55 protein-coding genes, 1 pseudogene and 1 riboswitch (2 of these 57 cut by a window edge) are annotated in these 55,898 nt (G+C 68.8%); of the genes and pseudogenes, 27 read left to right on the top strand and 29 right to left on the bottom strand.

Annotated features, from left to right (window positions below; all coding sequences use genetic code 11):
- A protein-coding gene (locus ACIA58_RS32935; RefSeq protein ID WP_396407709.1) for a thiamine pyrophosphate-dependent enzyme crosses the window boundary here: on the bottom strand, positions 1–369 show its beginning. The gene continues 1,722 nt to the left of window position 1, outside the view; only the first 369 of its 2,091 coding nucleotides appear in the window; the start codon lies at positions 367–369; the stop codon falls past the left edge of the window.
- A gap of 161 nt (positions 370–530) precedes the next feature.
- Here ACIA58_RS32935 and ACIA58_RS32930 point away from each other — a divergent pair, with 161 nt between their 5' ends.
- Positions 531–1,175 carry a hypothetical protein gene (locus tag ACIA58_RS32930; RefSeq protein ID WP_396407708.1) on the top strand — a complete coding sequence of 215 codons (645 nt, stop codon included), beginning with the start codon at positions 531–533 and terminating at the stop codon, positions 1,173–1,175.
- Here ACIA58_RS32930 and ACIA58_RS32925 read toward each other — a convergent pair.
- Genes ACIA58_RS32925 through ACIA58_RS32915 form a run of 3 tightly spaced genes read right to left on the bottom strand, consistent with a single transcriptional unit; the run spans position 1,172 to position 3,840 of the window.
- Entirely contained in the window at positions 1,172–2,101 is a 930-nt protein-coding gene (locus ACIA58_RS32925; protein ID WP_396407707.1) for a Ku protein, read from the bottom strand. The two genes, ACIA58_RS32930 and ACIA58_RS32925, sit on opposite strands and share 4 nt — an antisense overlap.
- Before the next feature lie 45 nt (positions 2,102–2,146).
- Positions 2,147–3,010 (bottom strand): hypothetical protein, encoded by an 864-nt coding sequence (locus ACIA58_RS32920; RefSeq protein ID WP_396407706.1) that lies wholly within the window; start codon positions 3,008–3,010, stop codon positions 2,147–2,149.
- 32 nt (positions 3,011–3,042) lie between these two features.
- Positions 3,043–3,840 carry a sigma-70 family RNA polymerase sigma factor gene (locus tag ACIA58_RS32915; RefSeq protein ID WP_396407705.1) on the bottom strand — a complete coding sequence of 266 codons (798 nt, stop codon included), beginning with the start codon at positions 3,838–3,840 and terminating at the stop codon, positions 3,043–3,045.
- Between the two features lie 168 nt (positions 3,841–4,008).
- Between ACIA58_RS32915 and ACIA58_RS32910 the strand changes: the two genes are divergently transcribed.
- The gene (locus ACIA58_RS32910) at positions 4,009–4,734 is read left to right on the top strand and encodes an NIPSNAP family protein (protein ID WP_396407704.1); all 726 of its coding nucleotides are present in this window, start codon (positions 4,009–4,011) and stop codon (positions 4,732–4,734) included.
- Between the two features lie 150 nt (positions 4,735–4,884).
- A complete protein-coding gene (locus tag ACIA58_RS32905) occupies positions 4,885–5,805 on the top strand; it encodes a serine protein kinase RIO (protein ID WP_396407703.1) in 921 nt (306 codons plus the stop codon).
- On the opposite strand, the gene ACIA58_RS32900 is transcribed toward ACIA58_RS32905, so the two are convergent.
- The gene (locus ACIA58_RS32900) at positions 5,789–6,886 is read right to left on the bottom strand and encodes a tannase/feruloyl esterase family alpha/beta hydrolase (protein WP_396407702.1); all 1,098 of its coding nucleotides are present in this window, start codon (positions 6,884–6,886) and stop codon (positions 5,789–5,791) included. The two genes, ACIA58_RS32905 and ACIA58_RS32900, sit on opposite strands and share 17 nt — an antisense overlap.
- Positions 6,883–8,538, bottom strand: coding sequence for an FAD-binding dehydrogenase (locus tag ACIA58_RS32895; protein WP_396407701.1), 1,656 nt, complete (start codon positions 8,536–8,538; stop codon positions 6,883–6,885). Before ACIA58_RS32895 ends, ACIA58_RS32900 begins: the two co-directional genes overlap by 4 nt.
- Positions 8,539–8,674: 136 nt before the next feature.
- Between ACIA58_RS32895 and ACIA58_RS32890 the strand changes: the two genes are divergently transcribed.
- Positions 8,675–10,540, top strand: a complete 1,866-nt coding sequence (locus tag ACIA58_RS32890; RefSeq protein WP_396407700.1) for a DUF5107 domain-containing protein — start codon at positions 8,675–8,677, stop codon at positions 10,538–10,540.
- A gap of 195 nt (positions 10,541–10,735) precedes the next feature.
- Complete coding sequence (locus ACIA58_RS32885) at positions 10,736–11,134, top strand: DUF3592 domain-containing protein (RefSeq protein WP_396407699.1); 399 nt, start codon at positions 10,736–10,738, stop codon at positions 11,132–11,134.
- 29 nt (positions 11,135–11,163) lie between these two features.
- On the opposite strand, the gene ACIA58_RS32880 is transcribed toward ACIA58_RS32885, so the two are convergent.
- A complete protein-coding gene (locus ACIA58_RS32880; RefSeq protein ID WP_396407698.1) occupies positions 11,164–11,781 on the bottom strand; it encodes a TetR/AcrR family transcriptional regulator in 618 nt (205 codons plus the stop codon).
- Between the two features lie 92 nt (positions 11,782–11,873).
- Between ACIA58_RS32880 and ACIA58_RS32875 the strand changes: the two genes are divergently transcribed.
- Both ACIA58_RS32875 and ACIA58_RS32870 read left to right on the top strand, forming a co-directional pair.
- The gene (locus tag ACIA58_RS32875) at positions 11,874–13,019 is read left to right on the top strand and encodes a phosphatidylinositol-specific phospholipase C1-like protein (RefSeq protein ID WP_396407697.1); all 1,146 of its coding nucleotides are present in this window, start codon (positions 11,874–11,876) and stop codon (positions 13,017–13,019) included.
- A gap of 7 nt (positions 13,020–13,026) precedes the next feature.
- A complete protein-coding gene (locus ACIA58_RS32870) occupies positions 13,027–13,467 on the top strand; it encodes an OsmC family protein (protein WP_396407696.1) in 441 nt (146 codons plus the stop codon).
- Positions 13,468–13,873: 406 nt separating this feature from the next.
- On the opposite strand, the gene ACIA58_RS32865 is transcribed toward ACIA58_RS32870, so the two are convergent.
- Positions 13,874–15,037, bottom strand: coding sequence for an aromatic acid exporter family protein (locus tag ACIA58_RS32865; protein ID WP_396407695.1), 1,164 nt, complete (start codon positions 15,035–15,037; stop codon positions 13,874–13,876).
- A gap of 48 nt (positions 15,038–15,085) precedes the next feature.
- On the opposite strand from ACIA58_RS32865, the gene ACIA58_RS32860 reads away from it, so the two are divergent.
- Positions 15,086–15,589, top strand: coding sequence for a DUF5709 domain-containing protein (locus ACIA58_RS32860; RefSeq protein WP_396407694.1), 504 nt, complete (start codon positions 15,086–15,088; stop codon positions 15,587–15,589).
- Between the two features lie 70 nt (positions 15,590–15,659).
- Here ACIA58_RS32860 and ACIA58_RS32855 read toward each other — a convergent pair whose 3' ends face one another.
- Both ACIA58_RS32855 and ACIA58_RS32850 read right to left on the bottom strand, forming a co-directional pair.
- A complete protein-coding gene (locus ACIA58_RS32855; RefSeq protein ID WP_396407693.1) occupies positions 15,660–16,985 on the bottom strand; it encodes a cytochrome P450 in 1,326 nt (441 codons plus the stop codon).
- A gap of 37 nt (positions 16,986–17,022) precedes the next feature.
- On the bottom strand, positions 17,023–18,228 hold the full coding sequence (locus ACIA58_RS32850) for a PucR family transcriptional regulator (protein WP_396407692.1): 1,206 nt from the start codon (positions 18,226–18,228) through the stop codon (positions 17,023–17,025).
- Positions 18,229–18,620: 392 nt separating this feature from the next.
- On the opposite strand from ACIA58_RS32850, the pseudogene ACIA58_RS32845 reads away from it, so the two are divergent.
- A pseudogene (locus tag ACIA58_RS32845) lies at positions 18,621–19,163 on the top strand (SGNH/GDSL hydrolase family protein); the annotation flags it as partial.
- A gap of 59 nt (positions 19,164–19,222) precedes the next feature.
- Here the strand turns inward: ACIA58_RS32845 and ACIA58_RS32840 are convergent.
- Positions 19,223–22,237 carry an alpha-mannosidase gene (locus ACIA58_RS32840; protein WP_396407691.1) on the bottom strand — a complete coding sequence of 1,005 codons (3,015 nt, stop codon included), beginning with the start codon at positions 22,235–22,237 and terminating at the stop codon, positions 19,223–19,225.
- Between the two features lie 190 nt (positions 22,238–22,427).
- Here ACIA58_RS32840 and ACIA58_RS32835 point away from each other — a divergent pair, with 190 nt between their 5' ends.
- Positions 22,428–23,462 carry a TAXI family TRAP transporter solute-binding subunit gene (locus ACIA58_RS32835; RefSeq protein ID WP_396407690.1) on the top strand — a complete coding sequence of 345 codons (1,035 nt, stop codon included), beginning with the start codon at positions 22,428–22,430 and terminating at the stop codon, positions 23,460–23,462.
- Between the two features lie 129 nt (positions 23,463–23,591).
- Here the strand turns inward: ACIA58_RS32835 and ACIA58_RS32830 are convergent, their stop codons facing one another.
- On the bottom strand, positions 23,592–24,935 hold the full coding sequence (locus ACIA58_RS32830; protein ID WP_396407689.1) for a sensor histidine kinase: 1,344 nt from the start codon (positions 24,933–24,935) through the stop codon (positions 23,592–23,594).
- 36 nt (positions 24,936–24,971) lie between these two features.
- A complete protein-coding gene (locus ACIA58_RS32825) occupies positions 24,972–25,637 on the bottom strand; it encodes a response regulator transcription factor (RefSeq protein WP_012918592.1) in 666 nt (221 codons plus the stop codon).
- A gap of 118 nt (positions 25,638–25,755) precedes the next feature.
- On the opposite strand from ACIA58_RS32825, the gene ACIA58_RS32820 reads away from it, so the two are divergent.
- Positions 25,756–27,780, top strand: coding sequence for a TRAP transporter permease (locus ACIA58_RS32820; RefSeq protein ID WP_396407688.1), 2,025 nt, complete (start codon positions 25,756–25,758; stop codon positions 27,778–27,780).
- Positions 27,777–28,742 (top strand): TAXI family TRAP transporter solute-binding subunit, encoded by a 966-nt coding sequence (locus tag ACIA58_RS32815; protein ID WP_396407687.1) that lies wholly within the window; start codon positions 27,777–27,779, stop codon positions 28,740–28,742. Before ACIA58_RS32820 ends, ACIA58_RS32815 begins: the two co-directional genes overlap by 4 nt.
- Before the next feature lie 234 nt (positions 28,743–28,976).
- Here ACIA58_RS32815 and ACIA58_RS32810 read toward each other — a convergent pair whose 3' ends face one another.
- The 3 genes from ACIA58_RS32810 to ACIA58_RS32800 all read right to left on the bottom strand — a co-directional run bounded on the left by ACIA58_RS32810 (position 28,977) and on the right by ACIA58_RS32800 (position 32,853).
- Positions 28,977–29,627 carry a hypothetical protein gene (locus ACIA58_RS32810; protein ID WP_396407686.1) on the bottom strand — a complete coding sequence of 217 codons (651 nt, stop codon included), beginning with the start codon at positions 29,625–29,627 and terminating at the stop codon, positions 28,977–28,979.
- Between the two features lie 149 nt (positions 29,628–29,776).
- Positions 29,777–30,811 (bottom strand): L-glyceraldehyde 3-phosphate reductase, encoded by a 1,035-nt coding sequence (gene mgrA / locus ACIA58_RS32805; RefSeq protein ID WP_396407685.1) that lies wholly within the window; start codon positions 30,809–30,811, stop codon positions 29,777–29,779.
- An 821-nt stretch (positions 30,812–31,632) separates the two neighbouring features.
- The gene (locus ACIA58_RS32800; RefSeq protein WP_396407684.1) at positions 31,633–32,853 is read right to left on the bottom strand and encodes a phosphotransferase family protein; all 1,221 of its coding nucleotides are present in this window, start codon (positions 32,851–32,853) and stop codon (positions 31,633–31,635) included.
- Positions 32,854–32,940: 87 nt separating this feature from the next.
- Between ACIA58_RS32800 and ACIA58_RS32795 the strand changes: the two genes are divergently transcribed.
- On the top strand, positions 32,941–33,564 hold the full coding sequence (locus tag ACIA58_RS32795) for a flavin reductase family protein (RefSeq protein ID WP_396407683.1): 624 nt from the start codon (positions 32,941–32,943) through the stop codon (positions 33,562–33,564).
- A gap of 65 nt (positions 33,565–33,629) precedes the next feature.
- On the opposite strand, the gene ACIA58_RS32790 is transcribed toward ACIA58_RS32795, so the two are convergent.
- Positions 33,630–34,595 carry a hypothetical protein gene (locus ACIA58_RS32790; RefSeq protein WP_396407682.1) on the bottom strand — a complete coding sequence of 322 codons (966 nt, stop codon included), beginning with the start codon at positions 34,593–34,595 and terminating at the stop codon, positions 33,630–33,632.
- A 123-nt stretch (positions 34,596–34,718) separates the two neighbouring features.
- On the opposite strand from ACIA58_RS32790, the gene ACIA58_RS32785 reads away from it, so the two are divergent.
- On the top strand, positions 34,719–35,348 hold the full coding sequence (locus ACIA58_RS32785) for an acyl-CoA thioesterase (RefSeq protein ID WP_396407681.1): 630 nt from the start codon (positions 34,719–34,721) through the stop codon (positions 35,346–35,348).
- Positions 35,349–35,435: 87 nt separating this feature from the next.
- Here ACIA58_RS32785 and ACIA58_RS32780 read toward each other — a convergent pair whose 3' ends face one another.
- On the bottom strand, positions 35,436–36,056 hold the full coding sequence (locus tag ACIA58_RS32780) for a TetR/AcrR family transcriptional regulator (RefSeq protein WP_396407680.1): 621 nt from the start codon (positions 36,054–36,056) through the stop codon (positions 35,436–35,438).
- A 38-nt stretch (positions 36,057–36,094) separates the two neighbouring features.
- Between ACIA58_RS32780 and ACIA58_RS32775 the strand changes: the two genes are divergently transcribed.
- The 9 genes from ACIA58_RS32775 to ACIA58_RS32735 all read left to right on the top strand — a co-directional run bounded on the left by ACIA58_RS32775 (position 36,095) and on the right by ACIA58_RS32735 (position 42,585).
- Positions 36,095–37,054 carry a DMT family transporter gene (locus ACIA58_RS32775; protein ID WP_396407679.1) on the top strand — a complete coding sequence of 320 codons (960 nt, stop codon included), beginning with the start codon at positions 36,095–36,097 and terminating at the stop codon, positions 37,052–37,054.
- A complete protein-coding gene (locus ACIA58_RS32770; protein ID WP_396407678.1) occupies positions 36,975–37,460 on the top strand; it encodes a MarR family winged helix-turn-helix transcriptional regulator in 486 nt (161 codons plus the stop codon). Before ACIA58_RS32775 ends, ACIA58_RS32770 begins: the two co-directional genes overlap by 80 nt.
- A gap of 1 nt (position 37,461) precedes the next feature.
- Positions 37,462–38,706 (top strand): glycoside hydrolase family 3 N-terminal domain-containing protein, encoded by a 1,245-nt coding sequence (locus ACIA58_RS32765; RefSeq protein ID WP_396407677.1) that lies wholly within the window; start codon positions 37,462–37,464, stop codon positions 38,704–38,706.
- Positions 38,703–39,035, top strand: coding sequence for a YidH family protein (locus ACIA58_RS32760; protein ID WP_396407676.1), 333 nt, complete (start codon positions 38,703–38,705; stop codon positions 39,033–39,035). Before ACIA58_RS32765 ends, ACIA58_RS32760 begins: the two co-directional genes overlap by 4 nt.
- On the top strand, positions 39,032–39,340 hold the full coding sequence (locus ACIA58_RS32755) for a DUF202 domain-containing protein (protein ID WP_396407675.1): 309 nt from the start codon (positions 39,032–39,034) through the stop codon (positions 39,338–39,340). Before ACIA58_RS32760 ends, ACIA58_RS32755 begins: the two co-directional genes overlap by 4 nt.
- Before the next feature lie 140 nt (positions 39,341–39,480).
- Entirely contained in the window at positions 39,481–40,113 is a 633-nt protein-coding gene (locus ACIA58_RS32750) for a DUF47 domain-containing protein (protein WP_396407674.1), read from the top strand.
- A 2-nt stretch (positions 40,114–40,115) separates the two neighbouring features.
- The gene (locus ACIA58_RS32745) at positions 40,116–41,114 is read left to right on the top strand and encodes an anion permease (RefSeq protein WP_396407673.1); all 999 of its coding nucleotides are present in this window, start codon (positions 40,116–40,118) and stop codon (positions 41,112–41,114) included.
- Positions 41,115–41,201: 87 nt separating this feature from the next.
- Positions 41,202–42,338, top strand: a complete 1,137-nt coding sequence (locus tag ACIA58_RS32740; protein WP_396407672.1) for an anion permease — start codon at positions 41,202–41,204, stop codon at positions 42,336–42,338.
- A gap of 13 nt (positions 42,339–42,351) precedes the next feature.
- A complete protein-coding gene (locus ACIA58_RS32735; protein ID WP_396407671.1) occupies positions 42,352–42,585 on the top strand; it encodes a hypothetical protein in 234 nt (77 codons plus the stop codon).
- 48 nt (positions 42,586–42,633) lie between these two features.
- On the opposite strand, the gene ACIA58_RS32730 is transcribed toward ACIA58_RS32735, so the two are convergent.
- Together ACIA58_RS32730 and ACIA58_RS32725 are read right to left on the bottom strand one after the other, a co-directional pair.
- The gene (locus ACIA58_RS32730) at positions 42,634–43,158 is read right to left on the bottom strand and encodes a hypothetical protein (protein ID WP_396407670.1); all 525 of its coding nucleotides are present in this window, start codon (positions 43,156–43,158) and stop codon (positions 42,634–42,636) included.
- Between the two features lie 179 nt (positions 43,159–43,337).
- Entirely contained in the window at positions 43,338–44,084 is a 747-nt protein-coding gene (locus ACIA58_RS32725) for a lysophospholipid acyltransferase family protein (RefSeq protein WP_396407669.1), read from the bottom strand.
- 52 nt (positions 44,085–44,136) lie between these two features.
- A riboswitch (TPP riboswitch) is annotated at positions 44,137–44,269 on the top strand.
- On the opposite strand from ACIA58_RS32725, the gene thiC reads away from it, so the two are divergent.
- From thiC to ACIA58_RS32710, 3 genes are all read left to right on the top strand, one after another.
- Positions 44,261–45,883 (top strand): phosphomethylpyrimidine synthase ThiC, encoded by a 1,623-nt coding sequence (thiC, locus tag ACIA58_RS32720; RefSeq protein WP_396407668.1) that lies wholly within the window; start codon positions 44,261–44,263, stop codon positions 45,881–45,883. (Overlaps the previous riboswitch by 9 nt.)
- Positions 45,884–46,077: 194 nt before the next feature.
- On the top strand, positions 46,078–46,677 hold the full coding sequence (locus tag ACIA58_RS32715) for a transposase (RefSeq protein WP_396407667.1): 600 nt from the start codon (positions 46,078–46,080) through the stop codon (positions 46,675–46,677).
- A complete protein-coding gene (locus ACIA58_RS32710) occupies positions 46,674–47,228 on the top strand; it encodes a hypothetical protein (protein ID WP_396407666.1) in 555 nt (184 codons plus the stop codon). The genes ACIA58_RS32715 and ACIA58_RS32710 overlap by 4 nt, the downstream gene beginning before the upstream one ends.
- Before the next feature lie 3 nt (positions 47,229–47,231).
- On the opposite strand, the gene ACIA58_RS32705 is transcribed toward ACIA58_RS32710, so the two are convergent.
- Positions 47,232–47,789 carry an RDD family protein gene (locus ACIA58_RS32705; protein ID WP_396407665.1) on the bottom strand — a complete coding sequence of 186 codons (558 nt, stop codon included), beginning with the start codon at positions 47,787–47,789 and terminating at the stop codon, positions 47,232–47,234.
- A gap of 99 nt (positions 47,790–47,888) precedes the next feature.
- Positions 47,889–48,635 (bottom strand): RDD family protein, encoded by a 747-nt coding sequence (locus ACIA58_RS32700; protein ID WP_396407664.1) that lies wholly within the window; start codon positions 48,633–48,635, stop codon positions 47,889–47,891.
- 106 nt (positions 48,636–48,741) lie between these two features.
- Here ACIA58_RS32700 and ACIA58_RS32695 point away from each other — a divergent pair, with 106 nt between their 5' ends.
- Positions 48,742–49,182, top strand: a complete 441-nt coding sequence (locus ACIA58_RS32695) for a DUF2752 domain-containing protein (protein ID WP_396407663.1) — start codon at positions 48,742–48,744, stop codon at positions 49,180–49,182.
- A 49-nt stretch (positions 49,183–49,231) separates the two neighbouring features.
- Here the strand turns inward: ACIA58_RS32695 and ACIA58_RS32690 are convergent, their stop codons facing one another.
- From ACIA58_RS32690 to ACIA58_RS32660, 7 genes are all read right to left on the bottom strand, one after another.
- A complete protein-coding gene (locus tag ACIA58_RS32690; protein ID WP_396407662.1) occupies positions 49,232–49,876 on the bottom strand; it encodes a hypothetical protein in 645 nt (214 codons plus the stop codon).
- A gap of 186 nt (positions 49,877–50,062) precedes the next feature.
- The gene (gene pstB / locus ACIA58_RS32685) at positions 50,063–50,839 is read right to left on the bottom strand and encodes a phosphate ABC transporter ATP-binding protein PstB (protein ID WP_396407661.1); all 777 of its coding nucleotides are present in this window, start codon (positions 50,837–50,839) and stop codon (positions 50,063–50,065) included.
- 22 nt (positions 50,840–50,861) lie between these two features.
- Entirely contained in the window at positions 50,862–51,782 is a 921-nt protein-coding gene (gene pstA / locus ACIA58_RS32680) for a phosphate ABC transporter permease PstA (RefSeq protein WP_396407660.1), read from the bottom strand.
- Complete coding sequence (gene pstC / locus ACIA58_RS32675; protein ID WP_396407844.1) at positions 51,779–52,768, bottom strand: phosphate ABC transporter permease subunit PstC; 990 nt, start codon at positions 52,766–52,768, stop codon at positions 51,779–51,781. The genes pstA and pstC overlap by 4 nt, the downstream gene beginning before the upstream one ends.
- Positions 52,769–53,140: 372 nt before the next feature.
- Positions 53,141–54,256, bottom strand: a complete 1,116-nt coding sequence (pstS, locus tag ACIA58_RS32670) for a phosphate ABC transporter substrate-binding protein PstS (protein ID WP_396407659.1) — start codon at positions 54,254–54,256, stop codon at positions 53,141–53,143.
- A gap of 218 nt (positions 54,257–54,474) precedes the next feature.
- Entirely contained in the window at positions 54,475–55,758 is a 1,284-nt protein-coding gene (locus ACIA58_RS32665) for a hypothetical protein (protein WP_396407658.1), read from the bottom strand.
- Between the two features lie 93 nt (positions 55,759–55,851).
- Positions 55,852–55,898 carry the final stretch of a bifunctional nuclease family protein gene (locus ACIA58_RS32660; protein ID WP_166679510.1) on the bottom strand. Its footprint extends 418 nt past the window's final position, so the window shows 47 of its 465 coding nt (coding positions 419–465); the start codon falls outside the window, past its right edge; it ends in the stop codon at positions 55,852–55,854.

Here is a 55,898-nt window from a genome sequence, read left to right as displayed (position 1 = left end):
GTGCCGGCCGAACACCTTGTGCCGGCCGCCGGCGATCGGCTCGGTGGTCGCCGCGGCGACGCCGAGCAGGATGTCGCGCAGCCCGTCCTTCGAGCCGCACTGGCCGGAGCGGGTCAGGTAGAAGGCGCCGGAGCGGTAGTGCAGCAGCGCCGGGTCGGTCGGCTCCAGGGCGGCGGCGACGGCCGCGTTGCCCTCGTGACCGGCGGAACCGATCGTGTAGAAGCCGGTGCCCTGCGACTGCATCCAGCGGGCGGCGAGGTCCGCGTGCCGGCTGCCGAGCTGAGCGTCGAACAGGCCCCGGAGCAGCTCTGCGTCGTGCTCCCACGGGGCCGGGGCGAGGCCGCGGATGCGTTCGGCGAAGGTCCTCATCTGATACATGATCCGTGATGACGGGCCCGGCGACAGCTCGGCCCACGGGTTGAACAGCCCGCGCGGTTGGGGCCACGCTGGTCGGGGAACGGTGCTGGGGGCTTGTTCGTTCGTCGGTGGAGGGGGATCCGGGTTGTGGTGACGGTGAGTGAGCTGCGGTGATGCGTCTGTCTCCGGCGGTACGACGGATGGGGGTCGCGGCCGGTCTCGGGGTCGGGACGGCCGGGGCGCTGTCCGGCGTGCTCCTGCTCGGTCCGCTCGCCGGCTCGATCCTGCTGACCGTGGTGTTCCTGCTGGTCTGGCCGCTGGCCGCAGTGGTTCGGCACGTGGCCGACGAGGAGCCGTACGGTTCCTCCGCTCTGATCGCGGCCGCGTGTGCGGCGGCAGTGCTCTGCTTGCCGGGGCTGGTGCGGCTGTTTGCGTGGGGCGCGTTGGGAGTGGCGGCAGCGTTGGTCCTCGCCGCCCTGTTCGTCGTGATCGACCTGGTCGTGCCCGACCGGCCTCCGCGCCGGCGCCGGTCCCGTAAGCAACGCAGGCTCGAGCGCCTCACCGAGGTCCAGTTCGCGGAGGACGAGCGCCTGATCGAGTCCCTGCAGTGCCCGCTCAGCATCGAGGAACTCTGCGGCGTCTGGTCCGACACCGCCTCCCAACTGTCCCGCGGGGCCGGCCTCCGCGATCGCCAGGCCGTCGCCGAAGTACGCCGCATCTGCCTCGACGAGTTCGAACGCCGCAACCCGGAAGGCTTCCACCGCTGGCTGGACGCCGGCGCCCCGGCGAACCCCGGCCGCTATCTCCTCGGCAGCTAGGCAGCCTTCTTCCGGGCCGGCTTCTTCGCAGCCGATTTCTTTGCGGCAGGCTTCTTGCCGGCGGCGGTCTTCCTGGTCGCGGTCTTCTTGGTTGCGGTCTTCTTGGTGGCCGTCTTCTTCGCGGTGGTCTTCTTCCTCGAGCCGCGGCTCTTCCGGGCCTCCTCGACACTGGCGCGCAGGGCGGCGACGAGGTCGGTCGGGTTGGTGGCCTGCGGCTCCTCCTCGGAGTACACGATGTCCTTGCCCTGGTGCTTGGACTTGACCAGTTCCTTGACCCGCTCGGTGTAGGTGTCCTTGTAGGCGGCCGGTTTCCACTCGCCGCTCATCGCCTCGATCAGGTCGACGGCCATCGACAGCTGTTTGCCGGTGCCGGACTTGCGCGGCAGGGTGCCGAGTTCTTCGTCCGGGTCGCGGATCTCGTCGGCGAAGAACATGGTCTCGAGGACGAGCACCCGGTCGTCGGCGCGGATCGTGGCCAGGTACTCCTTGCCGCGCATCACGAATTTCGCGATCCCGGCCCGGTTCGTCTTCGCCAGCGCGTCCCGCAGCAGCGCGTACGACGACGCGTTGTCGGAGTCCGACGGCCCTAGGTAGTAGCTCTTCTGGAAGTGCATCGGGTCGATGTCGTCGAGGTCGACGAACGTGTCGATCTCCAGCGACCGCGACTTTCCCGGCGCGATGTCGTCGAGTTCGTCCGGCTCGACGATCACGTACTCGCCGCCGCCGACGTCGTGCCCCTTCACGATCTTCTCGTACGGGACCTCGCGGCCGGTGCGCTCGTTCACCCGCTTGTAGCGGATCCGGTCGGACGTCCCCTGCTGGAACTGGTGGAAGTCGATCTCGTGCTCCTGGGTCGCGCTGTACAGCCCGACCGGCACCGAGACCAGTCCGAAGTTGATGTACCCGCTCCAGATCGCGCGTGCCATCCGCCGACTCCTTCCGGTACAGAACAGGCCCGACCGGTACCCAGATCAGAGCCGGTTGTACCGCTTCCGTGCCTCGCGGCTCTCCTTCTGCGCCTCGCGAGCGGTACGACGGGCCTCGTCGAGGTCGGCGCCCAGCCGGTGGACCAGCGCCTGCGCCTCGGACAGGGCCTCGCGGGCGTTGTCGAGCTGCGTGTCGAGGTCCTCGACCTTGGCCTCGGCCTCCTGGGCGGCGGCGACCGCCTCCTCGAACGCCTGCCTGGCCTTGGCCCGCTCGGCCTCCTCGCGTTCCTTCTCCTCGCGAGCCGCCGCGGCCTTCTCGTCGGCGGCCTCCTGGGCGGCGTCCGTCTCGGCCTGCTGAGTCTTGCGGCGGTCGCGAGCAGCCTGGCGGCGTTCGTCGGTGAGCGGGGTGACGTTGGAGGGTTCGCCGTTCTCGTCGACGACGCCGAAGCCGACGTGCCGCAGCGCGCTGCTCAGCCGGCCCTCGCGTACGGCGTCGCCCGCGGCTGGGTCGACCAGCGCGGCGTCCAGGGTCTCGCGCAGCTTCTGGCCGACGTCCGCGCTCATCTTCTGGCCGTCCTCGGCCGCCAGCCGGGAGGCCTCCTTGGCCAGCTTGTCGAGCAACTGATGGCGTTTCGGCGTCAGCTCCCGCAGCCGGTCGCCGTCGAGGTCGGCGGTCGCCTCGCGGAACTCGTCGCCGAGCGCGAGCAGGTCGTCCAGCTCGTCCGGCGCCTTGCGGGCGACCAGGTTCGTGATCCAGGCCGCGACCGTCGGCTTGCGCAGCGCCTTCAGCCGCGTCGACCCGACCGGGTCGCCGTCGGCCTTCAGCTGCTTGGCCAGCTCGTTGCGAGTAGCAATGAAGTCGGCCGCCGGCGCCGCGTACAGCGCATCCGCCGCCTCCTCGAAGTCCACGAGAGCGACGCTACCGCACCTACCTCGACTTACTACCCGTTCTTCGGCACGCCGGCGGCGAGCTCGTCGCGGAGCTTCTCCAGGATTCCGCGCAGCAGCCGGGACACCTGCATCTGGCTCACCCCGAGCTCGTTGCCGATCTCCTCCTGGGTGAAGCCGTTGCAGAACCGCAGTTGGAGGATGCGCTTGTCCCGGTCCGCCAGACCGGCGACCGCCGGCGTGAGGGTGTGGACGTTCTCCACCAGGTCGTACCCGTCCTCGGCGTCGGCGACGGTCTCGAGCAGGCTCGTCCCGGTCTCCGGCGCACCCGGCGCATCCAGCGACAGGGTGCTGAAGCACCCGCGGACCGACGCGGCCTCGGCCACCTCGGCCGGATCGGTGCCCAGTGCCACCGCGGTCTCTTCGTCGGTCGGCACGTGACCGAGCCGCTGGATGAGCTCCGGCTCCGCCGCGGCGATGCTGCCCTGCATCTCCTGCACCCGGCGCGGCGGCCGGATCGTCCAGGCGCAGTCGCGGAAGTACCGCTTCAGCTCGCCGCGGATCGTCGGTACGGCGTACGACAGGAACGCCGTCGAAGCGTCCACGCGGTATCCGTTGGCAGCCTTGATCAGGCCGAGATATGCGACCTGTTCCAGGTCGTCGGCGTCGACGCCCTTGCTGCGGTAGCGCGAGGCGATCGACCTCGCGACCGGGGCGTTCAGCAGGACGACCTCGTCGAGGCATGCCTGGTGGCGCGGATCAGGGACGGCGTCCGCCTCGAGCAGAAGCTCTTGGGTCGTGTCGGCGATGGTCTGCTTGCAATCTTCGACGTTGACAGCTGCGATCGTCACGGGAGAAACCTCGTCGTGTCGTCGTGCAGGTCTGGTGGCAAGGGGCTGAACCACTTGTCTCCACCAGATCAAACTCCGGCGGAGCTTTCAAGTACCAGCCTGTTACGGGTGTTTCAAACGACTGTCGCCTGACAGTAACTGTCAGGTTTCGGTGGTTCCCTTGCAGCTATGAACGATTGCTGCGCCGTGGTCGACCTGCGCCAGTACACGCTGCACCCCGGGCAGCGCGACACCTTGATCGAGACATTCGACACGTACTTCGTCGAGGGCCAGGAAAAGACCGGGATGCACATCGCCGGCCAGTTCCGCGATCTGGACGATCCGGACCGGTTCGTCTGGATCCGCGGGTTCCGGGATCTGCCCGCGCGGGCGGACGCGCTGAACGCCTTCTACTACGGCCCCGTCTGGCGCGAGCACGCCGCGGTCGCGAACGCGACGATGGTCGACTCGGACAACGCCCTGCTGCTGCGGCCGCTCCGGCTCGACGATCGCTACCCCGGACCCGACGCGCCCAGGCCGCCGATCGGCAGCCCGGGGACCGGTAGGTCGGTCGTCGCCGGTGCCGTCTACCACCGCGGTTCGGAGGACGACGGGTTCGCCGAGTTCTTCACCGATCAGGTCGCGCCCGCGCTCACCGCGACCGGCGCCGAACCGGTCGCGGTGTTCGAGAGTTTGGTTGCCGAGAACAACTTTCCCGCGTTGCCGCTGCGGGACGAGATCGTGCTGGTCTGGTTCGCGCGTTTCGCCGACGACGCGGCGTACGACGAACACCGGCGCCGGCTCGCCGCGTCGCAGACCTGGCAGCAGCGGGTGCTGCCGGAGCTGGTCTGCCGGAGTGCGAAGCCGGCGCAGGAGTTGCGGCTGCGACCGACCGCACGTTCTCAGCTGCGTTAAATACGTTGCGGGGCCCGGAACGGGCGTGCATCCTGGTTTGACCCGAGCGGCGACGAGCGCTGCCTGGACCTAAGGAGGGCTGACGGATGGCCATCTCTGTGCTGCGGCATGTCCGCATCAGTTCCATCTCTAGGTTCAGGAGCACCTCAGTTGTCTTCCGAGTACGCAGTATCAGGTAACTTTCCCGACTTCGACTCCCGCTGGGCCGAGATCACCAGCGACGAGTCCCAACCCGATCCGGCTGACGCCTTCGTCTTCAAGTTCCATTCGGTCGACGAGGAGCTCGAGCCGGATCAGCGGTGGTCCACCTGGCTGGACGTCGAGCGCGGTTCTCGCGGCCCGGAACCACGCCCCTCGTGGGTTGTGACGGAACAGGCTGCGATCGACACCGAGCTCGGCGTCCTCAAAACCGGTAAGGAAGCCGACGTCTTCCTGCTCGAACGGTCCGTCGAAGCCATCGGCGACAACCCGGGCCGATCGGTGCTGATGGCCGCCAAGCGGTACCGCACCGAGGAGCACCGGTCCTTCCACCGCAGTGCGGCGTACGTCGAAGGGCGCCGGATCCGCAACAGCCGCGACAGCCGGGCCATGCAGAAGAAGACCGCGCATGGCCGTAACGTCGCGGCCGGGCAATGGGCCGGCGCGGAGTGGGGTGCGCTGTGCCAGTTGTGGAAGGCCGGTGTCCCGGTGCCGTACCCCGTCCAGGTGGACGGCACCGAGCTGCTGATGGAGTTCATCGACGACGGTGAAGGCGGCGCAGCGCCACGGCTCGCCCAGGTCCGGCCGTCGAAGGATCTGCTCGGTCAGTACTTCGAGCAGGTCCGCCACGGTATGCGTGAGCTGGCCCGGGCCGGGCTGGCGCACGGTGACCTGTCGCCCTACAACGTCCTGGCCCAGGGGGAGCGGATCGTCATGATCGACCTGCCCCAGGTGATCGACGTCGTCGGAAACCCCAAGGGCATGGACTTCCTGATGCGCGACTGCCACAACATGGCGACGTGGTTCACCAGCCGCGGGCTCGAGATCGACGACCAGGAGCTGTTCGCCGATCTGCTCACGATGGTGTTCTGATCGCCGCCCGCAGCAACGGAACCAGCGGCACCAACCGGTCGGGGTGGGCATCGACGAGACCGTCGAGATGATTGCCCGCCTCGATCCGGTGGTAGGTGTGCAGGTCCGATCGGCCTGCCCGGCGGACCAGTTCGGCGTACGCGTCGGAGTGGTGGGCGATCGGCAGCAGGCAGTCGTACGTGCCGTGGATCGTCACCAGCGGCCGACCGATGTTGCCGGTCAGCGTGACGCGCTCGAGTGCCGCGCGCGCGTCGGGCCGCTGGGTGTAGTCGTAGTCCACGTCGCTGCCGTTGTACGACGGATCGAGCGCGGCGGTGTAGATGCGCTGGGTGAGCTTCCAGTAGACCGTGTAGTGGAACTCCCACAGGAAGTCCGACGCCGGGTCGAAGCCGGCGGCGACGATCAGCTCGGGTGACCGCTGCTCGTAGCCTTTGATTGCCTGAGGCAATGACATGAACGGGTTCGGGCCGTCGGCCGACCACAGGGTGCCCTCCAGGTCGACGCCGCGGGTGTAGAGCTCGGGGTGGTTCTCGAGTTGCCAGCGGACCAGATAGCCGCCGTTCGACGCCCCGGCGGCGATCACCTCGTCGGCCGGCTGCCCGTAGTGCTGCTCGACGGTCTCCCGGGCGGCGCGAGCCAGCTCGGTCACGCGTTCGTTCCACTCGACGAGGGCGTCGCCCGGCTCCTTGCTGCCCTGGTAGAACTCGACGCCGGTGTTGCCCTTGTCGGTCGCGGCGTACGCGTAGCCCAGCGAGAGCACGTAGTCCGAGATCGCCAGGTCGTTCGAGTACTGCGCTCGCACGCCGGGCGCGCCCGAGACGACGAGCCCGCCGTTCCACTCACGCGGCAGCCGGATGACGAACTGGGCATCGTGGTCCCAGCCGTGGTTGGTGTTCGTGTGCGAGGCGGCCGGGAAGTACCCGTCGATCTGGACCCCCGGAACGCCTGACGGCGACGGCAGCCCGGCGTGGGTGACGCCCACGTAGTCGGCCGGGTTGGTGTGACCGGACGCGACTGTGCCGGTCGTGGTCAGGTCGTCGAGGTGCGCAAGCTCCTCGTGCTCCGCGCCCGGGACCTTCACGAGACCGCTTCGGCTGCCGCGCGTCCCGCGGTACGGCCGGTGAAGAGGCAACCACCGACGAATGTGCCCTCGAGGGAGCGGTACCCGTGGATGCCGCCGCCGCCGAAGCCGGCGACCTCGCCGGCCGCGTACAGGCCGGGGATCGGGCCGCCGTCGTCGCGCAGTACCCGGGAGTCCAGGTCGGTCTGCAGGCCGCCGAGGGACTTGCGGGTCAGGATGTTCAGGCGTACGGCGATCAGCGGGCCCGCCTTCGGATCGAGGATCCGGTGCGGTGCGGCGACCCGGATCAGCTTGTCGCCGCGGTAGTTGCGGGCGCCGCGCAGCGCGGTCACCTGCAGGTCCTTGGTGAAGGTGTTGGTCAGCTCCCGGTCCCGCGCAACGATCTGCCGCTCGAGGTCGTCGAGGTCGATCAGGTTGTCACCGGTCAGGTCGTTCATGCCGCGGACCAGGTCCGGAAGGTTGCTGCGGACAACAAAGTCGGCGCCGTTGTCCATGAACGCCCGGACCGGTGCGGTCGCTCCGCCGCGGGCCCGGCCGAGCACGCCCTTGATGTCCTTGCCGGTGAGGTCCGGATTCTGCTCCTGGCCGGAGAGCGCGAACTCCTTCTCGATGATCTTCTGTGTCAGCACGAACCAGGTGTAGTCGTACCCGGTCGTCATGATGTGCTCGAGCGTCCCGAGTGTGTCGAAGCCCGGGAACAACGGCACCGGCAGTCGCTTGCCGGTGGCATCGAACCACAGCGACGACGGGCCGGGCAGGATCCGGATGCCGTGCATCGGCCAGATCGGGTCCCAGTTCTGGATGCCCTCGGTGTAGTGCCACATCCGGTCGCGGTTGACGTACCGGCCGCCGGCCTTCTCGGTGATGCCGAGCATCCGGCCGTCCACGTGCGCGGGTACGCCGGAGATCATCCGCTTCGGGGGCTCACCCATCCGCTTCGGCCACTGCGACCGGACCAGGTCGTGGTTGCCGCCGATGCCGCCGGACGTGACGATCACGGCCTGAGCCGACAGCTGGAAGTCGCTGACCTCGACCCGCGAGCTCGACACACCACGCGGTACGTCGCTGGGCTCGAGCACCTTGCCCGTGACGCCGTCGACCGCGCCGTCGGTGACGGTCAGCTCGTCGACCCGATGCCGGAACCGGAACTCGACCAGCCCCTTCGCAACCGCCTCCCGCACCCGTCGCTCGAACGGCGCGACCAAGCCGGGCCCGGTGCCCCAGGTGATGTGGAAGCGCGGCACCGAATTCCCATGCCCGTCGGCGTTGTAGCCGCCACGCTCGGCCCAGCCGACGACAGGGAAGAACCGCACGCCCTGCCCGTGCAGCCACGGACGCTTCTCGCCGGCGGCCCAGTCGACGTACGCCTCGGCCCACTGCCGCGCCCACTTGTCCTCGTCGTCCAGCCGGTCGAACCCGGCCGAACCGAGCCAGTCCTGCAGGGCGAGCTCGCGGGAGTCCTTGATCCCCATCCGCCGTTGCTCGGGGGAGTCGACGAACAGCAGTCCGCCGAACGACCAGAACGCCTGCCCGCCGAGCGACGCCTCCGGCTCCTGGTCGAGCAGCAGCACCTTCCGCCCCGCATCGGCCAGCTCCGCAGTCGCAGCCAGCCCCGCCAACCCCGCCCCGACCACGATCACATCAGCGTCCATGTCGACCATGTATAGCGCAAGCCCATGCAACCGTAGGAGCTACTTCGCCAGTGATCCCAGTGATAAGCCGACGGACACTCCGCGCGTCCCGCCTCCGGTGCTGAGGTGATGGACGGCCCTGCGCAGTATTGAAAGAATGTTGGACGTGACGATCCTTTCTGCGCAGGAGTTTGTCCTTCCCGCCGCCTCGCTCGGACCTGAGAACCCACTCGCACCGCTCCGGACGCAGCGCGAGCCGCATCACGTCGAGAACCTCGCCGAGGTGCCGGCCGAGCTGCGGGAGAACATCGAGTACGGGCGTCTGCACAGCCCGCTGCCGTGCCTCAACCAGGACGGGTACGACCGCACTCTGGTCGAGACCTCCCTGCCGGCGCTCGTCCTCGAGAACGACCACCTGCGCGCGACCGTTCTACCGGGCCTCGGCGGGCGGTTGTACTCGCTCCTCCACAAGGCCACCGGAGAAGAGCTGCTCTACCGCAACCCGGTGTTCCAGCCGGCGAACCTTGCCCTGCGCAACGCCTGGTTCGCCGGCGGCGTCGAGTGGAACGTCGGCAGCACCGGCCACTGGACCGGAACCTGCGCGCCGATGCACGCGGCCCGTGTCGACGGCCCGGACGGTACGCCGGTCCTCCGGCTGTGGGAGCTCGAACGGACCCGCAACCTCGTCACCCAGCTCGACTTCTGGCTGCCGTCCGACTCCGAGTTCCTGTACGTCGGAGTCCGGCTGCAGAATCCGTCCGACGTCGAGGTCCCGGCGTACTGGTGGTCGAACATCGCGGTCCCGCAGTCGCCCGGGACCCGGGTCCTGGTGCCGGCGGACCAGGCCTGGCGGTTCGGGTACGGGAGCCGGCTCGATCTGATCGACGTGAAGACGGATCTGACCTATCCGATGCGGCATCCGCGCGCAGTCGACTACTTCTTCGAACCGCTTGCCGAGGAGGGCTCGTGGATCGCGTCCCTCGACGACACCGGTGCCGGACTGGTGCAGGCGTCGACCGAGCGGTTGCAGGGGCGGAAGCTGTTCGTCTGGGGGCAGGGCGACGGCGGGCAGCGGTGGCAGGAGTGGTTGTCGCCGGGGCTCGAGGGCGATGGGTACGCCGAGATTCAGGCGGGGCTGGCGCGGACGCAGATGGAGCACCTGAAGATGCCCGCGCGCGCTCAGTGGCACTGGATGGAGGCGTACGGACGTCTCTCGATGGATCCCGGTGCTGCACATTCCCAGGACTGGAAGACGGCGCGGACGGCTGGTGCTGCCGCGTTGGAGCTGGTGCTCGACGGGTTGGCCGGGCGCGAGGCGGCCTGGCTGGGGGCCGTGAACGCGGCGCCGGTAGAGCGGCTCGCGATGGGGTCCGGGTGGGGAGCGTTGGAGTTGGCCCGGACGGGTTGGGAGGTGTCGGCGGGTACACCGTTCGACACCATGACGCCTCGCGAGCAGGCATGGCTGCCGCTCCTCGAGGGGCAGCTGCCGGCGAGCGACGGCGTACCGGATGGGACGTTGGTGGCGTGGCGGGAGCTGCTCGAGGCGGCCGAGGACAACTGGCTGGTCTGGTACCACCGGGGCGTGGCGCGGCACTACTACGGTGATGTCGACGGCGCGGTCGAGGCGTGGCAGCAGTCCGGCGACAACGCCTGGGCGCTGCGCAACCTCGGTGTGGTCACGGGCGACCTCTCGTACTACGAACGCGCGGTCGAGCTGCTGCCCGACCTGGCGCCGTTGGTCGTGGAGGCGGTCTCCGCAGCGCTCGACTCCGACGTCGCGCGGGCGGAACGCATGCTCGAGCACGCTCCGGACGACCCACGCATCCAGCTGCTGCGGGTCAGGCACGCTCTCGAGACGGGCGACCCGGCGGCGGCGCACGAGTTGCTGGCCGCAGGTATCCAGCTGGCCACGGTCCGTGAGGGTGCGAATCCGCTCACCGAATACTGGCTCGCCGCCGAGGAGGCGCTCGGCACGCAGCGGCCCGTACCCCCGCAGTACCAGTTCGGTATGGGCGGAAACTGACAACTTCAGGTCAACTCTACCTCTAGCAACACCGCTCCACCGGGCTCTACCATGATGCTGTAGAAAAGAATTTGTACTTACCTGGAACCAAGTGGAATCCGGTGGCGTCTCACCGGTGTGCGGCAAGGGCCGCGCGAGGCAGGAACGACAACAACGACCGCGTCGCTCGCGGGCGGCGCGTCGGGGGTGAGTGCCATGTTGACGATCGTTGTACTAGGTGGGTTCGGCCTGGTGCTGGTGGTTGCAGCCTTCATCGTGACCGAAGTCCTGGCCGGAATCCGGCGGGACGAACCCACCGGCACAGAGGAAAAGACCGCGGGACGAGTGATCCGGGTGCGTGGCCCGGTCCGCGGCCAACTGCCGAGCGGTGCCCCGGCGATCTACACCGAGGTCATCGTCGAGTACTACACCCGCCGGGGTGAGGGACCGTACGAGGTCGCTCGCAAGTTCCCGGTCGGGAGCAGGATTACTTACGCCAAGGGTGACCGGGTGATCGTCGCGTACGACGTCCGGACTCCCCGCCGGGCCCGGCTGGCCGGCCGGGTCAGCCACTGGCCGGCCCTGGGGCTGCCCACCGCGGCCCGGGCCGCCTGACCGTTCATCCTGCTTGAGCCACCCCCGGCTCAAGCAGGTAGATGAGGGGCGAGCAGGTCGTACAGCACCGGCCGGCCCCGCTCCAGGACGTACTCCGCTTCGTCCGCGGACAGCCGATCGGCCAGATGTGCCAGCGATTCGCCCATCGCGATGCTGAGCGTGACCGCCAGGCGGAAGTCGCGGGAGTCCCGCGCACCGAACCGCGCCGCGAGCAGCTCCGCGAACTCACCGGCGTGCTGATCGTCGAACTCGCCAGGCTTCGATTCCAGCTCCGGATCGCCGAGCCCGCTCAGCACGACCGCCCTGAACCCCGGATCGGTCCGGTGCATCTCCCGGAACGTGTCCAGCGTGACGTCGACCGCCGCCCGCCAGCTCGACACGTCGGCCAGCCGCTCGCTGACCGCCTCGGTGTAGCGGGCCTGGTTCCGCCGCTCGATCGCCTGGATCAGGCTGCGCTTGTCCGGGAAGTACCGGTACACGCTGCCGACCGCGATCTCGGCCCGTTTCGCGATCCCGCTCGTCGACGCCGCGTCGTACCCGCGCTCGACCACCTCGGCACAGGCCGCGTCCAGGATCCGCTCGACCTGCCGGCTGGCCCGGTCCTGGGTCGGCGTACGGCGGAGCGGATACGCCCCCGAAGTCACCATGTCGCTCATTGTCCATCTTCAGGGGGGACAACGTTGCCACCTTCCTGTGACAGATTGCCCTCAATCGCAGTCGACGGAGGGGACGTTTTCGCATGCGCATCAGCAGAACCGCGGTGGCCGGCCTGGCTTCGGTGGCACTCGCCGCGTCCGGGGTCGCCGGTACGGCGGTCACCAAGCACGACTCGCACGGCGGCGACAGCCTGCGGCTGAACCAGATGCAGGTGGTCGGGTCGCACAACTCGTACCACCGGGAGCTCAGCCCGAACGAGCAGAAGGTCCAGCAGCAGCAGAACGCCGGCTCGGTGGATCTGTGGTACTCGCACGCCCCGATCTCCCAGCAGCTGGAGGACCAGAACGTCCGCTCGCTGGAGCTGGACCTGTTCCCGGACCCGCAGGGCGGCCTGTACACCTACCCGCTGATCCGGAAGCTGACCGGCCAGGGACCGCTGACCGACCCGGCGATGGCCAAGCCCGGGATCAAGGTCATGCACATCCCGGACTTCGACTACAACACCAACTGCGACACCTTCGTGGTCTGCCTGCAGCAGGTGAAGACCTGGTCCGACGCGCACCCGAGCCACGTGCCGATCGCGATCAACCTCGAGCTGAAGCAGTCCGACCCGAACGTCGTCGCCGCCGGCGGGGTCGTGGCGCCGCCGTGGGACGCCGGCAACCTGGACAGCGTCGACACCGAGATCCGCTCGGTGTTCAAGGAGAACGAGATCCTCACGCCGGACGACGTACGCAAACCCGGCCTGACCCTCGAGCAGTCCGTGCTGACGAAGGGCTGGCCGAAGCTGAACAACGTCCGCGGCCAGGTGATGTTCTACTTCGACAACGGCGGACCCGGCGAGATCCGCGACACCTACACCGCCGGCAAGCCGAACCTGGAAGGCCGGGCGGTCTTCACCCGCGGGCCGGAGGGCGCTCCGGACGCGGCCGTCACCGAGGTGAACGACCCGCGCGGCGCGAACCAGGCCGGGATCCAGCGGCTGGTACGCAAGGGCTACCTGGTACGGACCCGTTCGGACGAGCCGATGGCGACGATCCGCGACAAGGACTACACCCGGCTCGGGATCGCGCTGGCCAGTGGCGCGCAGTGGGTGACGACGGACTTCCCGGTCGCCGGCATGGCCGCTCGCTACGACAGCGACTTCGTCGCGAAGCTGCCGGGACACACTCCCGTACGATGCAATCCCGTCACCGCAACCGCGAAGACGGCTGTCTCGGAAGGGTGAGCTGAACATGTCGGAGCATGTGGTCGATGTGAGCTGGAGCCGCGGTGAGTACGACTTCGCCTACGACAGCTACAACCGCGACCACGAGTGGCGCTTCGACGGCGGCATCACGGTCCCCGGCTCCGCGAACCCGAAGTACCTGGGGAACCCGGGCCCGGTCGACCCGGAGGAGGCGTTCGTGGCGGCGCTGTCGTCCTGCCACATGCTGACCTTCTTGTCGATCGCGGCCCGCAAGCGCCTGGTGGTGGACGCGTACGACGACCACGCGGTCGGCGTGATGGCCCCGAACGCGGCCGGCCGGCTGGCGATCACCGAAGTGACGCTGCACCCGAAGATCGTCTGGGGCGGCGACACCCCGGACGCGGCGACGATCGAGAAGATCCACCACCTGTCCCACCAGGAATGCTTCATCGCAAACTCGGTAACCACCAAGATCACCGTCGCCTGACAAAAACCACCCGCCGGACCGGCCTGAGCCTCGCGCAAACGGCGTCAGGACGGTCGGCGGGTGGTTTTGGGTGCACCTCTGTGGTGGTGCACCGGAAACGGATCCGGCGGCGCCTCGCACTGGGCGCCTCTGCGTTGGTGCGACTTCCGTGCGGTCCAGCTCGGTGGGCAGGACCGTTCGGCGCGCCGCCGGGATCCGTTCGTCCGGTTCGCGCCTTACTGCTCGGCGGCGGCGTCGCTCCGGTCGTCGGTGGTCTGCTCGTCGACCGCCAGCAGGTCCTCGAGCTCACGGACCTGCTCGTTGGCCATCGTGGTCATCAGTCGGTGGATCGTCATGCCAGTGAGACGCACCAGGTGCGCAGGTATGACGGGAATCCGCGATGTGACCTGGACCACGTAGGAGGCGGCTACTTCTCGTCGAGCCCGTCCAGGCGCAGCGGGACGAGCTTGCGGGCGTCGTCGTACGACGTGCCGGTGAGCTCGAGCAGGTCGACGATCGTGGACCGGAGCTGACCGAGGACGACGACCGCGGACAGGCCGCTCGGGAGCGGCATCACCGCGGTCCGGCGGCCGAGCTCGCCCAGGACGCGGTGCGCCGCGACGTCGGCGGCCGGCTCGAAGAGGGACTCGCCGATCAGCCGGGTGCCGTCGGCGAGGCGCTCGAGCAGCATCGGGTACTCCGCGGGCATGGCTTCGTCCCGCCAGACGGAGACGGCGCATCGCCGTACCAGGACCCGGATGTTCCGGATCGCGCGATCCAGCGGTACGACGAGATCGGCGATCTCCTGGACGCGGCCGCGGTGCCGGCGCCGGAACGGGGACAGCCGGACGACGGCGACCCCCTCGTCGGCGGCGCTGCGCAGGTCGTCGAGCCGGGACTCGCTCGCCCGGGCGCGGCGCAGCGCATCGGTGACGGCGTCCTCGTCACGGGCGCGGAGGCCGTCCGCGGTCTCGATCAGGATCTCGGCCAGCTCACTCAGTACGCCGGCAGCCTGTTGCCGCGGTCGCCTGATCGCGGCGGCCGGGGCGATCGTGGCAGCGGCCAGCGCGACGAGGCCGCCGAGGACCGCGTCGAGCCAGCGGCTGAACCCGGCGCCCGGGTTCGGCAGCAGGGTGGTGACGATCGCGGCCTGGACGCCGGCCTGCGTAGTCATCAGATTGCCCGCGCCAAGCAGCACGGCGACGCTCATCGCGAGCGCGATCACGAAGACGATCTGCACCACGCCGGTGCCGAACACGCGGACGAACAGGTCGCCGACGCCGACTCCGACCGCCACGCCGACCATCAGCTCGGCCACCCGCCGCAGCCGCTGGCCGAAGCTGAATCCGAGGCACACCATCGCCGCGACCGGCGCGAAGAAGGGCGCCTTGTGGCCGAGGACGTACCGGCCGAGCGCCCAGGCGACTCCGGCAGCGAGCGCGCACTGGGCGATGAAGAAGGCCCTGCTGCGCCAGCGTTCGATCCGCCGGTCGATCGAGGCCCGCGACCGCTGGGCGGCCCGCGGCGCGATATCGTCGCGCAGCTCCCGCAACTGGTCCAACGTCAGCCTGACCGGATCCACCTGCCCCATTCTGCGTCGAGCTTGATTCCACGGCCCGCGACGCGCCAAGGTTGGGCCATGAGTGACAACAACCGTGAGGACTACGGCAGCTACTCCGTAGACGACGAGGATCAGCTGCAGAAGGAGGACACCCTGAACGACCGGGGTGTCGACGATCTGCTCGACGAGGGGTACTCGCCGCCGGAGAAGTGGTCCGCGGGCGAAGGATTCGGTACGACCGCCGACGAGGCGCTGCAGGGCGAGACGCTGGACCAGCGGCTCACCCAGGAGGTCCCGGACTCCGACCCGTACGCCGAGGACGGCGAGGAGGTCGGCGGCCCCGAGGTCGGCGTACGGCGCTCCGGCCGCCTGGTCGCCACCGACGAGGGCTCGCGCGGTGACGACGACGATGAGCTGTTCGCCGAGGACGTCGGCATCGACGGCGCCGCCGCCGGAGCCGAGGAGGCAGCCGTCCACGTCGTCGACGACGAGGACAACTTCGAACTCGACGACGACGACGAAGAAAACCTCGAGTCCTACCGCAACGTCGACCTGGGCGACGTCGGCGACTCCGAGGACTGAGTTCCGCCGGCGGGTTATTTCACCGATGACGGCGTACTACGTGCCATCGACGACATAACCCGCCAGTGAGCTAGCGCCGGGTGACGCTGACCACCGAGCCGTGGCGGGGGACGAGGGTGACGTTCTTGGCCTGGGGTGGTTCGGGCTTGGGGTGCGGGGCCTGGAAGTTGTAGGCGGTCAGGGCCGCGCGGAGGATCTCGGTGCCTTCCATCAGGGAGAAGCCCGCGCCGATGCAGCGGCGGGCGCCGCCGCCGAAGGGCATCCAGGTGCCGGGCGCCGGCGGATCGTCGGACAGGAACCGTTGCGGCCGGAAGTCCATCGGCATCGGGAAGTGCTCGCCGTCGCGGTGGACCAGTCCGATCGCGGCCATGATCGTCGTACCGCGAGGCAGGCGGTAGCCGGCGATGTCGGTGGTCTCGGTGAGCCGGCGGCCGACCTGGTACACGACCGGATGGAGCCGCAGCGCCTCCTTGACGATCGCTTCCAGTTCGTTGTCCGCGCCGGCATCCGCGGCCCGCTGCCCGAACGCGAGGTCCTCGGGCCGCCGCGCCAGCTCGTGGAACGCCCACGCCAGCGCCGTCGCCGTCGTCTCGTGGCCGGCCAGCAGCAACGTCACCAGCTGATCCCGAAGCTCGACGTCGGACCAGTTGCCCGCGGCAAGCAGACGCGAGAGTACGTCGTTGCGCCCGGCAAACGTCTCGCGGCGCTTGGCGATCTCGTCGGACAGGATCTCGTCGACCTTGCGCTGCGTGTCCAGGTAGGTCTTCCACGGCCGGACCCGCAGCAGCGGCGGGTAGAAGCCGCCCAGCATGATGACGGGCGACACCGACACGATCTTGTCCAGCAGCGGGCGCAGCGTGTTGAGCCGGTCGATGTCGGTGACCCCGAAGATCACCTGCAGGATGATCTCGAGCGTCAGGTTCCGCATCCGTTGGTGCACCTTGAACGGCTTGTCCACCGGCCACTTCGCGACCTCGGCCCGGGCGAGCTCCAGCACCATCGCGGCGTACCCGCGCAGCGCGGCGCCGGAGAACGCCGGCATCAGCTGCTTGCGCATCCGGACGTGGTCCTCGTCGTCGAGCAGCAGCAACGAGTGCGAGCCCATGATCGGCTCGAGCACCGTGTTCCCCTCGCCGGCGTGCATCACCGCGGGCGGGCTGCCGAACACCTCGCGGATGTGGTCCGGGCGGCTCAGTACGACGCAGACGCGGCTCGACGGCACCAGGCGGATCGTGAACACGTCGCCGTACTTCGCCCGCATCCGCGGGAAGAACGTCCGGCGGTGACTCGCGAACAGCACGGTCTGGACCAGCGTCGGGAGTTTCGGACCGGGTGGCAGCGTGCGCCTGGTCTGCCGGTCGAGGGTCCGGGAACCGAGCAAGGGTGTCGGAGCCATGACTTCACGCTACGTCAGGCGGGTGAACAGTCGCCGATCACTGGGCGTCGAACGCGACAAGGGCTGCGACGATCCGGGGCAGCTGGTCGTCGCGGACCGGATCGAGCCCGGTCAACCGGCCGACCTGCCGGAGGCGATAGTCGACGGTGTTCGCGTGGACGTGCAGGTCGGCGGCGGTCTGCCGGCGGTTGCGCGCATTGCCCAGGTAGGACCTGAGGGTCGCCATCAGGACGTCCCTGTCCGCCAACGGCATGAGCATCTCTGCCAGGCGATCGCGCGCCGGACCTGGTCGGCCCAGCTGGTACTCGAGCAACAGATCGTCCAGCTCGTAGACACCGGGCGGTCTGGCATGGACCCGCACGACGTCCAGCAGGTCACGTACCAAGGCCACTCCGGCGGGAACCTCGCCTGGTACGACGCTCGTGGTGGCGAGGGTGATGTCGACACCGGCGGCCCGGCTCAGCCTGTCCCGGAGCCCGCCGAGCTCGATCGAATGCGGTCCAGGGAGCAAGGCGATTCCGCCGTCGGGACCCAGGCCGGACATGCTGCCGGGGATGCGGTCCAGCTCCACCCGGATCCGCCGGAGCTTGCGGCGGGCAACAATCGCGCTGTCCACGCCGGGCCGGCTCTCGTCCGGGTGGGACCCGGCCGTCAGGCCGAGGACGACGTACTGCGCCGGCAACCGCAGGCCTCGCCCGGCGGACTCGTCGACGGGGCGGCCCTCGAGGAGCGCCGCGAAGACGGACTGCCGGCTCGCCTGGTCCTCGCCGACGATCGATTGCCGCTCCTCGAAGTAGCTGGCCGACACCACCGCGGTCACCCGTTGGAGGAAGTCCAGGATCAGCCTGTTGAGCGCGATCGCATCACCGAGCTCGTCCGGCTGGAATCTGGCCGCGACGTGATCCGCGCAGACCCTGCCGCCGAGGTGGTACGCCGCGAGGAGCGCCTCCAGCGGGACGCCCTCCTCGGCGCGACGGGTGGCCGACTCCCGCAGCGGGTCGAGCGCTTCGCCGGTCGGTACGACGCCGGTGCGGAACGTCTCGGCGAACGCACGCAAGGTCCGCTCGGTGATCCGGCGGATGTCGCCCTGCAGTTCCTCGTCGGGGAGCTGGGCGTAGAGCGGGATGTCCGCCACCAGCCGGCGCAGTACGTCGTCGACCAGCCGGCCGAGATCGGTGCGCAGGATCTCGTGCACGGGTACGCCGCCGGCGCGCAGCTCGTTGTGATCTGTCACAACGATCACCCCTCGAAGTCTGGGTCTCGCCCTAGCGACCGGCGGGCGCTTTGGGGTCGAACATTACTACCCAAGGGTAGTGAACGATCCGCGACGAAGGGTGATGGCGATGAGGCGAACAGGTCTGCTGGCGGTCGGCGTACTGCTGGCCGGGCTCGTGACCGGTCCGGCGGTGGCGCGGGCCGACGGTCCGCTCGAGTACGTCGCGCTCGGCGACTCGTCGGCTGCCGGGCCGCTGATCCCGCCGCAGGTCGACCTGCCGTGTCTGCGGTCGGGACTCAACTATCCGCACGTCGCGGCGCAGCAGTTGGGCGCGCAGTTGAAGGACGTGACCTGCTCGGGGGCGGTCATCCCGGACTTCAGCGGGAACCAGTTCGGGTTCGAGGCCCCCGCAGTACGACGCTCTGAAGCCGACGACCGATCTGGTGACGGTCGCCATCGGAGGGAACGACACCGGACTCGTGGCCGCGGCGCTGAGCTGCATCAACCTGCTGCCACCGCCCGCAGGAGCCTCGTGCAAGGCCCGCTTCACCGCCGGCGGTCAGGACCAACTCGCGGCCCGCATCGCCGCGACGGCGGCGCCCTTCGGCCAGGCCCTGGACCGGATCCGCCAACTCGCGCCGAACGCCCGCATCCTTGTCACCGGCTACGGCACCTACGTCCGACCGAACGGGTGCTACCCGGTCATCCCGGTCTGGCCCGTGGACGCCAACTACCTCCAGGCGACCATCGACCGCCTGAACAACATGCTCGCGACCGAGGCCGCCGCCCACGGAGCCCACTACGTCGACCTCCGGACCCCCAGCATCAACCACGACGCCTGCGCCCCCATCAGCCAACGGTGGCTCGAAGGCCTGGTCCCCACCTCAGCGGCCGCCCCGCTACACCCCAGCGCCAAAGGCATGGCAGCCTTCGCCCAACTGGTTGCCGCCGCAGCCCACTGACCTGCAAAACCGAAGGCCCGCCTGTCTGGTCGACGGGCGGGCCTTCGGGGGTGGGGGAATCAGGAACGCTTGAAGCGCAGCGTCAGGATCTGGAAGGGGCGGAGGTCGAGGGCGACTCCGGCTTCGGTCAGGTCCCGGTCGGCGAGGTGGCGTTCGAGGAGGTCCACCTCGGTGGCGGACGCCGCCTGGAAGGACGGGGTGATGGTGGCGCGCGAGCGGCCGCCGGTGGATTCGTAGAGGCGGACGATCACGTCGCCGGACTGGTCATCGGCGAGCTTCAGCGCCTCGACGATCACACTGTCGTTGTCCAGGGCAACGATCGGCTCGACGCCGTCGGTGCCGCTGACAACGCGCTCGGGGAGGTTGATCGCGTAGCCCTCCTCGATCGCCTCCGGGATCCCCGCGCCGACGACGAGCGCGTGGTTCACGACGTGCACGCCCTGATCGGTCTTCGGGTCGGGGAAGCGCGGCGCACGGATCAGCGACGTCCGGATCGTGGTCGTCGTGCCACCGTCCGCACGCGCGGTGCGGTTGATGTCATGGCCGTACGTCGAGTCGTTGACCACGGCAACGCCGTACCCGGGCTCGCCGACGTGCACCCAGCGGTGCGCCGCGATCTCGAACTTCGCCGCGTCCCAGGAGGTGTTCTGGTGGGTCGGCCGGAAGATGTGCCCGAACTGCGTCTCCGACGCCGACCGGTCCGCGTGCACGTCGACCGGGTACGCCGCCTTCAGGAACTTCTCGGTCTCGTGCCAGTCCATCTCGGTCTCGATGTCGACCCGCTTGGTGCCCGGGCGGACCCGCAGCGTCTGGGTGACGGTGGACCGGCCGAACGAGCGATTCACGACGACGACGGCCTCGTCGTCGGCGGTGCTGAAGTCGACGCTGTCGACCTCGGTCACATCGCGGACGTTGTTCTTGTAGAACGAGTCGACGTCCCACGCGTCCCAGTGGTTCGGGGTGTCCACGTGCAGCTGGAGAAGGTTGCCCACGGCACCGGGTGCGATGACCTCGCGGTCCGCCTCGACGTCGTACAGCGAGGTGATCAGACCGCGCTCGTCGATCGTGACCCGGATCAGGCCGTTGTCGATCACGCCGTTCTCGACGGTGACCGCCCGGCCCGCGGTGGTGGCGACGCCCGCGCCGAGGCCGGCGACGCCGTGGCGGCCGTGTGGCGCGGCGTTGAAGACGATCTGCTCGTCACCCTGGCCGGCCAAAGCCTGCTGCGCGCGGGAGATGATCGCGTCCAGTTCGTCGGCGATCTTCGCGTAGGTCCGCTCGGCCTCGCGGTGCACCCACGAGATCGACGACCCCGGCAGGATGTCGTGGAACTGGTGCAGCAGCGCCACCTTCCACAACCGGTCCAGGTCCTCGTACGGGTAGGTGTCGAGCTTGCCCGCGACGACGGCCGCGGTGGACCACAGCTCGGCCTCGCGGAGCAGGTGCTCGGTACGCCGGTTGCCCTGCTTGGTCTTGGCCTGCGAGGTGTACGTCGCCCGGTGGATCTCCAGGTAGAGCTCTCCGGACCAGACCGGCGCGTGCTCGCTGTACTCCTCCTCGGCCGCGGCGAAGAACTCGGTCGGGGACTCGATCGTCACCTTCGGCGAGGACTCCAGGTCCGCCACCCGGCGCGCGGTCGCGACGAACTCACGGGTGGGGCCGCCACCGCCGTCGCCGTACCCGAACGGAACCAGCGAGCGGGTCGCGGCGCCGTTCTCCTGGAAGTTCCGCTGCGCGTGCGCGAGCTCGCGCCCGGACAGGTCGGAGTTGTAGGTGTCGATCGGCGGGAAGTGGGTGAAGACCCGGGACCCGTCCAGGCCCTCCCACCAGAAGGTGTGGTGCGGGAACTTGTTCTCCTTGTTCCAGGAGATCTTCTGGGTCAGGAACCACTTCGAGCCGGACAGCTTCACCAGCTGCGGCAGCGCCGCGGTGTAGCCGAACGAGTCCGGCAGCCAGACCTCCTGGGTGTCGATGCCGTACTCGTCCAGGAAGAACCGCTTGCCGTGCACGAACTGCCGGGCCAGCGCCTCGCCGCCGGGCAGGTTGGTGTCGGACTCGACCCACATGCCGCCGACCGGAACGATGGTGCCCTCGGCAACGGCCTTCTTCAGCCGCTCCCACACCTCCGGGTAGTTGTCCTTGACCCACGCGTGCTGCTGGGCCTGCGAGAACGCGAAGACCAGCTCCGGGTACTCCTCGGCGAGGGTGGCGACGTTCGAGACCGTCCGGGCCACCTTGCGCCGAGTCTCGCGCAGCGGCCAGAGCCACGCGGAGTCGATGTGTGCGTGCCCGACAGCGGACAGCTGGTGCGCGCTCGCGTGCGCCGGCCGGCTGAGTACGTCGGTCAGCTGGGCGCGGGCGTCCGCGGCGGTGCCGGCGACGTCCTCGTAGTCCAGGACGTCCAGCGCCCGGCTCAGCGCGCGCAGGATCTCGCGCCGGCGGGGCTCCTGGGCGGACAGTTCCTTCTGCAGGCTGTCCAGCGCCTCGAGGTCGAGGATCAGGTCCCACACCTCGGCGTTGAACACGGCCAGGTCGGCGCGGGCGAGCTGGTAGATCGGGTGGTCGCCGAGCTTGGCGCCGATGTCGACCTTCGCGTAGGCGTTGTCGAGCGGGATCTCCGGGTTGGCGGCGCCCTCGACGTAGAACTCGATGCGGTCGCCGGCCGAGGCCGCCGTACCGTCGGGGCCGAGGATCGACAGCGGAGCATAGGTCTGCCGCGGGTGCAGGCCCTTCAGTGGCTTGCCGGAGGTGGTGTGCACCAGGCCCTCGGCGGAGAACCCGGGGCCGCCGCTGAAGCCGAGGTCGATGACTGCCTCGATCTCGCTGCCGGCCCATTCGGCCGGTACCTGGCCGCTGAACTTGAACCACGCGGTACCCCAGGCCGGACCCCACGGCAGGCCGAGCTCGGCCTTCTCGTAGGTCTGCGCCAGCGCTTCGGCGGGGGACACGGGCTCACCGGGTGCGTGCCACACCTCGATGTCCAGCGGGACCGCCGCGCCGTAGATCGCGGGGCGGAGCCGCTCCCGCAGGGCGCGCCTGAGCCGCTCCTCGATGAGTTGACGGTCGTCGTGCACGAAATCAGCCTCCGGGGAAGGATCCTCACGCGGCCGCGACGGCCGCACGGATGACAACGCTGTCACACCTACCCCTGGCCCGTCCAGACGCAGTTCCGCACAGCTTTGTGCGATTACCTGTCGGTAGCGGTTCGGTTGCGGCCGCGCACACGGCTACCCCGGAGGCCCGGTTGTTGTCTAGGTTGTCTGCATGGATCGCCCCCGCCTGCTGACCCCTGCCCGGCCGACTGGGATGACTCGACGCAGTGTGCTCGGCCTCGGTGCCGCCGCCGCGTCGGCGCTGGTCGTGCCCGGCTGCTCGCGCGGCCGCGCGGACGAGCCCGCGCCCGCCGCGGCAGGAACGTTCGTGACCGGCAACCCCGGCGGCGTCTACAACGTCTTCGGTACGGCGCTCAGCTCGCTCGTCAGCGAGGTCACCGGCATGGAGCTGAAGCCGCTGGTGAGCGACGGGTCGGTGGACAACCTGATGAAGGTCTCCAGCGGCCACGCCGACCTCGGTTTCTGTACGTCGGACTCGGCGCTCGCGGCGTACGAGGGCACCGGTGAGTTCAAGGGCCCGCTGCGGTTCACCGCGCTGGCCCGGGTGTACGACAACTACGTGCACGTGGTCGTGCCGATGGCCTCGAAGGCCAAGGAGCTGACCGACCTGAATCCGGCCAAGAACGCCCCCAACCAGAAGATGGTCGTCAGCGTCGGGCCGAAGAACTCCGGGACACAGGTCATCGCCGACATGATCCTGAACGTCGCGGGCGTCGACGTGAAGCGCGTGAACATGACGCTGGAGCAATCGGTCGCCGCACTGGTGCCGCAGAACGGCGCCAAGCGGGGCGCGATCGACGCGTTCATCTGGAGCGGCGGCGTACCGACTGCGCCGATCGCGGCGCTGCAGGCCACCCTCGGCTTCCGGCTGCTGAACATCGGCAAGGTGGCCGAGACGATCGCGCTGCAGGAGTTCGGCGGCTTCGTGGTCTCCTCGATCCCGCCCTCGCAGTACGGACTGGCCAGTTCGGTGCCGACGCTGTCGGTTCCGAACTACCTGATCGCCAGGCCGAACCTGTCCGACTCGTGGGCCTGGTGGACGGTCAACACCTTGTTCCGCCGCCAGAACGACCTGATCAAGGATCACCCGGAGGCCGGCGCCCTCGACCCCCGCTCGGCGATCTCCACCATGCCGGTCCCCCTCCATCCCGCCGCCGAACGCTGGTACCGGCAGAACCACATCTGAGCCACCCCCGGGGACCCCGGTCCCCGTCCGGTCGCGGGAGGGGTTATCCCCTGGTGTTGGGGGTTGCCTGCTGTTGTAAGACGGGAGAACCCACAAGAGGAGCGGATAACCCCGACGTCGGGCGTCGTGTCACACGTCGTAGTCGTCGATCAGCGGGACGCGGACCTCGATCACCAGGCCGCCGCCGATCGGCGGGCGGGCGACCACGCGGCCGCCGACCCGGGCCGCCTCGGAGCGGACGATCGCCAGGCCGAGTCCGGTGCCGGGCATCTCCCGGTGGTGCGCGCTGCGCCAGAACCGCTCGCCGACCTTCTTCAGGTCCCGCGAGCCGAGCCCCAGGCCGTGGTCGCGGACCGACATCACCACCTCGGTGCCGTCCCGGGTGACCGAGACCTCGACCGGCGGAGCGCCGTACTTGGAGGCGTTGTCGAGCAGTACGTCGAGGATGTCGTCGACCTCGAGCTCCGGCGCGACCCCGCCCGGAACCATCTCGCCGACGATCAGCTCCATATCATCGGCGGCGTACACGGCCTTCCAGCCGACCAGCCGCTCCTTCACCGCCTGGGCCAGGTCCAGCGGCTCTTCGTTGCCCTCGGCATCGGCCGCCGAGGGGCGGTCGGAGCCGGCCAGGCGGGACAGCCGCTGGACGATCCGGCCGAGCCGGTCGATGTCGCTGAGCGCGAACCGGGCCGTCGGCGACAGCCGGGACAGGCCCTCGATGTGGATCCGGGCCGACGTCAGCGGCGTCCGCAGCTGGTGCGACGCGTCCGCGACGAACTCACGCTCACGCTGGCGGGCCTGGTGCAGGCTCAGCGCCATCGAGTTGAAGCTGTCGCCGAGACGGCGTAGCTCGGGTGCGCGACCGTCGGTCGAGACCCTGGTGTCGAGCGCGCCGCGGGTGATCTGGTGGGTCGCGTTGTCGAGGTCCTGCAGCGGCCGCAGCACCCAGCGGGTGATCGGCCGGACGATGCCGACGATGATCGCGCCGATGCTGATCAGCAGGCCGCCCAGGAGCAGCAGCAGGCCACTCTGCACCTGGTCGCGGGCGCTCGCGGTCGGCACCCGCAGTACGGCGGCGCCGAGGACGCTGCCGTTGTTGACGACCGGACGGGACACGATCATCTCGCCGGAGCGCCACGGCCACAGCGGAGGCGGCTCGGCGGGCAGGCGGCCGGCCAGCGTGCTGTGCAGCGCGGTCGCGATGTCGGGCTCCGTCACGTCCACACCGGACACGGAGGTGGCGATGACGCGGGAGTCGACGTCGACGACGAAGACTGGCGTGTTGTACAGCTCCTGGTACCGGACTGCCAGTTCACGCAGGTTCGCGATGTCGCCGGTCTGCAGCGGGGACTCCGCCATGGTGGCGAACCAGTCCGCGTCGTTGCTCCGGGACAGGAAGAGCGTGCGCGACGTACTGGTGGCGATGAAGTTCGCCAACGGGATCACGGCGACGATCGCCAGGGCGACGACCATCGGGACGAGGGACTGCAGTAGTCGACGGCGCAACGGTCAGTCCGAACCCAGTCGGTAGCCCACGCCGCGGATGGTCTGCACCAGTTCGGGCCGACCGAGCTTCGCGCGCAGGCTCGCCACGTGCACGTCCATGGTCCGCGACGACGCCTCGAAGACCGACTGCCAGGCGTACAGCGCGACCTGTTCACGGGGGACCACCCGGCCGTGGTGAGCGGCCAGCACTGCTAGCACGTCGAACTCCTTGCGGGTCAGGCTGATGGGCTTGTCCGCCACCTGAACGGTCCGGGCCTCGATGTCCACGGTCAGGTCGCCGACGGTCACCCGCGGGCGGGGCTGCAAAAGGCCGGTACGACGAAGTACAGCATCGATGCGGGCCAGCAGCTCGGAAATGGCGAACGGTTTGACCACATAGTCGTCGGCGCCGCTGCGCAACCCGCGCACCCGGTCCGCGGCCTCGCCGCGCGCCGTCACCGCGATCACCGGCACATCGGACACCGTGCGGATCTGCCGGCAGACGTTGATGCCGTCCCCGTCCGGCAGTCCCAGGTCCAGCAGGACCAGGTCGCCAGGATCCGCCGCCAGCGCGTCGGCCGCGGTGCGGACGTGCGTGACCATCAGGCCGTAGCGCCGCAAAGCGGGTATCAGGGCATTGGCGATATCGAGATCGTCCTCGACCAGCAGAATCCGGACCGCGCCACTCATGCGGTGATCGTAGGCCAGGTCACGGTCTGATGTGTCAGATCTTGGTAAAGACGTAATCACGCGACTCCATGCAGTGTTCGGCAACATTAGCCTTCCGACCACAGGAGGGAACCGGTAGATGACTGTCGGTGTTGGTACCGGGGGAAGCGTGACCGCGCCCTCCGACGACGAACTGGCCGAGTACGAGCAGGAACGACCGGCTCGGCGGCTTCGCCCTGCCCTGGACCTGGTGATATCGGTCTGGTGCGCAATCGTCAGCCTCGGCGTGCTCGCGCAGGTGTTCTTCCCTTTACCACAAGGTACGCAGTTCTACTTGGTGATCTTTCTCGCAGCGGTTCTGCCGATCACACTGCTGTGTTACCGCGGCTTCCGGGTCCCTGCGTTCATGAACCCGTTCAAGCCGAGGCCGCATGACGACCCTGGACTCGCGGACTGGATCCTCGCTGTCGTCGCCTTGGCGGTGTGCGTCTACCCGCTCTTCGACTTCGACGGTTTCCTGGAACGGCGGCAGGCTCCTACTGCTCTCGACGTACTGGCAGGGGCTCTGCTCCTGGTGCTGCTGCTCGAGGCGTGCCGGCGTACGACCGGCTGGGTCCTGCCGGCGTTCAGCCTGGTGTTCATCGCGTACGCGTACTACGGCGGCTACCTGCCCTACACGTGGTCGCTCGCGCACCAGGGCTTCAACTTCGACGCGATCATCGCCCAGTTCACGATGGGTACGGCGGGGTTCTACGGCACGCCGTTGAGTGTCGCGGCGTCGTACATCGTGCTGTTCACCATCTACGGCGCTGTGCTCGACTACTCCGGCGCCGGCAAGTTCTTCATCGATCTGTCGTTCGCCGCCTTCAAACGCAGCCGGACGGCGCCCGGCCGGACGGTCACGCTGGCCGGCTTCCTGCTGGGCAGCGTGTCGGGTTCCGGTACGGCGACTGCCGTGTCGCTCGGCACTGTGTCCTGGCCGATCCTGCGCCGGGCCGGGTACCCGCCCGAACCGGCGGGCGGAATGCTCGCCGCGTCCGGGATCGGCGCGATCCTGTCGCCGCCCACGCTCGGCGCGGCGGCGTTCATCATCGCGGAGTTCCTGCAGGTGTCTTATCTGAAGGTGCTCGGGTTCGCGGTGATCCCGACGATCCTCTACTACCTGGGGATCCTGCTCGCGATCGAGATTGACGCCCGCAAGCACGGGACGACCTCGGCCGAGGTTTCGGACCGGTCCGCGTGGCGGTTGCTGCTGCGGTTCGGGTACCACTTCCTGTCCTTGTTCGTGATCATCGCGTTCATGGCGGTCGACGTACCGCCGTTCAAGGCCGTGGTCTACGCCGTCGTCATCCAGTTCGGGCTGTCGTTCCTGGATCGCGAGCACCGGCTCACCGGCCGGCCGCTGTTCAAAGCGCTTGCCCAGGGCACCCGTTCGGTGCTGCCGGTGGCGGCGACGTGTGCGACCGCGGGCGTGATCGTCGCGGTCACCACCCAGACCGGTCTCGGGCTGAATCTCGCCGAGATCATCGTCAACGCGGCCCGTGGCCTGACCTCGAACCACACCGCGGTCCTGATCCTGACCGTGGTGCTGTCCGGGTTCGCCGTGCTGATCCTCGGCCTCGCAGTGCCGGTGACCGCGTCCTTCATCATCGCGGCCGTGATCATCTCGCCGGCGCTGGTGAACCTCGGGGTGACGCAGCCCGAGGCGTACATGTTCATCTTCTACTACGCCGTGCTCTCCGAGGTCTCGCCGCCGACCGCACTGGCCGCGGTCGCGACGTCCGCGATCACCGGCGGCAGGGTGATGCCGACGATGTGGCAGGCCTGGAAGTACACGCTGCCGGCGTTCCTGGTGCCGTTCGCGTTCGTGCTCACCGACAACGGCGCGCACCTGCTCGGTCAGGGATCGTTCGTCGGGATGGTGTGGACCACGGCGGTCTCGATGCTCGCCGTCGCCGCGCTCGCCGTCGTCACCGGCGGCTGGGTCTTCGTCCGGGCGACCTGGCTCGAGCGCGCGGTCTGCGTACCGGCGGCGGCGTTGCTGCTGTACCTCGCGCCCGTAACCATCACGGCCGGAATCTGTTTGCTACTTGTTGCCGTCGTCATCAATCTGGTCCGGCGGCAGCGCCAGGCCTCTTCCGCGGAAGGAACCGTTGCCTCATGAGACTCCGCACCACTGTCGTGGCGCTCGCTGCTGTCGTCTCGCTTGCTGCCTGTGGCGGCCAGCGCGAACCCGCCGGGTCCTCGGACAGCGGCGGCCGGCTGACGATTGCCACCGGCAACACGACGGGGGTGTACTACCAGCTCGGTGGTGCGCTGGCCTCGGTGATCTCTTCCAAGGTGTCGGGGTACCGCGCGACCGCCAGTGAGACCGGTGCCTCGGTGCAGAACATCCAGGGCCTGGTCGCGGGCAACTACGACATCGCGTTCTCGCTCGGTGACTCCGCGTCCGACGCGGTCAAGGGCGAGAACAGCTTCAAGTCCAAGCAGGACGTGGTCGCGCTGACCCGGCTGTACAACAACTACACGCAGGTCGCCGTACGGACGTCGGCCGGGATCAACTCGATCGCGGACCTGAAGGGCAAGCGGGTCTCGACCGGCTCGCCGAACTCCGGTACCGAGGTGATCGCACGCCGGCTGCTCGAGGCGGCGGGGCTGGACCCGGCCAAGGACGTCACGGCGCAGCGGCTCGGGTTGCCGGAGTCGGTTGACGCGATGAAGTCCGGCTCGATCGACGCACTGGTCTGGTCCGGCGGCCTGCCCACCGGCGGGATCACCGACCTGACCACGAGCATGGGCAAGGGCGTGAAGCTCCTGCCGATCACGGACCTGCTGCCGAAGATGCAGGACAAGTACGGCTCGATCTACACGCAGGCGCCGATCCCCGCAGCGACGTACAAGCAGCCGGCCGACGTACCGACGATCGTCGTGCCGAACGTGCTGCTGGTCCGCAAGGACATGAAGGACGAGCTCGCCGAGCAGCTGACGAAGGTCATCTACGACAACATGGATTCGCTGGTCGCCGTGAACGCGGCCGCGAAGGGCATCACGCTCGAGAACGCCGACAAGACCGACCCGGTGCCGCTGCACCCCGGCGCGAAGAAGGCGATCGACGGGCTGAGATAACAGCCGGCTGGTTTAGGAGTGGGCACCGGACACCAAGGGGACCGGGTCGGCTCGGTGACCAGCTCACAGACCGTCCTCCCTCGCACACCAGGCGCAGCGGGGGAGGACGCAGGGCCCGTCTCCGCACCCCAGGCGCAGCGGCGACGGGACCTACGCCGGCCCCACAACCAGGCGCAGTGAGTGCCGGCGGACCGGGTCCTGACGGAGGCATCCGTTCGGGGCCCGGTCATCTTTCTACTGGGGTTCCTCCTCGTTCATCGGTGTGCCGTACAGGTAGTGCGACAGCGCAGAGTCGCGCTTGGGATGCGCGTGGTACTTGGTCGGCACCACTCGTCCCTCGGCGCTGTCCCACGCGTTGTCGGCCATCCGCCACATCCGGTGCGACAGCCGGCCGGCCATACCGGTGTGTGGCGAGGACGGGTGCGCGCGGGTCGGCGCGACCTCCTCCGCCTCCAGCAGGTCTTCGGTCAGCGTGTTCACGTCCGGGCTGTCGAGCTGCTCGCAGATCTGCCGGCTGTACGTCGCCTCCATCTGCTCGTGCTCGCCGAGCAGGCGGTCGATGTGCTGCCACAGCTCGGTGTGATGGAGGTGCACGAACCGGCTGTCGCCGTACTGACGTCCCTTGAGGAAACGCAGTGAGCGCTCCAGTTCCTTGGCGTTGCCGATGTACCTGGTGACCAGTTCCGCACCGTCGGGGAGACGCTGGACGTGCGGGAGGAGCACGTCTTCGGCGGCGGCCAGGTGCTGGGCGGCGATCGCGTAGAACCAGTCCGTCTGGTGCCTGTACTCAGGGTGGGCCGCATTCGGGTGATGGGCCGGCTCGGCCAGCTCCCGGATCTTCGCGTGTTCGTAGCTGAGGGCCATTTCGAGCGTCGAAGCGGTCATGTCAACCACCTCCAGGGGGTCTACACCCAGCGTGTGCCCATCCCGGCCGGACCGCAACCGTCCCACCCCGCTCCGTAACCTTCCGGGCAGCGGAAGCGCCCGCCGCAAGGGGTACGGCGGGCGCTTCGGCCTGGTGATTCAGGGGACGGTCAGCCGTCCGAGCTCTTCTTCCACAGGTTGATGCCGGCCTCGACCGCGTCGGCGTCGATGGCCTCGAGCTCCTCGGGGGAGAACTTCAGGTTCCGGACGGTGGCGAGGTTGTCCTCGAGCTGGGCGACGCTGGAGGCGCCGATCAGTGCGCTGGTCACGCGGTCGTCGCGGAGCGTCCAGGCGAGGGCGAGCTGGGCGACGGACTGGCCGCGCTCCTTCGCGATCTCGCTCAGGGCGCGGACGTGCTTGAGGGTGTCCTCGGTCAGCGAGTCCGGGTTGAGCGACTTGCCCTGCGCCGCGCGGGAGTCGGACGGGATGCCGTCCAGGTAGCGGTCGGTGAGCACGCCCTGCGCGAGCGGCGAGAACGCGATCACGCCGACGCCGAGCTCGCCGACGGCGTCCAGCAGGTCCTCCTCGATCCACCGGTTCAGCATCGAGTAGGACGGCTGGTGGATGAGCAGCGGCGTACCGAGCTCCTGCAGGATGCGTGCAGCCTCGCGCGTGCGGTCCGCGGAGTACGACGAGATGCCGGCGTACAGCGCCTTGCCCGAGCGCACCGCCGCGTCGAGCGCACCCATCGTCTCCTCGAGCGGCGTGTCGGGGTCGAACCGGTGCGAGTAGAAGATGTCGACGTAGTCCAGGCCCATCCGGCTGAGCGACTGGTCCAGCGACGCGAGCAGGTACTTCCGCGAGCCGCCGCCCTGACCGTACGGCCCCGGCCACATGTCGTACCCGGCCTTGGTCGAGATGATCAGCTCGTCGCGGTACTGCTTGAAGTCCCGCGCGAAGTGCGTCCCGAAGTTGGTCTCGGCCGACCCGTACGGCGGGCCGTAGTTGTTCGCCAGGTCGAAGTGCGTGACGCCGAGGTCGAACGCCCGCCGCAGGATGTCGCGCTGCGTCACGAACGGCTTGTCGTCGCCGAAGTTGTGCCACAACCCCAGCGAGATCGCCGGCAACTGCAGTCCACTCCGCCCGGTCCGCCGGTAACTCATCTGGTCGTCATACCGGCCCTCAGCCGCCACATAATCAGTCACAGAACCCCAGTCTGCCCCATCCCCCACCAATCGCAAACCCCCTTGTTTTCAAGCAGAAACCCCACAACTAACACCAAGAACCCCACCTTCTTGATCCACCCCGACGCACCAAATCCGCCCCCCGCACCCCGCCCTCCGAACTGCCCCTGCCCTCCTGCCGCTGCCCTCTTGCCGCTCTCCTCCTGCCGCTGTGCTTCTGTGTGGGTCCCGGCCGGCGGGTTGTTCCACGGCTGACGTCCTATTACGCGCCGGCCGCCAAACAACCGGCCGCCAAACAACCGGCCGCCAAACAACCGGCCGGCCATACGCCGCGGCACCCGAGGCTCCGCAGCTCGAACGAGGCAAACCTGCCCACCATGGCCGAGCTCCGCAGATCGAAGAACCTTTCCGGAACATCGCGGCCACCTGGTGCCCATTTGTTTCCGCAGAACAGAGGGCGCGGTGCGAGAACGGACGGCGGGACGGCGCGCGGTGCGAGGACGGAGCGCGGGACGGCGCGCGGTGCGACGACGGGGGCCGGGAGGGCGCGCGGTGCAAGAGCGGAGGGCGGGAGGGCGCGCGGTGCGAGGACGGTGGGCGGGAGGGCGCGCGGTGCGAGAACGGACGGCGGGACGGCGCGCAGCGCGAGAACGGAGGCGCGCGGAGTGAGGGGGCGGAGTGAGGGGGCGGAGTGAGGGGGCGGAGTGAGGGGGCGGAGTGAGGGGGCGGAGTGAGGGGGCGGAGTGAGGGGGCGGCGAGTCGAGGGTGGCGAGGTCGTGGCTGCGCCGGCGGTAGCGGGTGCAGGTCGGCGTATTGCGGCTCCCAGGTTGCCTGGAGCAGTGCTAGGTGAGGTTTGACCAGGGCGGGGGTGGGGTGGTGGTGAAGAAGTGGAGGATGCCGAGGAGGCGGCTGGCGGTGGGGGCGGTCCAGTGGCGTTGGCCCGGCCAAGGTGGAGCGGGGAGCTTGGCCAGCGCCCAGGAGAGGTGGAACCAGAGGATGGCAGCGGCCAACTCTTCCTCGGAGCCGGAGCCGGAGCCGGAGCCGGAGCCGGAGCCGGAGCCGGAGCTGGTGCCGGAGCTGGTGCCGGAGTCGGAGCTGGTGCCGGCGCTCGAGCCCGAGCCGGAGTCGCCCGGGCCCGAACCGGAGCCGGAGTCGCCCCGGCCGGAGCCGGAGCCGGAGTCGCCCGGGCCGGAACCGGAGCCGGAGCTGGCGCTGGAGCCGGAGCTCGAGCCCGAGTCGCCCGGGCCGGGACTGGAGCCGCAGCCGGAGCTGGAGGGTGAGCCGAAGGGCGAGCGGGACGACTCGCCGGACTCGCCGGACCCGCCAGACCCGCCGGACTCGCCGGAGCGGGAGGTTTGGTGGAGGTAGGTGGGGAGGAGTTTGGCTGCCTGGGGGAGGGGGAGTTTGGCGAAGTCCATTGCGGGTGGGGCCCAGGCGGCGTCGCCCCAGTCGATGAGGGCTCGGAGTTCGTTGCCGGGGCCGACGAGAAGGTTGTGCGCGGCAACGTCTCCGTGGATCAGCACCTTCGGCCCGCTGTCGTCGAAGCGCTCCGCCAGCCGGGTGAACCATCCACTCAACCAATTCGCCGTGGCCGGATCCAGATACCCACGAACGGCAAGGTCGTCGACAGTCCGCCACGGATCCCCCCAGCCATCCTCGGGCAATCCAGCGAGCTCCAGAGCACCTCTCGGCCGCAGTGGGAGGTGGTGGATCTGGTGGAGGTGGGCCAGTTGGTCGGCCAGGGCGGTGGGGGCTTCGGTTGGTTCGGTGCCGTCGACGCGTTGCATCACGACGTATGGGGCTGGGAGGAGGGACTGGGTGTCGTCGTACTCGAGGATGGCGGGGGTTAGTACGCCGTACCGACGGGCAGCCGGGACCACCTGGGTTTCCTTGCGGAGGTCGTCTTCGTAGCCGGGGCGGGAGGCTCGGAGGAAAAGGTTGTCGCCGAGGACGAAAGCGCGGTTGGCCACGCCGCCGGCCACCTCTTTCACCTGGTCGGGCTCGACGCCGTGGCGGCGGCCGACAGACGTCACCTGGTGCAGGAAATCTTGATGCTCGGGCAAACCACTTCTCCGTCGCGCGCGGGATTCGCCGCCCCGCTCCGCGAGGCGGGGTCCGGCGGCATCCACCGAGTTTGATGTACTGCGGGCGTGCGTGTCGATGTAGATCCGGAGACCGTGGGACGACGGGAGTTCTACGCGCTGCTCAACTCGGTGGTGGTGCCGCGGCCGATCGCGTGGGTGTCGAGCCGCTCGGCCGACGGCGTGCTCAACCTCGCGCCGCACTCGTTCTTCACCGTGTCGTGCGTGCGGCCGCCGATGGTGCAGTTCACCTCGGTCGGGCGCAAGGACAGCCTGAACAACGTCGAGGCGACCCGTGAGTTCGTGGTGAACTTCGCCGCGGAGCCGCTGTACGAGCAGGTGAACGCCTCCGGGACGAACTTCCCGCCGGAGGTCTCCGAGTTCGAGGCGATCGGCGTGACGAGCGAGCCGTCGCGGACTGTCGCCGTCCCGCGGGTCGCCGAGTCCCCGGTCGCGATCGAGTGCACCCTGCACACCACGCTCGAACTCGGCGACTGCACCCTCGTCATCGGTCAGGTCCGGCACATCGCCATCGACGCCGCGATGATGGACGGCGATCATCCCGAGGTGCGGCGGCTTCGCCCGCTCGCCCGTCTCGGCAAGGACGAATGGACCACGCTCGGCGAGGTCCGGGAGATCTCCCGCATCCGCCACTCCGACTGGCCTGGTCATTTCACACCTCCTGGTAGCTGAACGGTTCGGGAGCTGAACGCCCCGGCGGCTTGATCGAATTCGGTGGCCCGGCCACCAATGGTTGCTTAAGGCCCCTGTTGCCCCCGGGACTTGGGCGGCGCCTCCCGGGCCGCCAGGATCTTGGTGAGGGACTCGAGCTCAGGGGACAGCCGCAGCGGGGTGTAGTCCGGCGACAACGTCGTCGCCGAAAGCCAGCGGAAGTCAGGTGTCACCAGGAAGACCTCCGGCGACAGTGGCCCGGGATCGTGGGCGTGGCTGCGGGCCGCCACGTTGAGCAGGACACCGAGGGCCGGAATGACGGACAGGTCCCGGATCACGTGCAGCATGAGTGTGTCCCGGGCCGGCACGGCAGCGAGGACGCCGTAGGGCGCGTGGTCCACCTGTAGCGACTCACGCAGAACGGTGTCGAGGACGAGCGCACGTGAGGCTGCGAAGGGTGATCCCGTGACGAAGGCGAGCCTCAGATCCGCATGATCGACGTGTTCGACCTGGTCGGTCAGACTGCGGAGGTTGGCCAGCCCGAAGCGCTCGGCGTCAGTCCAGGTGAGGCCCATGTCGGACGGCTGGAGATACATCGTCACGATCCCGTCGTCGGACGTGGACGGGACGGACAGCAGACCGGGAACGAAGTCGGGCCGGCCCGCCGTCCAGTCCGGAGGTAATGCGTCGCGGGGGACGAGACGCTGGATCAGCTCGCGCTCGGGATCTGTCGGTGCTGTCGGTGGACCTTGGCGGAGCTGCTCCATCAGTTGGTCGAAGTGTTCCTCGACGAGCACCGGCCAGTCGTCCTCGTCGAACCGGGCAAGCGTGCGGGCGAGGTTGCTCAGACCGAGCACCGGGCTGTCCTCGCGGCGGTGGGCCGGGACCAGGGCCGCGCCGCCCTGGTAGGTGAGGTCGAGCCCGAGCTCGGCCGCGGCGGACAGAGCGAGGTGCACGAGCCGGGCGGCCTGGCCTCGTGACAACGGGGCCAGTGCCGGATCGGGATGGGAGTTGTTGCCCTGGGCATGTTCGGTGAATGTGTCGATGGTCATCGGGTCCTCCTTCTCGGCAGAGAAAGTACGAGGATCGGGCCACCTCACAGCCCACGATTCCGAACCTGTGGACAACTCCGGGATACGCTGCGCAGACCCGTCCGGGAGCCCGAAGGAGCCTGTATGTCCAGCAGTCCGTTGTCGCGGCCGCCCTCCGAGACCCGGCTGTCGCTGTCGCACATCACCGCGCAGAACGAGACCAACCTGCTCGGGACCGTGCACGGCGGCGTGATCATGACGCTGGTCGACTCGGTCGCGGGTGTGGTCGCGGCGCGGCATTCCGGTGGGCCCGCCGTCACGGCGTCGATGGACGAGATGGTGTTCCTCGTGCCGGTGCGGGTCGGTGACGTGGTCCATTTCAGCGCGCAGGTGAACTGGACCGGCCGCAGTTCGATGGAGGTCGGCGTACGGATCACTGCCGATCGGTGGGATGCGGTCGGTCCGCAGATGCATGTGGCATCGGCGTACCTGGTGTTCGTGGCGGTCGACGAGGAGGGGAAACCGCGCGAGGTGCCGCAGGTCGTGCCGGTGACGGACGAGGACCGGCGGCGGTTGCGCGAGGCCGGCATCCGCCGCAGTCACCGCCTGGCCCGCCGCGCCGCGATCATCGCCTCCCGCGAGGAAGCAGCCAACGAGGAGGCACACGGGCTGACGGCGTACGACGAAGCGGCGTACGACGAGGCGGCCTACGACGAAGCGGCGTACGACAAGGAGGCGCCGGACGAGGGCGGTGGGCGGGTCGCTCGGTCGTGATGACCGAGCAGTTGGCTGGTCTCGGGTACGTCGCCAGGGTCGTGTGCTGCCCGTCGGACCCACGCTCACCAAGCGCAGCAACAGCGCCTAGACCCGGGGCCACACGGCCAGCAGATCGGCCGCCGCTCGTGCGGCCACCTCGGGTGCCTCGGTCATCGCCGCGACTCGATAGCTGACCAGTGCTCCCTCGTGGAGCAACAACAGACGATCAGCCAGCTCGCCCGAGTCCGCGAGACCGGCCGCGCGTGCCTGTGCCTCGAACTCGGACCGCATCCATCGCTTCTGGCCGACGATCACCGGCATCGCCGGATGGTCCGGCGCCGCCAGCTCCACGCTCGCGTTGATGAATCCGCACCCGTTGCGCGACCCGGCGAGCCAGTCCGTCAGCGCGCCGAACAACGCCAGGATCACGTCCTCCGGCGTCGCCGGCTGCCGCGTCGCGAGCTGCTCGTCGAGGAACAGGTGCCAGGCGCGGTCCCGTTCCTCGAGGTACGCCGCGATCAGCCGGTCCTTCGACCCGAACCGGTCGTACAGCGTCTTCTTGGTCACGTCCGCCGCCGCAGCTATCGCATCGACGCCGACCGTCCGGATCCCCTGCTCGTAGAACAGCGTCGACGCGGCCGCGAGGATGCGCTCGCCGGCCGGGGTCAATCGAGGCGCCGCACGCACCTGCCGGTCCACGATCAGTCTCACCTGCTGGTCGAGCATACTGACAGTATACCGACCGGTGTGGTTACCGTCGTGTCATGACCACATCCAAGGCGCTCGCATTGGCGGCCGGAGCCGGGTTCGTCGTGTTCTGGAGCTGCGGCTTCATCGGCGCCCGGTGGGGTACGCAGTACACGACCGCGTTCGATCTGCTCGGCTGGCGGTTCCTGGTCGCGGGCGCGATCGCCGTCGTGATCCTGGCGATCAGGCGGCCGCAGATTTCCGGCCGGGATCTCGCCACGCAGATCGGGATGGCGTTCCTCACCCAGTTCGTCTACCTGGGCCTGATCTTCACCGGCATCGACCACGGGATCACGGCCGGAGCCACCGCGCTCATCGGCTCGCTGCAGCCGCTGCTGATCGCGACCGTCGCCGGGCCGCTGCTGGGTGAACGCGTCAGCCAACGCCAGTGGCTGGGACTGGTACTCGGCCTGGCCGGCGTAAGTCTGGTCGTCGCTGACGACATCGGAGCAGGCGTTGGTTCGCCGCTGCTGTTCCTGCTACCGGTAGGCGGCCTCCTCGGTCTCGTGGCAGGCACCTGTCTTGAGCGCCACCGCAAGCCGAGCACGAGTTCGCTGGATGCACTGGCCGTGCAGAGTCTGGTGTCGGCAGTCCTCTTCACTTCACTGGCCGCGTCGACCAACAAGCTGACAGTGCCTGACCAGCCCGGCTTCTACGGCGCGGTGCTCTGGCTCGTACTACTCGCGACCGGTGGCGGCTGGGGTCTGTACCTCGTCAACCTCAAACTCTCCGGCGCCACCAGGATCAGCTCGCTGCTCTATCTGGTCCCGCCGACCACGATGGTGTTCGCGTTCCTGCTGTTCCACGAGACGATCGGCGCACTCGCTGTCGCGGGCATGCTGGTTTGTGCCGTCGCCGTACTGCTGATCCGCATCGGCGAACCAGTACGCTGCGGGGATGGCGGAGACCCGGTGGCTGGACCAACGAGAAGCACAGGCCTGGCGCGCGTACATCGCGGCGCAACGAGTAGTCAGTAGCCGGATCGAGCAACAGCTGCAGCGCGACGCCGGAATCCCCCACACCTACTACGAGATTCTGGTCCGGCTGTCCGAGGCGCCGGGCAACCGGCTGCGGATGAGTGAGCTCGCGGTCGCGACGCAAGGCTCGCGCAGCAGGCTCTCGCACGCGGTCAACCGGCTCGAGCAGAACGGCTGGGTCAAGCGCGAGGGCATCGAGTCCGACCGCCGCGGCCAGGTCGCGATCCTCACCGAGCTCGGCCGGCAGAAGCTGGTCGACACGGCTCCCGGGCACGTCGAGGAGGTCCGCAAGTCGATCTTCGACGCCCTGACCGCGGAGCAGGTCGAGCAGCTGTACGACGTGTGCGCGACACTGGCCCGGCATTCCGGGGACACGGTCGACCGCGCGGCGTGGGAGCGAAACTGAGATGTGGCGACCGGTCGCGCTGATCGCGCTGACTGCCCTCGCGGTTGCCGGCTGCGGCGACAGCAACTCCCCACCGAACGCAGGTCCCAGCACCGTGCCGTCCTCCTCGGTGCCGATCGAGCCGACCGAGCAACCGACCGAGCAGCCCAGCCAGGAGCCCAGCAGCCAGGCGACCGAGCCCCCACCCGAGACGCCCACTGACGCGCCGAGCTGCATCGACCAGAAGCTGAAGTCGCTCACCCTGCGCGAGCAGGCCGCCCAGCTCATCATGACCGGCATCAACGCAAGCGGAATGTCATCCGCCCAGAAGGCCGTTGTACAGCAGCAGAAGTCCGGCAGCGTTTTCCTGATGGGCAGCAGCGGCAGCGTCGCACACACTCGCTCGGCGATGGCTGCGGTGAATACCGCCGCCACAGTTAACGGCGTACGCCCGCTGATCGCCGCGGACCAAGAGGGCGGCCAGATCCAGCGTCTCAAGGGCGCAGGCTTCGACCGCATCCCCCCGGCTACCGTCCAGGGCACCTGGTCCAGCTCCAAGCTCACCGACCAGGCCCAGCTGTGGGGCAGTCAGCTCAAGCAGGCCGGCGTCAGCGTCGACCTCGCACCGGTCGCGGACGTCGTGCCCAGCTCGTTGAAGTCGCAGAATGCGCCGATCGGCCAGTTGAACCGCGAGTACGGCGACACGCCCGAGGATGCCAGTCGCGGCGTACAGGCCTTCGTGCAGGGGATGCGCAAGGCCGGAGTAGCGACCTCGGTCAAGCACTTCCCGGGGCTCGGCCGGGTGCGCGGCAACACCGACTTCTCGGCCGGTGTGGTCGACAACGTCACGGTCCGCGGTGACGCCGACCTGCAGCCGTTCGCCGACGGGATCAAGGCCGGTACCTCGATGGTGATGATCTCGACCGTCACCTACACCAAGATCGATCCGAAGAACCGCGCGGTCTTCTCGCCGACCGTGATCCAGGGGATGGTCCGCGGTGACCTGGGCTGGCGCGGCGTGGTGATCACCGACGATGTCGGCGCGGCCGCCGAGGTCGCATCGGTTCCGGCGGGCGCCCGCGCGACGCGTTTCGTGGCGGCCGGCGGCGACATCGTGATCAACGCCAAGGCCGGGCTGACCGCGACGATGGTGGACGCGCTCGTGGCCAAGGCGCAGGAGGACAAATCGTTCGCCGCGCAGCTGGCGAGTAGCGTGCGGCGTGTGCTGACGCTGAAACAGGACCACGGCCTGGTGACTTGCGGATGACCGAGGAGGAGCCCGACTACCGCTTCACTCTCGCGAACGAGCGCACCTACCTCGCCTACCTGCGTACTTCGCTCGCCTGCTACGCCGGGGGCCTGTCGGCGGTCCAGTTCCTCGACCTCGGCCCGGACCGGTGGCCGGCCCGGATCATCGGCCTGATTCTGGTGTGCGCCGGCATCGTCACGACGGCCGGCGCCTTCCGCCGCTGGCAGCAGAACCTGACCGCGATCCGCCGCGGCGGCGCGCTGCCGGTCACCCGGCTGCCCTTGATGCTGGGAGCAACCATCGCCGTCGTCGGCCTGATCGGCCTGCTGTTCTCAGTGTGGCGATGAGCACACCGGATCCCGGCCGGCAGCCCGAGCGGACGCTGCTCGCGTGGCGGCGTACCGCGCTCGGCCTGATCGCCAACGGCACCCTGCTGGTTGCCTCCGGCCATGGTTCGTCGGACGTCCGTACCGGGCTCGGGATCGTCGTTCTGGTGCTCTCCTTGGGCTGCTGGACCGCCGTCAGCGCCGTGTACCGCCGGACCGCGGGCGGCGCGACCCACTTCCTCGGCCACCAGAACGTACTGCGGGTCGCAGCTGGTCTGGTCCTGGTCGTCGGGCTCTTCGATCTGTATGCCGTGATAACGCGCTGAAACCGGTCGGTTACCGACTGTGTAACCCTCCACTGCCCAGTTCATCACAACGCGATACGTTGCCCCGGGCGGATGCCGCATCAACCGCATGTTCCCCCTAGCATGTTCACGGTTTGTCCCTCGTTCACCCGGAGCTTGAAGTGCCGTTACGTCTGCGTCCGAACGACCCGACGTTCTACGACCTTTTCACCGAGTCCGCCAACCACCTCGTGGACGGATCCCGGATCCTGGCCGAATTGCTCGGCAGCACGGCGGGCACCGGGCTGTCCGCGAGCCATCAGATCGCCGCCCAGATGAAGGACGCGGAACACGCGGCCGACGAGACCACCCACTCGATCATCCGCCGGGTGAACTCGACGTTCGTCACCCCGTTCGACCGCGAGGACATCTACCGGCTGGCCTCCGATCTGGACGACGTGATGGATTTCATGGAGGAGGCGGTCGACACCGTCCACCTCTTCAACCTGGAGAAGCTGCCGGAGGAGATCGCCGAGCAGATCGAAGTACTCCAGCGGATGGCGCAGTTGACCGCCGAGACGATGCCCAGGCTGCGGACCATGAAGGACCTCGCGGAGTACTGGATCGAGATCAACCGCCTGGAGAACACCGGTGACGCTGTCCACCGGCGGCTGATCGCCAAGCTGTTCAGCGGCGAGTACGACGCGCTGACGGTGATGAAACTGAAGACCGTGGTCGACCTGCTGGAGGCCGCGATCGACGCCTTCGAGCACGTGGCCAACACGGTCGAGCAGATCGCCGTCAAGGAGGGCTGAGCGTGGAGCTCACGCTCGTCATCGCCGTCGTCGTCATCGCGCTGGCCTTCGACTACACCAACGGCTTCCACGACGCCGCCAACGCGATCGCGACCTCGGTCTCCACCCGGGCGCTCACCCCGCGGGTGGCGCTGGCGATGGCAGCGGCGTGCAACTTCCTCGGCGCGCTGGCCGGCACCGAGGTCGCCGAGACGGTCGGCAAGGGCATCATCAACACGCCGTCCGGGAAACACGGCCTGGTGGTCGTGATCGCGGCGCTGATCGGTGCCATCACCTGGAACCTGATCACCTGGTACTTCGGCCTGCCCAGCTCCTCCACCCACGCGCTGATCGGCGGACTCGTCGGCGCCGGCCTTGCTTCGGCGAGCACCGTGCTGTGGTCCGGCATCGTCGACAAGGTCGTCATTCCGATGGTGCTGTCGCCGGCGGTCGGCTTCCTCGGCGCGTTCCTGCTGATGGTGGCCATCCTGTGGCTGTTCCGGCACCGCAATCCCGGCAAGACGACGCGCGGTTTCCGGATGGCGCAGTCGCTGTCTGCCGCCGCGATGGCGCTCGGCCACGGACTGCAGGACGCGCAGAAGACGATGGGCGTGATCTTCCTGGCACTCGTCACCACCGGGCACGCCCAGCAGCAGGACGGCATCCCGCTGTGGGTCAAGATCTCCGCCGCGACCGCGATCTCGCTCGGCACGTACTCCGGCGGCTGGCGGATCATGCGGACGCTGGGCCGCCGGATCATCCACCTCGACCCGGCCCGCGGATTCGCCTCCGAGGCGGTGTCGGCGGCGGTCCTCTACGTGATGGCGATCGGCCTGCACGCGCCGGTCTCGACGACCCACACGATCACCTCCGCGGTGATGGGCGCCGGCGCGACCAAGCGGCTGTCCGCGGTCCGCTGGGGCGTCGCCAAGGGCATCGTCACCGCCTGGATCCTGACCATTCCGGCCGCCGGAATCGTCGCGGCAGCCGTCTACGGACTGGCACATCTGATCCTGGAGTAAGTTCCCAGGGTTGGTTCATTTCAAATTCACTCACCGGGCCTACGGTCGATCGACGCTGCTGATCGTCCGCCTAGGGAAGTGATCGGGATGGATCTGTCGTTCCTCGTCGTCGTGGTGATCATCACCGCGTTGGTGTTCGACTTCACCAACGGGTTCCACGACACCGCCAACGCGATGGCGACGTCGATCGCCACCGGCGCGCTGAAACCGAAGGTCGCGGTGGCCGTCTCGGCCGTGCTGAACCTGGTCGGCGCGTTCATCTCCACCGAGGTCGCCAAGACGATCTCCAGTGGGATCGTCGACGACGCCAAGGTGACGGTGCCGGTGATCTTCGGCGGCCTGATCGGCGCGGTGCTGTGGAACCTGATGACCTGGTACGTCGGCCTGCCGAGCTCGTCGTCGCACGCACTGTTCGGCGGCCTGATCGGAGCCACCTGGATCGCGTCCGGGAGCAGCGCCGTACATTTCGGCACCGTCGTGCAGAAGATCATCATCCCGGCCGTCGCCGCGCCGATCGTGGCCGGTGTGGTCGCGCTGCTCGGCACGTTCCTGGCCTACAAGATCACCCAGCGGGCCCGGCAGAAGTCGGTCAACGAGGGCTTCCGGGCCGGCCAGGTCGCCTCCGCCTCGCTGGTCTCGCTCGCCCACGGCACCGGTGACGCGCAGAAGACGATGGGTGTAATCACGCTGGTGCTGATCACCTCCGGCAGCCTCGCCCCGGGCTCGAAGCCGCCGGTCTGGGTCATCCTGTCCGCCGGTCTGGCGATCGCCGCCGGCACGTACCTGGGCGGCTGGCGGATCATCCGGACGATGGGCAAGGGCCTGACCGAGATCGAGTCGCCGCAGGGCTTCTCGGCCGAGACCAGCTCGACCGCGGTCCTGCTGGCCTCGTCCCACCTGGGCTTCCCGCTGTCCACCACGCAGGTCTGCTCCGGCAGCATCCTCGGCGCCGGCCTCGGCAAGCGGCTGGCCGAGGTGCGCTGGACGGTGGCAGGCCGGATGGCCGTCGCCTGGCTGCTCACCCTGCCGGCCGCCGCGATCGTCGGTGCACTGGCCGGCCGGGTGGCCGACTCCGGCACCATCGGTGTGGTGATCATCGCGATCCTCGCCGTCGTGGCCGGCGGCGGTATCTACGCCGCGTCCCGGCGCAAGCCGGTGACGTCGGAGAACGTGAACGAGTACCCGAGCTCCACCGCGTCCGTCACCACGGCCGCGGCGGCCTGAGAGGAGTACGGCGATGCACATCGACTGGGGTTCACTCGGTCAGGTCGCACTGGTCAGCCTGCTCTTCGGAGTCGGCCTGGCGGTGCTGTTCGCCCTTGGTGTGAGCGCGATGGCGCGGCGCGCGGTCGCGATCGACGAGAAGCGGCAGCCGTCCGTCGCGGACACCGGCGTGGCCGCGCTCTGCTTCGCGGCCTGCCTGGCCGCCGTGTTCTACGGGCTGTACCTGATCATCCCGCAGTTCCACTAGCGCTGAGAGGTACGACGGGCGGTCTGGCGGCTGCCCGTCGTACGGTCCTCAACGGTTCCAGCGGCGTACCGCTTTCGCCACGTCCTTGGCGCGGATCGAGCCGAGGTTGTACTCCCATGCGGCCAGCAGCCGGTCGCCCAGCACCTCGGCGTCGAGGTACGTCCGCGGCCGTACGGCGACCGCCCACGTCGCTGCGGCCGCGTGGCCCTGCTGGTGGAGCAGATGGTCCACCGTGGCCTGGATGCGGCCCGCCTGCTCGTCGCCGAGGCCGTCCGAGGCCCACTCCTGCACGATCCTCGGGTCGTCGGCCGTCATCCGGGCCAGGTAGGTCAGGGGACCGCGCCAGAAGCCCCTGCTGCCGATGCTGTCCAGCGTCTCCAGCGGGAACCAGCCGTTCTGGTTGCGCCGGCCGTTCACCGCGGACTCGATCTCACGGGCACGGTCCGTGCTCAACCCACGGGTCGCCCAGTCGACGAAGAACGCGCCGGCGTCCGGGATGTGCTCGGCCACGTGCGGTGCCGGAGTCATCGCCCCCGGGTCGAACAGATGCAGCTCTTCCGGTGAATCGAACAAAACCTTCCCCGCCCGCTCGTGTCCGCGGGCCTGTCGACGCCGGCCCGCCGCACAGGGACCCCCCAGGTTCCTGTTCCGTCAACGACAGCCTTCGTACCCTCGTTCCGCCCCGAGGGTCAAGGTCCTGTCCGCCTTACTGACACTGGGCTTACGGACGCAGGGCTTTACTGACACAGGCCTTACTCACGGCGGGCGGCGCGGCGGGCGAGCTCCTCGCGGTCCAGCCGCTCGGCTTCGGCCGGTGTCGGCGCGCTACCGCCGTACGCGGCCGGCAGCCACCAGGCGCCGGCAGGCTGCTCGGGATAGCCGCGGACGGTCTCGTCGAGCATCCCGGCCATCGTGGACCGCAGCTGTGCGGTCGCCTCGCTCGCGTCGTCGTCGCGCGTCACCGTGATCGGCGCACCGATGCTGATCGAGATCGGACGGTGCCGGGAGAAGTCCCGCGGATGATCCTTGGTCAGCATCCGCTGCGTGCCCCACAGGATCATCGGAATCACCGGTACGCCGGCCTCCGCCGCCATCCTGACCGTGCCGGACTTGAACTCCTTGAGCTCGAACGACCGGCTGATCGTCGCCTCCGGGAAGACGCCGACCACCTCGCCCGCGGCCAGGTGCTCCAGCGCCTGCTGGTACGACGCCGCACCCGCGTCCCGGTCGACCGGGATGTGGTGCATCCCGCGCATCAACGGACCGGAGTACCGGTTGCGGAACAGCACCTCCTTGGCCATGAAGCGGACCAGTCGCTTGCTCGGCAGAGCGCCGTACCCGCCGAGGATGAAGTCCACGTAGCTGATGTGGTTGAGGGCGATCAGCGCACCGCCGGTCCGGGGGACATTCTCCGCCCCGGTGATGCGGAGCTTCAGGTCCAGCACCTTGAACGCGGTCCGCGCGAAGGCGATGACGGGCGGGTACACGAGGTCTCGCATCCCTAGACGCTACAGGGCTCGTACCAACCATGGCCTATGGTTGGCGGTGACAACTTGAGATCGCGGGAGCTCGCACCGTAGTGGGCTGAGAGGGCGGCTGGATCCAGGAATCGCACCTGGCCGGCGCCGCCGACCGCCGAACCTGTCCGGGTAATTCCGGCGTAGGGAGCACCAGCATGGTGAATGTCAGCACGATCCGTCCGGCCGTCACCACGGGCCCGATCTCCGGATCGGAGAAGATCTATCGCGGCGAGCTCGGCGTACCAACTCGTCGCGTCCACCTCACCAACGGCGAGCACTTCGACCTGTACGACACCTCCGGTCCGTACACCGACGCGTCGGCAGGGATCGACGTACAGGCCGGTCTGCCCGCGTTGCGGCGGGACTGGATCGCCGGGCGCCCGGGACTGACCCAGCTCGGGCATGCGCGGGCCGGGACGATCACCGAGGAGATGAGGTACGTCGCTGTTCGGGAGGGACTCGATCCGGAGTTCGTCCGGGCCGAGGTGGCTCGCGGGCGCGCGGTGATCCCCGCGAACCGGCGGCACCCCGAGAGCGAGCCGATGATCATCGGCAAGAAGTTCCTGGTGAAGGTGAACGCGAACATCGGCAACTCCGCCGTCAGCAGCTCGGTCGAGGAAGAGGTCGAGAAGCTGGTCTGGGCGACCCGTTGGGGCGCGGACACGGTGATGGACCTGTCCACCGGGAAGAACATCCACGAGACGCGGGAGTGGATCCTGCGGAACTCACCCGTGCCGATCGGGACGGTGCCGCTGTACCAGGCGCTGGAGAAGGTGAAGGGCGATCCGGCCGAGCTGTCGTGGGAGGTGTACCGCGACACGGTGATCGAGCAGTGCGAGCAGGGTGTGGACTACATGACCGTGCACGCCGGCGTGCTGCTGCGGTACGTGCCGCTGACCGCGCGGCGGATCACCGGGATCGTGTCGCGGGGCGGCTCGATCATGGCGGCCTGGTGCCTGGCGCACCACCAGGAGTCCTTCCTGTACACGCATTTCGCCGAGCTCTGCGAGATCCTTCGCGCGTACGACGTGACGTTCTCGCTGGGCGACGGACTCCGGCCGGGGTGTATCGCGGACGCGAACGACGAGGCCCAGTTCGCCGAGCTGCGGACGCTGGGGGAGCTGACCCGGATCGCGTGGGAACACGACGTCCAGGTGATGATCGAGGGCCCGGGCCACGTGCCGATGAACAAGATCGCGGAGAACGTACAGCTCGAGGAAGAGCTGTGCGGGGAGGCGCCTTTCTACACATTGGGGCCGTTGGCAACCGATGTGGCGCCGGCGTACGACCACATCACGTCGGCGATCGGCGCCGCGCAGATCGGCTGGCTGGGTACGGCGATGCTCTGCTACGTCACGCCCAAGGAACACCTCGGGCTGCCGGATCGTGACGACGTGAAGACGGGCGTGATCACGTACAAGATCGCTGCCCACGCGGCGGATCTGGCCAAGGGGCATCCGGGTGCGCAGGCCTGGGACGACACGTTGTCCAAGGCAAGGTTCGAGTTCCGCTGGGAGGATCAGTTCAACCTCTCGCTGGATCCGGACACGGCCCGGTCCTTCCACGACGAGACGCTGCCGGCCGAGCCCGCGAAGACCGCGCACTTCTGCTCGATGTGCGGGCCGAAGTTCTGCTCGATGCGGATCACCGCCGACATCCGCGCGTACGCCGAGGAGCACGGCCTCGACTCCGCCGAGGCCATCGAGGCCGGTCTGACCGAGATGTCGGAGACCTTCCGCTCCCACGACGGCAAGCTGTATCTGCCGCTCGCCGACTGAGGTCGTCGCTGACGCACCGTGAGTTCGCGACTGGCGTAGAACCGCCGAGCCGCCCGAATCCAGCGGAGAATGGAGGAATCGGCGGCCGGCGGGCTGGTCACCCGGAGTGATCGGCTGAAGCGATTCAGGTTTTGTCCTTCACTCTACGTGAATAAGACTGTAGCCTTAAGCCGTTCAGAAGGAGGTGCAGGGCGATGGTCTTCGTTCTCACGGTAGATCAGCGTGGCAGCCGAAGCACGAGCGATCTCGTACCCGAGCTGCTGAACTCCCTGAACCGCCGGCCGCGACGGACCGGCTTGCTGCGGAAGTTCGAGCGGACCGCCGGCGACGAGGTGCAGGGCGTGCTCGCCGAGGCCCGGCCGACCGTCGACGTGATCGTCGAGCTGCTCCGCGCCGACTCCTGGTACGTCGGCCTCGGCATCGGCGAGGTCGCCCAGCCATTGCCCCGCAGCACCCGGGCCGGCAGCGGCGACGCCTTCGTGTTCGCCCGGGAGGCGGTGACGCGGGCCAAGTCGAGCCCGCATCATGTGAACGTGGTCGGCGCGGATTCGCGGATCGCGGAGCAGGTGGAGACGGTGCTGTGGCTGATGGCGTCGGTACTGCGGCGCCGCAGCGAGCGTGGCTGGGCGGTGGCGGACCTGTTGGCCGAAGGACTCACCAGGCGGGAGATCGGCGTGAAACTGGGGATCAGCCAGTCGGCGGTGACGCAACGCGCGCAGGCGGCGGGATTCGCCGAGGAACAGCGCGGACGGGTGCTGGCCGCGGACCTCCTCGCCCCCGAGGTCGCTGCGTGACGGCGCTGATCCTGTCGTTGACCGCTGCCGGGCTCGTCCTCGCCGTGCTCGCCTGGGTGCCCAGGTCCGGCTCCAACTTCGAGATCGCGATCAGCGGCGTGATGCTGGCCTGTCTTGCCGCCGTCGGTGTTCTGCTTCTTGCGGGCCACGGAGTGGCAGATTGGGCCGAGCGCTGGTGGAACGTGCTGCTCCTGCTGGCAGGAGGCTTGGCGGTGACCGGTGGCGGGCCGCTGACGACCTCCGTGCTGGCGCTGGTCGACCGGAACAACACCCGGGCCCAGTCGACCCAGAAGGCCGGTGAGGTACTGCGCGGCGGCGCGCTGATCGGATCGCTCGAGCGGGCCGCGATCTACGCGTCACTGGTGTCCGGCTGGCCGGAAGGCATCGCAGTCGTGCTGGCGATCAAAGGCCTGGCCCGGTACCCCGAGCTCCGCAGCCCCGACCAGCCCGCCTCGGTCACCCCGCAGGCCGTCGCCGAGCGCTTCATCATCGGCACCTTCACCAGCGTCCTGTGGGCAGTCACCTGCGCGGGCCTCTTACGCTCCCACTGACGTTCAACTCTTGATGACGATGTCGCTGACGACCTTGTCGTGCCAGGTCTGTTGCTTGTCGTCCCAGAGTGGCCAGAGGACGTTCAGGACGCAGAGCTGATTGAAGATCTGGGCGCAGACCTCGCGACCGAGGTTCTTGCCCATGCCGATCAGCTGGCCGGTGTGCGCGTCCACGATCCGCAGTCCGGCCACCTTCTTGCCGAACGACTGGCCGGTGCGGCCCTGCTGGACGATGCGATTCCACACCCAGATGCCGAACGCCACCACGAACCCGCCGATCATCGCGATCCCGCCGCCGGCGCCCAGCTCTTCCTTGTTGCCGTCGATGACCAGTGCGGCCAGCACGCCCGCGATTGCGGGGATCGCCATGATCAGCGAGTCGAGCAGCGATGCTCCGACCCGGCTCGGCCAGTCCGCCAGCCGTCCGGGCGGTGCGTACCCGTACCCGTACCCGCCGCCCGGATTGCCTTGCCCGTAAGGGTTGTAGCCCTGCGGTGGGAACTGGGCCGGCCGGCCAGGGGGATATTGACCGCCGTACGGTCCGGATCCAGGGGTGCTCACGAGGGGTCCTCTCTGGTTGCCTGACACGAGTATCGCGGACACCGGCGGAACGACGAACGCCGCGGCCCGATCGGGCCACGGCGTCCGGAGGTCGTCAGGTCAGAGCTTGATGACGTAGGTGTTGTTGATCTTGTCGGCGAAGGTCTGCCGCTTCTCGTCCCACAACGGCCACAGGTAGCCGAGGTAGCAGGACAGGCCGTCGAGGATGTGGGTGAGCTGGCGGAGGAACGTCCTGCCCACGCCGATCGGCTGGCCGGTGTCGGCGCCGACGAGCTTCAGGCCGAGCACCTGCTTGCCGACGGTCTGGCCGCTGCCGCCCTGGCGGATCAGGATGTTCCAGATCGCGAGACCGATGCCGGCCAGGTAGAAGATGAGGCCGATGATCGCCAGCACCGAGTTGTTGGTGTTGCCCGCGATCGCGGAGCCGATACCGCTCGGCACGCCGATGATCAGGGAATCGACGAACCAGGCGCCGACCCGGTTCGGCCAGGCCGCCAGGTTGCCCGGGATCCCGCCGCCGAAGCCCGGCGCGCCGTACTGCCCGAAGCCAGGCTGCCCGTACGGCTGACCAGGCTGCCCGTACTGACCCGGCTGCTGTCCGTACTGCCCTGGCTGCTGGGGATAACCCGGCTGCTGCCCGTATCCCGGCTGCTGGCCGTATCCGGGCTGCTGTCCGTACCCCGGCTGCTGCTGGCCGCCATACCCGGGCTGCTGCCCGTACTGGCCAGGCTGCTGCCCCGGCTGGCCGGGCTGCCCGTACTGGCCAGGCTGTCCCGGCTGGCCGTACTGACCCGGCTGCTGTGGGTCCTGCGGGCCGTAACCCGGCGGTGGCGTCGGAGAGCTCACGACGATCCCTTCTACTGATGGCAATCTGAGGAGTGAGTTGCAGGCTACGGGTCCGACGGCTCAGACCTGTGAACGGATCCCACGTGATGAGAGTTACCGTTGTGCGGTGAGCGTCTCGCAGAGCGTCGTACTCCGGCCCGCCGGTCCGGTCCAGTCGTTGGACCGCCGGGTGTGGGGCCTGTCCGCGGTCGGTGTCGGCGGGTTCGCCCTGGCCGGGCTGTACCAACTGTCGGGCCAGCGGCTCGGGGTCCCGTGCATCCTGCACGCCACCACCGGTCTGAACTGCCCGCTCTGCGGGTCGACCCGGATGGCGGCCGCCTTGCTCCGCGGCGATCTGGACGCCGCCTGGCACTTCAACCCCGTGATCCTGGTGCTCGGCCCGCTCGTCGGCGTTGCCGTCGGCTACCAAGTGCTTGCCTGGTCACTCGAGTCGCTGCGGCTGGTGCGCCTGCCCAGGCTCTCGATGAGCCCGCGGGTGGCGGACTGGCTGATCAAGGGCGTCATCGCCCTGCTGGTCGTGTACGGCGTCGCTCGCAACCTGAACTGACCTGCGACGACGGTGCCGCGGGGCCACGCGGGCCCCGCGACAAGACTGGTCAGTTGGACGCGAGACCGATGATGTAGAACAGCAGGCCGAGGCCGGTCAGCGCGGCGCCGCCGATCCACGCGACCTTGGCCAGCGTGTCCGAGCGGCCCTGCTCGCGGAACTTGCCCTGGGCAATCAGCCCGAGAACGATCGAGGCCGGCGTACAGATGACCAGGCAGACGATGCCGATGATCGCCAGCGTCTGCGGGGTGCTGCTCTGCGGCTGCGCCCCCGCGCCGTACCCGTAGCCGGACTGCCCGTACGCGCCGTACTGGCCGGGCTGCTGACCGTACGCACCCGGTTGCTGCTGGCCGTAACCGCCTTGCTGGCCGTAGCCCTGCTGCCCGTACTGGCCAGGCTGCTGGCCGTACCCCGGCTGCTGCTGGCCGTACTGGCCGGGCTGCTGCTGGCCGTACTGACCCGGCTGGCCGGGGTACTGGGGCTGGCCATACTGGCCGGGCTGCTGACCGTACTGACCAGGCTGCTGACCGTATTGCCCAGGCTGGCCGTACTGGCCCGGCTGCTCAGGCTGGCTCTGACCGTACGGATCGGGCTGCCCGTACTGGCTCGGCTGTTCACCCGGGGTCTCGGGAGTGTCCTGCGGCCGGTTCTGGTCGTTCTGGTCGTCGCCGGGAGGTGGCGTCGGAGTGCTCACCGCGGTTCCCTTCTGAGAACGTCGAGGAATCCCCGAAGGCTATCTTTTCCACAGGTTCGTGGTCACGTCCCCACACCGGTCCGCGAACCCCTAGGGTCTCGTCTCCGACTGAGACCCCTCGTGAACCCGCGCCCGGTCAGGACCCTGGCGGCGATCCCGACCGCACGCAAACCGTCGTACGGCGGATCAGCCGAAGCGACCCGTGATGTAGTCCTCGGTGGCCTTCTCCGCCGGGTTGGAGAAGATCTGCTTGGTCGGGGCCATCTCGATCAGCCGGCCGGGCTTGCCGGTCGCGGCCAGGTTGAAGAACGCGGTCTGGTCGGAGACCCGCGCCGCCTGCTGCATGTTGTGCGTGACGATGACGACGGTGAACTGGTCCTTCAGCTTCTCGATCAGGTCCTCGATCGCCAGCGTGGAGATCGGGTCAAGGGCCGAGCACGGCTCGTCCATCAGGATCACCTCCGGCTCGACCGCGATCGCCCGGGCGATGCACAGCCGCTGCTGCTGACCGCCGGACAGGCCCGCGCCGGGCTTGTCGAGGCGGTCCTTGACCTCGTTCCACAGGTTGGCGCCGTGCAGGGACCGCTCGACCACCTCGGTCAGCTTCTTGCGATCCTTGACGCCGTTGAGTTTCAGGCCCGACGCGACGTTGTCGAAGATCGACATCGTCGGGAACGGGTTCGGCCGCTGGAACACCATGCCGACCACCCGGCGGACCGCGACCGGGTCGACGCCGGAGCCGTACAGGTCCTGCTGGTCCAGCAGCACCTTGCCCTCGACCCGGGCGCCGGGGATCACCTCGTGCATCCGGTTCAGGGTCCGCAGGAAGGTGGACTTGCCGCAGCCGGACGGGCCGATGAACGCGGTGACCGAGCGGGGCTCGACCGTCATCGACACGTCCTCGACGGCCTTGAAATCGCCGTAGTAGACGTTGAGGCCGCTGACCTCGATGCGCTTAGCCATATCGACTCAGAACCTCTCGTGACTATTTCGACTTGATGGCGCTGAACCGGGCGACGAGCCGGGCCAGCACGTTGAGGACAAGGACAAGCAGGATCAGCGTCAGTGCGGCCGCCCAGACCCGGTCCGCGGCCGGCTGCAGCGCCAGCTCGGTCCGGTCCTGGTTGATCATCGTCGGCAGCGCGCCCATGAACCCGTCGAACGGGTTCAGGTTGATGTTCTTGGAGTAGCCGACCAGGATCAGCAGCGGCGCGGTCTCACCCATCACGCGGGCGAGACCGAGCATGACGCCGGTGACGATGCCGCCGAACGCGGTCGGCACGACCACCTTCATGATCGTCTTCCACTTCGGCACCCCGAGCGCGTACGACGCCTCGCGCAACTCGTCCGGTACGAGTTTGAGCATCTCCTCGGTGGACCGCAGTACGACCGGGAGCATCAGCAGCACCAGCGACAGCGACACCGCGAAACCGACCCGGTTGAAGCCGAAGATCGTGATCCAGACCGCGTAGATGAACAGCGCGGCGACGATCGACGGGACACCGGTGAGGATGTCGATCATGAAGCTGACCACGCGGGCGGTCCTGGTGCCCTTGCCGTACTCGACCAGGTAGACCGCGCCGAGGACGGCGATCGGCACCGCGATCAGCGCGGTGATCAGGGACATGATCAGCGTGCCCATGATGGCGTGGTACGCGCCGCCGCCTTGGCGCCGGACGGTGATGCCGCGCTGCGACTGGCTCCACCAGTCCGCGTTCAGGAGCAGGTGGTAGCCCTTGCTGATCACGGTTCCGAGGATCCACAGCAGTGGGATCATCGCGACCACGAAGGCCAGCACGATCAGCGTGGTGGCCAGCGTGTTCTTGAAGGCCCGGGCGCCCGACTTCCCGGTCAGGTCGAGCATCTGACCGTCGTACGCCGGCTTGTTCTCGGCTGTGATCGTCATGCGGATGCTCCTTGGGCTGCCCCGGCGCGACGGTTGCGGCGGGGGCGCTTGGCGCCGGGGGTGCTGCGGTCGACGATGATCCGGGCCGCGGAGTTGACCAGGAACGTGACCACGAACAGGACCAGGCCGGCCGCGATGTAGGCGCCGGTCTTCTCCGGCGAGTCGAACTCGGCGGCGTTGTTGGCGATCTTCGACGCGAACGTCTCGCCGCCGGCGAAGATCGACGAGTTCCACGGGTCGTTGCCGTTCGGCACCGACAGGATGATGAGCACGGCGACGGTCTCACCGAGCGCGCGGCCGAGGCCGAGCATCGAGGCGCTGACCACGCCGGAACGCCCGTACGGCAGGACCGCCATCCGGATCATCTCCCACTTGGTCGCGCCGAGCGCCAGCGCGCCCTCGCGGTGCGAGATCGGTGTCTGCGCGAAGATCTCGCGGCTGATCGCGGTGACCACCGGCAGGATCATGATCGCCAGCACCACCGACGCGGTGAAGACGACGCCGACGTTGTCGCCCGGCGGCTTCTCGAACAGCGGGATCCAGCCGAGCGCGTCCGACAGGCCGTTGATCACCGGCAGCAGGATCGGGGCGAAGAACAGGATGCCCCACAGGCCGTAGATGATCGACGGCACGGCCGCCAGCAGGTCGACGGCGTACGCCACCGGCTGGGCCAGCCGCTTCGGCGCGTAGTAGGTGATGAAGAGCGCGACGCCGATCGCGACCGGGACCGCGATCAGCATCGCGATGATCGAGCTGATCACGGTGGTGTAGAACATCGCCGCGATGCCGAACCGGGGCTGGTCGCCGCCCGGCTCCCAGACCCGGGAGAACAGGAAGCTGCTCTTGTCGTCGGCCAGCGCCGGAATCGCCAGCGCCAGCAGGAAGATGCCGACGAACGCGACGATCAGGACCACCAGGCCGCCGGAGCCGCGGGCGAAGGCGCTGAACAGGCGGTCACCGAGATGGCCGACCGGGCCGAGCTCCATCTTCTTGCCGGGCTCTGGGGCGGTGGCGGCGGTGTTGGCGGCGGCCGTGGCGGCCGCGGCCTCGGGGCCGGACTCGGTCATCACTTCGGCCGAGAGCTCCGCCTCGTGCTCGGCGTGCTCCTCGGCCAGGTCCTCGAACCGCGGGGTCGGCCCCGCGTCCTCGTGGACCAGGTCCTCGATCTTGGGGTCTTCCTGTCCGGCGGCCTTGCCGTCCGGCCGGTCGGGCGGTGCCGTGCCGTCTGGACTACTCATCGATGGTGCTCCAAGCGCCTGGGTCGTGATCTGTCACGTCTGGGTCCGACGAGGCGAGCCCCGGCCGTCCTCCGATGGATCATCGGACCGGCCGGGGCTCGCATCAGTACTGCTTCGAGATCAGCTGATTGCCTGGATGGCGGCGTCGACCTTGGTCTGGATCTCGGCCGGGAGTGGCGCGTAGTTCAGGTCGGTCAGCGAGGCCTGGCCGTCCTTGCTGGAGAAGTAGCTCAGGAAGCTCTTCACCAGCGCGGTCTTCTCGGCCGGGAGACCCTTGGTGCAAGCGATCTCGTAGGTGACCAGGATGATCGGGTACGCACCCGCGGCCTTGGTCGCGTAGTCCAGCTTCAGAGCCAGGTCGGAGCCGGTGCCGGCCGGCTTCGCGGCGGCCAGGGCCTTACCGGCGGAGTCGGCGGTGAGCTCGATCGGGGTGCCCGAGCCGTTGTCGATCTGGGCGATGGTCAGCTTGTTGTCGACCGCGTACGACCACTCGACGTAGGTGATCGAGTTCTTGGTGCTCTTGACGCCCTCGGCGACACCCGCGGACTTCTCCTTGCCGGCGCCGGTGCCGGTCCACTTCTTGGCCGGCGTGCCGGTCCAGGCGCCACCGCCGGCGGCCTGCAGGTACTTGGTGAAGTTCTCGGTGGTGCCGGACTCGTCGGACCGGAAGAAGACCGAGATCGGGGCCGACGGGAACGTCACGCCCGGGTTCAGCTTGGCGATGGCCGGGTCGTTCCAGGTCTTGATGGTGCCCTGGAAGATCTTCGCGGCGGTCGGGCCGTCGAGGACGAACTTGTCGACGCCGTCGACGTTGATCGCGATCGCGACCGGGCCGATCACCATCGGCAGGTCGATGGCCGGGTTGCCCGCGCAGCGCTTGGTGGCGGCGGTCATCTCGTCGGGCTTCAGCGCCGAGTCGGAGCCGGCGAAGTCGACCTGGTTCGCGTTGAACTGCTTGATGCCCGCACCGGAACCGGTCGGGTTGTAGTTCACCGTGACGTCGGCGCACTTCTCGTTGTACTTGCTGATGACCTCGTCGATGGCGTTCTTCTGCGCCGAGGAACCCTCAGCATTCAGGGTGCCCTGCGGGCAGTCTGCACCGGCGGACGACGACGACGAGGAACCGGGGCTCGACGAGCCGGCAGGCTCGGGGTCACTGCCACAGGCGCTCAGAGCGAGAACGCCGAGGGATGCCACGGCGACGGAGCCGACGCGGAGCAGGCGATTGACGGACACGAGAGTGTTGCCCTTCTGCGGGAATCAGACTTCTGAACTTCCACAGACGGTAGGGAGAGCAGGTGACCGACCGGTCCGTCGCCGGTGAACGAGCGGTGAACGGTTCCGGTAGCGTGTGCGACGCCTGGCGTGCCGACAGGCAGCCATTAGGTGAACTGAGTTAAGAGCCGTCACTCTCTGTCGATGTAAACGGCTGTCGGCTCACGGTCCGGTAACGCTCAGCGCACTGCGAGGGTGAACGCTCGACTGCCTGTGGTCTGGATCCGCAGCCCGTAATACGTCATCCCAGGGACGGCAACACGGTACTGCGTGGTCGTTCCGCGCCCGGCGGCCCGGATGGACATCGTTGCCTTACCTTTAACAACCGGCACCGTGAGCACGCTGCGCCAGTACTTGCCGTCCCACCGCTGCAGGGCGCCCTTCACGGTGCCGCCCGGCTTCACATCCACGGTCAGCTTCACCATCTGCCCGACCTGCGCGGTCCGCACGTTGAACCCGGCCACTGCGAAGTCCGCCAGGGTGGGGATGTACTTCGCGCCCGAGATCGCCATCGCCGTGACCATCGAGTAGCCCTTCCAGGCCGGGGCGTAGAAGCGATACTCGCGACCGCCGACCGCGACCGGTCGCGCCTCGAATCCGTACAGGTCGAACGAGGTGTAGCGCCCGGCGTACTCCCAGGGCTTGGCGGCGTTCGCCCTGGTCTGCATCGTGATCGGGATCCCGGCGCCACCGAACAGCCGGCCGGCGCCGCAGTTGCCCGGGTTGTCGCAGAGCAGCGCGCCCGCGATACCGGAGATCGTCATCGGCTTGCCGAAGACGCCGTACGCCGGCCCGGCTCTCAGGGCGAACTTCATGTCCGTGTAGTAGACCTCGTCGGGTGACGCCCCGCCCCACTCGTTCGTCGCTATCACCCGGGTCGACTGCGGACGTGGGCGCGGCGGCACGACCGCGGTCGTGGTTCCGAGCGGGTACGGGAACCACTCCTGCTTGTCGGTGGGCTCGGTCCACACCTTCACGCCGACCTCGCCGGCCTTGCCGACCGGCACGTCCAGCGGATCGCCCGGCGTGCTGTCCTTCGGATCCGGCGAGTTGGTCCAGGTGAGCCGCAGTGACCCGTCCGCCTGCGGAACCGCGGCAGTCACGGTCGGAGGCTTGGGGATGTTCGTGTCGAACCAGGGTGAGTACGCGGCCGCGCTGTCGCCGGTCGCGTCGGTCGTCACCACGGCGACCCGCGCGGTCTTCCCCCACTGCACTGCCCAGTGATGGTTGAAGTCGTTGCCCGCGGTGGGGAGCCAATCCGTCGGAACCGTTCCGTCCTGGTACTCGATGCGCACCTTGTCGGAGGCCCCGGCATCGGTCCACGTCACCCGCATGAGGCCGGTCGCCGCATCGGACCAACTGACCTGCACATCGGTCGGCGGCGCCGGCGCGGCCTGGGCTGCGGTGGTCTGGAACGCGGCGAGGAGTACGGCGACGGTCGCGGTGGCGACTGTTCTGCGCATGTCTGAGTCCCCCAGGTGAACGGCGCCCGGAGGTCACCCCTGCCACCAGTGCGCGATCGAAAGGTAGCGCACTGTGGGCGGGGGAGGCGAATGTCAGCTGGAGAAGTCCTCCGGGGCGACGCTGTCGAGGAACTGGCGGA

Origin of the sequence: Kribbella sp. NPDC051586, from assembly GCF_044453965.1 — a bacterium.
Lineage (GTDB): Bacteria > Actinomycetota > Actinomycetes > Propionibacteriales > Kribbellaceae > Kribbella.
The sequence above is the reverse complement of the archived record's forward strand: the minus strand, read 5'-3'. Positions and strand labels throughout refer to the sequence as shown.

Bases quoted from the DNA above. Each gene is read 5' to 3' on its own strand.
- ACIA58_RS32835 (WP_396407690.1), top strand. From the start codon at position 22,428: ATGGATCGCCCCCGCCTGCTGACCCCTGCCCGGCCGACTGGGATGACT.
- pstB (WP_396407661.1), bottom strand. From the start codon at position 50,839: ATGGCTAAGCGCATCGAGGTCAGCGGCCTCAACGTCTACTACGGCGAT.
- ACIA58_RS32825 (WP_012918592.1), bottom strand. From the start codon at position 25,637: ATGAGTGGCGCGGTCCGGATTCTGCTGGTCGAGGACGATCTCGATATC.
- ACIA58_RS32785 (WP_396407681.1), top strand. From the start codon at position 34,719: ATGTCCAGCAGTCCGTTGTCGCGGCCGCCCTCCGAGACCCGGCTGTCG.
- ACIA58_RS32830 (WP_396407689.1), bottom strand. From the start codon at position 24,935: ATGGTCGTCGCCCTGGCGATCGTCGCCGTGATCCCGTTGGCGAACTTC.
- ACIA58_RS32780 (WP_396407680.1), bottom strand. From the start codon at position 36,056: ATGCTCGACCAGCAGGTGAGACTGATCGTGGACCGGCAGGTGCGTGCG.
- pstC (WP_396407844.1), bottom strand. From the start codon at position 52,768: ATGGAGCTCGGCCCGGTCGGCCATCTCGGTGACCGCCTGTTCAGCGCC.
- ACIA58_RS32910 (WP_396407704.1), top strand. From the start codon at position 4,009: ATGAACGATTGCTGCGCCGTGGTCGACCTGCGCCAGTACACGCTGCAC.
- ACIA58_RS32810 (WP_396407686.1), bottom strand. From the start codon at position 29,627: ATGACCGCTTCGACGCTCGAAATGGCCCTCAGCTACGAACACGCGAAG.
- ACIA58_RS32895 (WP_396407701.1), bottom strand. From the start codon at position 8,538: ATGGACGCTGATGTGATCGTGGTCGGGGCGGGGTTGGCGGGGCTGGCT.
- ACIA58_RS32880 (WP_396407698.1), bottom strand. From the start codon at position 11,781: ATGGTGACTTCGGGGGCGTATCCGCTCCGCCGTACGCCGACCCAGGAC.
- ACIA58_RS32725 (WP_396407669.1), bottom strand. From the start codon at position 44,084: ATGCGAGACCTCGTGTACCCGCCCGTCATCGCCTTCGCGCGGACCGCG.
- ACIA58_RS32925 (WP_396407707.1), bottom strand. From the start codon at position 2,101: ATGGCACGCGCGATCTGGAGCGGGTACATCAACTTCGGACTGGTCTCG.
- ACIA58_RS32855 (WP_396407693.1), bottom strand. From the start codon at position 16,985: ATGGCTCCGACACCCTTGCTCGGTTCCCGGACCCTCGACCGGCAGACC.
- ACIA58_RS32740 (WP_396407672.1), top strand. From the start codon at position 41,202: ATGGATCTGTCGTTCCTCGTCGTCGTGGTGATCATCACCGCGTTGGTG.
- ACIA58_RS32875 (WP_396407697.1), top strand. From the start codon at position 11,874: ATGCGCATCAGCAGAACCGCGGTGGCCGGCCTGGCTTCGGTGGCACTC.
- ACIA58_RS32765 (WP_396407677.1), top strand. From the start codon at position 37,462: ATGTGGCGACCGGTCGCGCTGATCGCGCTGACTGCCCTCGCGGTTGCC.
- ACIA58_RS32760 (WP_396407676.1), top strand. From the start codon at position 38,703: ATGACCGAGGAGGAGCCCGACTACCGCTTCACTCTCGCGAACGAGCGC.
- ACIA58_RS32755 (WP_396407675.1), top strand. From the start codon at position 39,032: ATGAGCACACCGGATCCCGGCCGGCAGCCCGAGCGGACGCTGCTCGCG.
- ACIA58_RS32890 (WP_396407700.1), top strand. From the start codon at position 8,675: ATGTTGGACGTGACGATCCTTTCTGCGCAGGAGTTTGTCCTTCCCGCC.
- ACIA58_RS32865 (WP_396407695.1), bottom strand. From the start codon at position 15,037: ATGGGGCAGGTGGATCCGGTCAGGCTGACGTTGGACCAGTTGCGGGAG.
- ACIA58_RS32665 (WP_396407658.1), bottom strand. From the start codon at position 55,758: ATGCGCAGAACAGTCGCCACCGCGACCGTCGCCGTACTCCTCGCCGCG.
- thiC (WP_396407668.1), top strand. From the start codon at position 44,261: ATGGTGAATGTCAGCACGATCCGTCCGGCCGTCACCACGGGCCCGATC.
- ACIA58_RS32715 (WP_396407667.1), top strand. From the start codon at position 46,078: ATGGTCTTCGTTCTCACGGTAGATCAGCGTGGCAGCCGAAGCACGAGC.
- ACIA58_RS32885 (WP_396407699.1), top strand. From the start codon at position 10,736: ATGTTGACGATCGTTGTACTAGGTGGGTTCGGCCTGGTGCTGGTGGTT.
- ACIA58_RS32815 (WP_396407687.1), top strand. From the start codon at position 27,777: ATGAGACTCCGCACCACTGTCGTGGCGCTCGCTGCTGTCGTCTCGCTT.
- pstA (WP_396407660.1), bottom strand. From the start codon at position 51,782: ATGACGATCACAGCCGAGAACAAGCCGGCGTACGACGGTCAGATGCTC.
- ACIA58_RS32790 (WP_396407682.1), bottom strand. From the start codon at position 34,595: ATGACCATCGACACATTCACCGAACATGCCCAGGGCAACAACTCCCAT.
- ACIA58_RS32770 (WP_396407678.1), top strand. From the start codon at position 36,975: ATGGCGGAGACCCGGTGGCTGGACCAACGAGAAGCACAGGCCTGGCGC.
- ACIA58_RS32860 (WP_396407694.1), top strand. From the start codon at position 15,086: ATGAGTGACAACAACCGTGAGGACTACGGCAGCTACTCCGTAGACGAC.
- ACIA58_RS32775 (WP_396407679.1), top strand. From the start codon at position 36,095: ATGACCACATCCAAGGCGCTCGCATTGGCGGCCGGAGCCGGGTTCGTC.
- ACIA58_RS32870 (WP_396407696.1), top strand. From the start codon at position 13,027: ATGTCGGAGCATGTGGTCGATGTGAGCTGGAGCCGCGGTGAGTACGAC.
- ACIA58_RS32930 (WP_396407708.1), top strand. From the start codon at position 531: ATGCGTCTGTCTCCGGCGGTACGACGGATGGGGGTCGCGGCCGGTCTC.
- ACIA58_RS32735 (WP_396407671.1), top strand. From the start codon at position 42,352: ATGCACATCGACTGGGGTTCACTCGGTCAGGTCGCACTGGTCAGCCTG.
- ACIA58_RS32820 (WP_396407688.1), top strand. From the start codon at position 25,756: ATGACTGTCGGTGTTGGTACCGGGGGAAGCGTGACCGCGCCCTCCGAC.